51 protein-coding genes and 1 pseudogene (1 of these 52 only partly in view) are annotated in these 57,094 nt (G+C 68.6%); 22 read left to right on the top strand and 30 right to left on the bottom strand.

Features of this window, described 5'->3' with window-relative positions; translation table 11 throughout:
* The first annotated feature begins 342 nt into the window (after positions 1-342).
* Complete coding sequence (gene paaI / locus JOD27_RS20265; RefSeq protein WP_204763779.1) at positions 343-735, top strand: hydroxyphenylacetyl-CoA thioesterase PaaI; 393 nt, start codon at positions 343-345, stop codon at positions 733-735.
* Here paaI and JOD27_RS20270 read toward each other — a convergent pair.
* Positions 668-1,063: a hypothetical protein gene (locus tag JOD27_RS20270; RefSeq protein WP_204763780.1), complete on the bottom strand. Its 396-nt coding sequence runs from the start codon at positions 1,061-1,063 to the stop codon at positions 668-670. The genes paaI and JOD27_RS20270 overlap by 68 nt on opposite strands.
* Positions 1,064-1,101: 38 nt before the next feature.
* Complete coding sequence (locus JOD27_RS20275) at positions 1,102-2,244, bottom strand: hypothetical protein (protein WP_204763781.1); 1,143 nt, start codon at positions 2,242-2,244, stop codon at positions 1,102-1,104.
* A 36-nt stretch (positions 2,245-2,280) separates the two neighbouring features.
* Between JOD27_RS20275 and JOD27_RS20280 the strand changes: the two genes are divergently transcribed.
* Complete coding sequence (locus JOD27_RS20280) at positions 2,281-2,784, top strand: DUF6584 family protein (protein ID WP_204763782.1); 504 nt, start codon at positions 2,281-2,283, stop codon at positions 2,782-2,784.
* Complete coding sequence (locus JOD27_RS20285; protein WP_204763783.1) at positions 2,781-3,632, top strand: serine/threonine dehydratase; 852 nt, start codon at positions 2,781-2,783, stop codon at positions 3,630-3,632. Before JOD27_RS20280 ends, JOD27_RS20285 begins: the two co-directional genes overlap by 4 nt.
* Before the next feature lie 69 nt (positions 3,633-3,701).
* Here JOD27_RS20285 and mnmA read toward each other — a convergent pair whose 3' ends face one another.
* The 7 genes from mnmA to JOD27_RS20320 all read right to left on the bottom strand — a co-directional run bounded on the left by mnmA (position 3,702) and on the right by JOD27_RS20320 (position 10,897).
* Entirely contained in the window at positions 3,702-4,784 is a 1,083-nt protein-coding gene (gene mnmA, locus JOD27_RS20290; protein ID WP_204763784.1) for a tRNA 2-thiouridine(34) synthase MnmA, read from the bottom strand.
* A complete protein-coding gene (locus JOD27_RS20295) occupies positions 4,781-5,950 on the bottom strand; it encodes a cysteine desulfurase family protein (RefSeq protein WP_204763785.1) in 1,170 nt (389 codons plus the stop codon). Before JOD27_RS20295 ends, mnmA begins: the two co-directional genes overlap by 4 nt.
* Positions 5,950-7,293: an MFS transporter gene (locus JOD27_RS20300; RefSeq protein ID WP_307830228.1), complete on the bottom strand. Its 1,344-nt coding sequence runs from the start codon at positions 7,291-7,293 to the stop codon at positions 5,950-5,952. The genes JOD27_RS20295 and JOD27_RS20300 overlap by 1 nt, the downstream gene beginning before the upstream one ends.
* Positions 7,250-8,122 carry a lysophospholipid acyltransferase family protein gene (locus JOD27_RS20305; protein ID WP_204763786.1) on the bottom strand — a complete coding sequence of 291 codons (873 nt, stop codon included), beginning with the start codon at positions 8,120-8,122 and terminating at the stop codon, positions 7,250-7,252. The genes JOD27_RS20300 and JOD27_RS20305 overlap by 44 nt, the downstream gene beginning before the upstream one ends.
* Positions 8,119-8,892 carry a GNAT family N-acetyltransferase gene (locus JOD27_RS20310; RefSeq protein WP_204763787.1) on the bottom strand — a complete coding sequence of 258 codons (774 nt, stop codon included), beginning with the start codon at positions 8,890-8,892 and terminating at the stop codon, positions 8,119-8,121. Before JOD27_RS20310 ends, JOD27_RS20305 begins: the two co-directional genes overlap by 4 nt.
* Positions 8,893-9,138: 246 nt before the next feature.
* Positions 9,139-10,092, bottom strand: a complete 954-nt coding sequence (locus JOD27_RS20315; protein ID WP_204763788.1) for an electron transfer flavoprotein subunit alpha/FixB family protein — start codon at positions 10,090-10,092, stop codon at positions 9,139-9,141.
* Between the two features lie 22 nt (positions 10,093-10,114).
* Positions 10,115-10,897 (bottom strand): electron transfer flavoprotein subunit beta/FixA family protein, encoded by a 783-nt coding sequence (locus JOD27_RS20320; RefSeq protein WP_204763789.1) that lies wholly within the window; start codon positions 10,895-10,897, stop codon positions 10,115-10,117.
* 216 nt (positions 10,898-11,113) lie between these two features.
* Here JOD27_RS20320 and JOD27_RS20325 point away from each other — a divergent pair, with 216 nt between their 5' ends.
* Entirely contained in the window at positions 11,114-11,956 is an 843-nt protein-coding gene (locus tag JOD27_RS20325) for a DegV family protein (protein ID WP_204763790.1), read from the top strand.
* A gap of 66 nt (positions 11,957-12,022) precedes the next feature.
* Positions 12,023-12,172: a hypothetical protein gene (locus tag JOD27_RS20330; RefSeq protein WP_189258415.1), complete on the top strand. Its 150-nt coding sequence runs from the start codon at positions 12,023-12,025 to the stop codon at positions 12,170-12,172.
* Positions 12,173-12,427: 255 nt separating this feature from the next.
* Here JOD27_RS20330 and JOD27_RS20335 read toward each other — a convergent pair whose 3' ends face one another.
* The 4 genes from JOD27_RS20335 to JOD27_RS20350 all read right to left on the bottom strand — a co-directional run bounded on the left by JOD27_RS20335 (position 12,428) and on the right by JOD27_RS20350 (position 14,843).
* A complete protein-coding gene (locus tag JOD27_RS20335; protein ID WP_204763791.1) occupies positions 12,428-13,234 on the bottom strand; it encodes an isocitrate lyase/PEP mutase family protein in 807 nt (268 codons plus the stop codon).
* A 75-nt stretch (positions 13,235-13,309) separates the two neighbouring features.
* Complete coding sequence (locus JOD27_RS20340) at positions 13,310-13,852, bottom strand: hypothetical protein (protein ID WP_204763792.1); 543 nt, start codon at positions 13,850-13,852, stop codon at positions 13,310-13,312.
* Positions 13,853-13,866: 14 nt separating this feature from the next.
* Positions 13,867-14,172, bottom strand: coding sequence for a hypothetical protein (locus tag JOD27_RS20345; protein WP_204763793.1), 306 nt, complete (start codon positions 14,170-14,172; stop codon positions 13,867-13,869).
* The gene (locus JOD27_RS20350) at positions 14,169-14,843 is read right to left on the bottom strand and encodes a hypothetical protein (RefSeq protein ID WP_204763794.1); all 675 of its coding nucleotides are present in this window, start codon (positions 14,841-14,843) and stop codon (positions 14,169-14,171) included. Before JOD27_RS20350 ends, JOD27_RS20345 begins: the two co-directional genes overlap by 4 nt.
* Before the next feature lie 3 nt (positions 14,844-14,846).
* Between JOD27_RS20350 and JOD27_RS20355 the strand changes: the two genes are divergently transcribed.
* The 6 genes from JOD27_RS20355 (at position 14,847) to JOD27_RS20380 (ending at position 20,569) form a co-directional block, all read left to right on the top strand.
* Positions 14,847-15,098 carry a hypothetical protein gene (locus JOD27_RS20355; RefSeq protein ID WP_204763795.1) on the top strand — a complete coding sequence of 84 codons (252 nt, stop codon included), beginning with the start codon at positions 14,847-14,849 and terminating at the stop codon, positions 15,096-15,098.
* Positions 15,099-15,433: 335 nt separating this feature from the next.
* Positions 15,434-16,276, top strand: coding sequence for a DegV family protein (locus JOD27_RS20360; RefSeq protein WP_204763796.1), 843 nt, complete (start codon positions 15,434-15,436; stop codon positions 16,274-16,276).
* A gap of 21 nt (positions 16,277-16,297) precedes the next feature.
* Complete coding sequence (locus JOD27_RS20365; protein WP_204764027.1) at positions 16,298-17,053, top strand: class I SAM-dependent methyltransferase; 756 nt, start codon at positions 16,298-16,300, stop codon at positions 17,051-17,053.
* Positions 17,050-18,513 (top strand): 1,4-alpha-glucan branching protein domain-containing protein, encoded by a 1,464-nt coding sequence (locus JOD27_RS20370; protein ID WP_204763797.1) that lies wholly within the window; start codon positions 17,050-17,052, stop codon positions 18,511-18,513. The genes JOD27_RS20365 and JOD27_RS20370 overlap by 4 nt, the downstream gene beginning before the upstream one ends.
* 4 nt (positions 18,514-18,517) lie before the next feature.
* Positions 18,518-19,765 (top strand): glycosyltransferase family 4 protein, encoded by a 1,248-nt coding sequence (locus tag JOD27_RS20375; protein WP_204763798.1) that lies wholly within the window; start codon positions 18,518-18,520, stop codon positions 19,763-19,765.
* A gap of 48 nt (positions 19,766-19,813) precedes the next feature.
* A complete protein-coding gene (locus JOD27_RS20380) occupies positions 19,814-20,569 on the top strand; it encodes an SGNH/GDSL hydrolase family protein (protein ID WP_204763799.1) in 756 nt (251 codons plus the stop codon).
* Here the strand turns inward: JOD27_RS20380 and JOD27_RS20385 are convergent.
* Positions 20,538-21,293, bottom strand: coding sequence for an acyltransferase (locus JOD27_RS20385; RefSeq protein ID WP_204763800.1), 756 nt, complete (start codon positions 21,291-21,293; stop codon positions 20,538-20,540). The two genes, JOD27_RS20380 and JOD27_RS20385, sit on opposite strands and share 32 nt — an antisense overlap.
* Before the next feature lie 527 nt (positions 21,294-21,820).
* Here JOD27_RS20385 and JOD27_RS46690 point away from each other — a divergent pair.
* Positions 21,821-22,685: pseudogene (locus JOD27_RS46690) on the top strand (IS982 family transposase).
* A gap of 555 nt (positions 22,686-23,240) precedes the next feature.
* Here JOD27_RS46690 and JOD27_RS20395 read toward each other — a convergent pair.
* From JOD27_RS20395 to JOD27_RS20405, 3 genes are all read right to left on the bottom strand, one after another.
* On the bottom strand, positions 23,241-23,771 hold the full coding sequence (locus JOD27_RS20395) for a hypothetical protein (protein ID WP_204763801.1): 531 nt from the start codon (positions 23,769-23,771) through the stop codon (positions 23,241-23,243).
* 62 nt (positions 23,772-23,833) lie between these two features.
* Positions 23,834-28,150 (bottom strand): ALF repeat-containing protein, encoded by a 4,317-nt coding sequence (locus JOD27_RS20400; protein WP_204763802.1) that lies wholly within the window; start codon positions 28,148-28,150, stop codon positions 23,834-23,836.
* Positions 28,147-29,361: a hypothetical protein gene (locus tag JOD27_RS20405; RefSeq protein WP_204763803.1), complete on the bottom strand. Its 1,215-nt coding sequence runs from the start codon at positions 29,359-29,361 to the stop codon at positions 28,147-28,149. The genes JOD27_RS20400 and JOD27_RS20405 overlap by 4 nt, the downstream gene beginning before the upstream one ends.
* A gap of 107 nt (positions 29,362-29,468) precedes the next feature.
* Here JOD27_RS20405 and JOD27_RS20410 point away from each other — a divergent pair, with 107 nt between their 5' ends.
* From JOD27_RS20410 to JOD27_RS20420, 3 genes are all read left to right on the top strand, one after another.
* Positions 29,469-31,496 (top strand): RICIN domain-containing protein, encoded by a 2,028-nt coding sequence (locus JOD27_RS20410; protein ID WP_204763804.1) that lies wholly within the window; start codon positions 29,469-29,471, stop codon positions 31,494-31,496.
* 99 nt (positions 31,497-31,595) lie between these two features.
* A complete protein-coding gene (locus JOD27_RS20415) occupies positions 31,596-32,432 on the top strand; it encodes a nucleoside hydrolase (RefSeq protein WP_204763805.1) in 837 nt (278 codons plus the stop codon).
* A gap of 58 nt (positions 32,433-32,490) precedes the next feature.
* Positions 32,491-35,748, top strand: a complete 3,258-nt coding sequence (locus tag JOD27_RS20420; RefSeq protein ID WP_204763806.1) for a GH92 family glycosyl hydrolase — start codon at positions 32,491-32,493, stop codon at positions 35,746-35,748.
* 81 nt (positions 35,749-35,829) lie between these two features.
* On the opposite strand, the gene JOD27_RS20425 is transcribed toward JOD27_RS20420, so the two are convergent.
* Positions 35,830-36,477 carry a TetR/AcrR family transcriptional regulator gene (locus JOD27_RS20425; RefSeq protein ID WP_204763807.1) on the bottom strand — a complete coding sequence of 216 codons (648 nt, stop codon included), beginning with the start codon at positions 36,475-36,477 and terminating at the stop codon, positions 35,830-35,832.
* A 13-nt stretch (positions 36,478-36,490) separates the two neighbouring features.
* Entirely contained in the window at positions 36,491-37,222 is a 732-nt protein-coding gene (locus JOD27_RS20430) for an esterase/lipase family protein (RefSeq protein WP_204763808.1), read from the bottom strand.
* A gap of 137 nt (positions 37,223-37,359) precedes the next feature.
* Between JOD27_RS20430 and JOD27_RS20435 the strand changes: the two genes are divergently transcribed.
* On the top strand, positions 37,360-38,085 hold the full coding sequence (locus tag JOD27_RS20435) for a nucleotidyltransferase domain-containing protein (protein ID WP_204763809.1): 726 nt from the start codon (positions 37,360-37,362) through the stop codon (positions 38,083-38,085).
* A 66-nt stretch (positions 38,086-38,151) separates the two neighbouring features.
* Here the strand turns inward: JOD27_RS20435 and JOD27_RS20440 are convergent, their stop codons facing one another.
* The gene (locus JOD27_RS20440) at positions 38,152-38,409 is read right to left on the bottom strand and encodes a DUF4267 domain-containing protein (protein WP_204763810.1); all 258 of its coding nucleotides are present in this window, start codon (positions 38,407-38,409) and stop codon (positions 38,152-38,154) included.
* Between the two features lie 92 nt (positions 38,410-38,501).
* On the opposite strand from JOD27_RS20440, the gene JOD27_RS20445 reads away from it, so the two are divergent.
* The gene (locus JOD27_RS20445) at positions 38,502-39,089 is read left to right on the top strand and encodes a TetR/AcrR family transcriptional regulator (protein ID WP_307830229.1); all 588 of its coding nucleotides are present in this window, start codon (positions 38,502-38,504) and stop codon (positions 39,087-39,089) included.
* Here the strand turns inward: JOD27_RS20445 and JOD27_RS20450 are convergent.
* From JOD27_RS20450 to JOD27_RS20465, 4 genes are read right to left on the bottom strand one after another with little or no spacing between them, the layout of a single operon-like run.
* Positions 39,048-40,208 carry a THUMP-like domain-containing protein gene (locus JOD27_RS20450; protein ID WP_204763812.1) on the bottom strand — a complete coding sequence of 387 codons (1,161 nt, stop codon included), beginning with the start codon at positions 40,206-40,208 and terminating at the stop codon, positions 39,048-39,050. The genes JOD27_RS20445 and JOD27_RS20450 overlap by 42 nt on opposite strands.
* 1 nt (position 40,209) lies before the next feature.
* On the bottom strand, positions 40,210-41,166 hold the full coding sequence (locus JOD27_RS20455; RefSeq protein WP_204763813.1) for a class I SAM-dependent methyltransferase: 957 nt from the start codon (positions 41,164-41,166) through the stop codon (positions 40,210-40,212).
* Positions 41,156-41,935: an enoyl-CoA hydratase/isomerase family protein gene (locus JOD27_RS20460; protein ID WP_204763814.1), complete on the bottom strand. Its 780-nt coding sequence runs from the start codon at positions 41,933-41,935 to the stop codon at positions 41,156-41,158. Before JOD27_RS20460 ends, JOD27_RS20455 begins: the two co-directional genes overlap by 11 nt.
* 55 nt (positions 41,936-41,990) lie before the next feature.
* Positions 41,991-42,833 (bottom strand): ABC transporter ATP-binding protein, encoded by an 843-nt coding sequence (locus tag JOD27_RS20465; RefSeq protein ID WP_204763815.1) that lies wholly within the window; start codon positions 42,831-42,833, stop codon positions 41,991-41,993.
* A 183-nt stretch (positions 42,834-43,016) separates the two neighbouring features.
* On the opposite strand from JOD27_RS20465, the gene glgX reads away from it, so the two are divergent.
* Positions 43,017-45,131, top strand: coding sequence for a glycogen debranching protein GlgX (gene glgX, locus JOD27_RS20470; RefSeq protein ID WP_204763816.1), 2,115 nt, complete (start codon positions 43,017-43,019; stop codon positions 45,129-45,131).
* On the opposite strand, the gene JOD27_RS20475 is transcribed toward glgX, so the two are convergent.
* Positions 45,132-45,950 (bottom strand): PIG-L deacetylase family protein, encoded by an 819-nt coding sequence (locus JOD27_RS20475; RefSeq protein ID WP_204763817.1) that lies wholly within the window; start codon positions 45,948-45,950, stop codon positions 45,132-45,134.
* A 271-nt stretch (positions 45,951-46,221) separates the two neighbouring features.
* Between JOD27_RS20475 and JOD27_RS20480 the strand changes: the two genes are divergently transcribed.
* The 3 genes from JOD27_RS20480 to JOD27_RS20490 are packed head-to-tail and all read left to right on the top strand — an operon-like array spanning position 46,222 to position 48,351.
* The gene (locus JOD27_RS20480; RefSeq protein ID WP_204763818.1) at positions 46,222-46,800 is read left to right on the top strand and encodes a cysteine dioxygenase; all 579 of its coding nucleotides are present in this window, start codon (positions 46,222-46,224) and stop codon (positions 46,798-46,800) included.
* Complete coding sequence (locus JOD27_RS20485) at positions 46,797-47,186, top strand: rhodanese-like domain-containing protein (RefSeq protein WP_204763819.1); 390 nt, start codon at positions 46,797-46,799, stop codon at positions 47,184-47,186. The genes JOD27_RS20480 and JOD27_RS20485 overlap by 4 nt, the downstream gene beginning before the upstream one ends.
* A 43-nt stretch (positions 47,187-47,229) precedes the next feature.
* Positions 47,230-48,351 carry a tetratricopeptide repeat protein gene (locus JOD27_RS20490; RefSeq protein ID WP_204763820.1) on the top strand — a complete coding sequence of 374 codons (1,122 nt, stop codon included), beginning with the start codon at positions 47,230-47,232 and terminating at the stop codon, positions 48,349-48,351.
* Positions 48,352-48,377: 26 nt separating this feature from the next.
* Here the strand turns inward: JOD27_RS20490 and JOD27_RS20495 are convergent, their stop codons facing one another.
* The 5 genes from JOD27_RS20495 to JOD27_RS20515 form a co-directional block, all read right to left on the bottom strand.
* A complete protein-coding gene (locus JOD27_RS20495; RefSeq protein ID WP_204763821.1) occupies positions 48,378-48,650 on the bottom strand; it encodes a hypothetical protein in 273 nt (90 codons plus the stop codon).
* 202 nt (positions 48,651-48,852) lie between these two features.
* Positions 48,853-49,398: a hypothetical protein gene (locus JOD27_RS20500; protein ID WP_204763822.1), complete on the bottom strand. Its 546-nt coding sequence runs from the start codon at positions 49,396-49,398 to the stop codon at positions 48,853-48,855.
* A 291-nt stretch (positions 49,399-49,689) separates the two neighbouring features.
* Positions 49,690-52,272: an alpha-glucan family phosphorylase gene (gene glgP, locus JOD27_RS20505; RefSeq protein WP_204763823.1), complete on the bottom strand. Its 2,583-nt coding sequence runs from the start codon at positions 52,270-52,272 to the stop codon at positions 49,690-49,692.
* A gap of 115 nt (positions 52,273-52,387) precedes the next feature.
* Positions 52,388-53,695, bottom strand: a complete 1,308-nt coding sequence (locus JOD27_RS20510; protein ID WP_307830230.1) for a serine/threonine-protein kinase — start codon at positions 53,693-53,695, stop codon at positions 52,388-52,390.
* A 14-nt stretch (positions 53,696-53,709) separates the two neighbouring features.
* Positions 53,710-55,260 (bottom strand): serine/threonine-protein kinase, encoded by a 1,551-nt coding sequence (locus JOD27_RS20515; protein ID WP_307830231.1) that lies wholly within the window; start codon positions 55,258-55,260, stop codon positions 53,710-53,712.
* Positions 55,261-55,499: 239 nt separating this feature from the next.
* Between JOD27_RS20515 and JOD27_RS20520 the strand changes: the two genes are divergently transcribed.
* Positions 55,500-57,094 carry the 5' portion of an alpha-1,4-glucan--maltose-1-phosphate maltosyltransferase gene (locus tag JOD27_RS20520; protein ID WP_204763825.1) on the top strand. The gene runs 382 nt beyond the window's last position, so only the first 1,595 of its 1,977 coding nucleotides appear in the window; its start codon is at positions 55,500-55,502; its stop codon lies off the right edge, out of view.

The raw sequence follows: 57,094 nt of genomic DNA on the forward strand, positions 1-57,094 counted from the left end.
CCTTCCACCCTGCCGGAACCACCCGATGGCCCGCTTCGCCCTCGTCGCCATCGCCCCGCCTCCGCCGCGGGACTCCACCTGAAACTCCGGCTGGAAGAAGCGGCTGACAGCACACCCAGGGCCCACCGGGCGAAGGCCGGCGCGGAGGATTCCGCACCGGCCTTCGCCGTCGTCCAGGCCTCTAGCAGCTGCTGCAGCACCCGCAGCCAGGCCCGGTGCAACCGCCGCAGCAAGAACATCCACCCACGATGACCACCTCCGGTTTTGAGCGATCAAGCGTTCGGACAGTAAGGCGCGGTCAACGCGGCGTGACACCACCTTCAGAGTGATTACAGTGCACGGATGAATGGTCCTGCCGAGATGCTCGCCGCCGACAAGGCGTCCACCGCGCTGGGCATCAAGCCGGTCGAGCTGCGCGACGGCTACGCGTTACTGCGCATGTCGGTCACCGAGAACATGATCAACGGTCACGGCATCGCGCACGGCGGGTACGTCTTCCTGCTGGCGGACACGGCGTTCGCCTGCGCCTGCAACAGGGCCGGGTCCGTCACCGTCGCCGCCACGGCCGAGATCGACTTCATCCGGCCCGTCCGGGAGGGCGACGAGCTCGTGGCGGAGGCGGTGGAACGGACCCGGTTCGGCCGCAGCGGGATCTACGACATCACGGTCAGGCGAGGGATCGAGATCGTGGCGGAGTTTCGCGGCCGGTCGCGGACGCTGCGCGAAGACCGATGAACTGCAGGACCGCGAACCCGATCACGGCGAGGCCCTGAGCGAGGACCAGAGCGGTGCCCACTCCGGTGAGCGGGAACCACTTCAGCTCGGCCGTGAGAATGCTGTCCGCACCCCACACCAGGTTTCCGATGATGATCAGCAGAACGATTCGGCGGTCCGGATTGGCGCGCGTGCCCAGGGTGAACACGCCCACGCCGTAGAACACGCAGAAAAGGCCGAGCCCGAGCTGCCAGCCCACCGGCATGCCGACTTCCGGGCGGATCAGCACGGTCAGCAGACCGAGAGCGAACGAAGCGACACCGTCGAGTTTCAAGGCGAATTTCAACATGGCCTGACGATCGCCCCGGCAACGCTGCCAGAGCCACGTCAAGCGCTGCCAACTCCTGCCATCAGGTCCGCCGCGACCAGGCGCGCGGCGGCGTTCTGCCAGTTGTGGAGGGTGCGCTCGGGCACCTGTGTCACAAACCACTGCAGCGCGCGGCGATCCTCGGCGTCGAGGTCCTCACGCTTGGTCCGCACCGAATACGGGCGGATTCCCTTGACGTAGTAGAAGTACAGGGCGTTGTAGTAACGCCATTCGTCGCTCGTGCCGAAATCGCCGTCGGCCGGTTTGAGCCGTTGAATGCTCGTGAGCAGGAGGCTTTTCAACTGCGCCGCCCGATCGAGCGGCGGCGCCTCCTCGGTGAGGGCGATCAACGGGCTCGCGACGAGCTTTCCGAGATCTCCGTAGTGGCTCAGCGCCTTGCGGGTGAGTCGCGCGAACTCGGCCGGGTCGTCGGTGACCAACGGCAGGCGCTTGGGCAACGACTCGGCGGCCTCGCGGAGCTCGGCGCGTTCGGCGGCCACAGCGGGCACGGCGAGCCGGTCGACCGCGGCCGCGAGCGGGTTCGCGAGCACCTGGACGGCGATCGCCGCCGCCACCGTCGTGTACACGAGCAGCTGCGGACCGCCGAACAGCACGACCTGCGACCCGAACAGCACTGCCGTGAACCCGGCGATCACCAGCGACCGGACCATGTCCGCGCGGATCGCCTCGCCCTCCTCGACCGCGTCGGTGACCGCGACCAGGATTCCGAACACCACCACGTCGAAGCCGAGCGACGGCAACGTGATCGCGTCGGGCAGCAGCCCCAGCAGGAACGCGCCGGCCGACAGGCCGAACATCACTCCGACGAGTGAAAAGTAAGTGCGTTTCCCTATGGCCAGGGCAGTCGCCACGGCAAGCGGCAGCAGCACGATCCACGGCAGCCAGAGCGACACGGCCAGGAACGGCACCACCGCGAAGATCCACCACCGGATCAGCGCCGGACGGCTCAACAGCAGGATTGCACCCGTCCAGGCCAGTGCCGGTAGGCCGACCAGCACGGGATGTGGCACGACGATCACCGCCGCATAGCTGATCAGCCCTGCACCCGCCCACCACAACAGCGGCTTGCGGGGATCGCGGGCGAGCAGGTACAGCCCCAGCCACCAGGCGAGACCGGAGACCAGCAGCGATAGGCCGAACACGGGTCAAAGCTAGCCCCACCTGCAAAACTAATCTTCATGCCGGTAGAGCTGACGCTCCACAAAGCGGCCGAGGAGTTGCACCGAGGCGACCTCGCCAGCGTGCTTCGCGCACGTCAGCGGGTCGCCGGACTCGTCGGCACCTACCCGCACCGGCTCGATCTGCGCGAACGCCTCGCCGAGGTCTACCGCATCCTCGGCGAGCCGGCCCAGGCCGGTCGCTGGACCTACCTCTCCGAGGTGCGCGATCCGGACGAAACCCTGGCGTTCGAACGCGCCTACCGTCGCGCCGCGGCCCGGCTGGTCGCGCTGTCGTGGCAGGGCCGCGTCGACGAGGCACCGACCGAGACCGCCCGCACCCGGCTGGCGTCGCTGTACCTGGAAGCACGGCTCGAGCTGCAGCACCAGCTGGACGCCACTCCGGACGAGGAAACCTCGTGGGGCGCCTGCCTGGTCGTGATGGTCGGCGGCACGTTCATCCTCTTGTGTTTCCTGCTCGGCATGGTGACTCTCGCGCAGTTCCTGTGGAAGCTGGTCACATGAGAACGCTGTCGCAGTACGTCCGCCGCACCCCGGTCATGCGCGTGTCCGTCGACGGGCGACCGCTCGTGTTCAAACTGGAGCACCTCCAGCTCACCGGCTCGTTCAAGATCCGTGGCGCGGTCAACAAGCTGCTGTCGCTGAAGGCCTCCGAGGTCGTGACCGCGTCCGGCGGCAACCACGGCATCGCCGTCGCCCAGGCCGCCCAGCTTCTCGGCGCACACGCCACGGTCTTCGTCCCGACGACTGCCCCCGAGACCAAGACCAGGCGCATCGAAGCGCTGGGCGCCAAGCTGATCCGGCACGGCAACACCTACGCCGAGGCCGCAGCGGCCGCCCGCGACTTCGGCCCGGCCTACATCGAGGCGTACAACGACCCCGAGGTGATCGAGGGCCAGTCGACCGTCACGCGGGAGATCGTCGAGGACGTGCCCGAAGTGGACACCATCGCCGTCGCGGTCGGTGGCGGCGGGCTGATCGCGGGTGCGGCGCTGGCTGCCGGTGGGCGGCGCATCATCGCGGTCGAACCGGAGAACTGCTGCGCGATGCACAACGCGCTGGCCGCCGGCGAGCCGGTCGATTCGGCCGTGAACTCCATCGCCGCGGACGCGCTCGGTGCCACCCGCGCGGGCTCGCTGTCGCTGGAAATCCTGGAACGGCACGGGGTTTCGTCGGTGCTGGTGTCCGATGAGGAGATTCTCGCGGCGCGCGACCGGCTGTGGGCCGAGTTCCGCCTCGCGGTGGAACCGGCGGGCGCTGCGGCGTTCGCGGCGTTCCTCAAGGGCGACGTGCCGGGCGCACTGCCGTGCGTGATCCTGTGCGGCGCGAACAGCGAATGGATTCCGCGCTGAAGATCCCCGCAGAACGGCACGCATCCATCCTCGGCGGGTCCGTCGAGTGTCCTTTGTGGAGGCCTGCGACTAGCGGGTGGCGTCGATCGTGGCGCTCGCCAGAACCAGGTCGCCGGCTGCGTCGGGACGGTAGATCGCCACGGCCTGTCCCGGCGCCACTCCCTTGAGCGGCTCCCGCAACTGAACCTGCAGCACACCGTCCACCAGCTCGGCGACCGCCGGAGCCGTGCCGCCGTGCGCACGCACCTGCGCCACGCACTCGACCGGTCCGTCCAGCTCCACGTGCACGACGGGGGTCGAGGCCGAGATCCCGGTGACCGCGAGCTTCTCGGCCGAGCCGACGCGGACGTTGCCGGACACCGGCTCCAGCGCCAGCACGTACCGAGGCCTTCCGTCGGGTGCCGGAGCGTCGATCCCGAGCCCCTTGCGCTGCCCCACGGTGAACTCGTGCACGCCCGCGTGGCGGCCGAGCACCGCGCCGGTCTCGTCGTCGATCAGCAGGCCGGGCTTGGTCTCCATCCGCCCGGCGAGGAACTTCTGCGTGTCGCCGTCCGGGATGAAGCAGATGTCGTGGCTGTCCGGCTTCTTGGCGACGGACAGGCCACGGGACGCGGCCTCGATCCGGACGTCGTCCTTCGTCGTGTCGCCCAGCGGGAACATGGCATGGGCGAGCTGGTCCGCCGTCAGCGACGCGAGCACGTAGGACTGGTCCTTGCCGAGGTCGGCCGACCGGCGCAGCTCCGGCCGGCCGTCGACCAGTTCGAGGCGCGCGTAGTGGCCCGTGCAGACGGCGTCGAAGCCGAGCGCGATCGCCTTGTCCAGCAACGCCTCGAACTTGATCCGCTCGTTGCAGCGCAGGCACGGGTTCGGCGTGCGGCCCGCCGCGTACTCCGCGACGAAGTCCTCCACGACCTCCTCGGTGAAGCGCTCGGCGAAGTCCCAGACGTAGAACGGGATGCCCATCAGGTCGGCCGCACGGCGGGCGTCGTGGGCGTCCTCGATCGTGCAGCAGCCGCGGGCGCCCGTGCGCAGCGTGCCGGGCTTGGCCGACAACGCGAGATGCACGCCCGTCACGTCGTGTCCCGCTTCGACGGCGCGTGCCGCCGCCACCGCGGAGTCGACACCACCGCTCATCGCCGCGAGGACCTTCACTGCTTGACCACCTTCCGGTTCCGCCTCATGCCTGCCAGACCTGCCGTGCGCGCGCGTTCGACCACCGGGCCGATCACCGCCGCGAGTTTGTCAACGTCGGCGCGGGTCGACGTATGCCCCAGCGAGAACCGGAGGGAGCCGCGCGCCAAAGCCGGTTCCACGCCCATCGCCAGCAGCACGTGTGAAGGCTGTGCGACGCCGGCCGTGCACGCGGAGCCCGTCGAGCACTCGACACCGCGGGCGTCGAGGAGCATCAGCAGGCTGTCGCCCTCGCAGCCGGGGAACGTCAGGTGCGCGTTGCCGGGCAGGCGGTCGACCGGGTCGCCGTTGACGATCACGTCCGGCACCACCGCGCGCACCGACGCGATCAGTTCCTCGCGCAGCGCCACGAGTTCACGTGCGCGCTGCTCCTGCTCGTCGACCGCGATCCGCACGGCCCGCGCGAGGCCGACGATCGACGGCACGTCCAGCGTGCCGGACCGCACGTCCCGCTCCTGGCCTCCGCCGTGCAGCAACGGCGCGCACTTCACGTCGCGCGCCAGCAGCAGCACGCCCACGCCGTACGGGCCGCCGACCTTGTGGCCGGTCATGGTCAACGCGGACGCCCCGGACGCGGCGAAGTCGACCGGCACCGAGCCCACGGCCTGCACCGCGTCCGTGTGGAACGGCACACCGCGTTCGGCGCACACACGAGCGATGTCGTGCACCGGGTTGATGGTGCCGACCTCGTTGTTCGCCCACATCGTCGTGACGAGAGCCACGTCGTCGTCGAGCGCCTCGGCGACCGCCTCCGCCGACACCCGCCCGAACCGGTCGGTCGGCAGCCAGGTGACCTCGGCTCCCTGCCGCTCCAGCCACTCGACGGCGTCGAGCACCGCGTGGTGCTCCACTGCGGAAGCCAGCACGCGGGGCCGCTCACGCGCCCAGTAGATGCCCTTGACCGCGAGGTTGTCGCTCTCCGTGCCGCCACCGGTGAAGAGCACCTCGGACGGCCGGGCGCCGAGGGCGTCGGCGATGGCCTCGCGGGCCTCCTCGATCGCACGCCGCGCCCGCCTGCCTGAGGTGTGCAGCGACGAGGCGTTGCCCGTGGTGGACAACGCCTCGGTCATCGCCGCGACCGCCTCGGGGTGCATCGGGGTCGTGGCAGCGTGGTCGAGATAAGCCATCAGGCCTCAAGGGTAGCCCGCATGCGGGGCCCGGTCAGAATCGCTCCCACCACCGCCAACACCGCCATCGACAGGTTCAGCACGACGACGCCCGCGGTCGGAGCGGTGGCCACCACCAGCACACCCCCGATGCCGATCATGGTCGCCGAGCCGAGCATGTCCGAGATCTGCAGTGCCGCCGAGTTGAACCCGCGGTCCTCCTCGGGTGACGCGGCCATCATCAGCACGCCGACGCTGGACGTCGCGAGGCCCATGCCCGCTCCCGCGAAGCCCCACAGCACCAGCGTCAGCCAGGCAGGACCCCACGAGGGTGCGATGAGCGTCACGGCCGCCATGCCGGTCGCGGTGAACAGGAAGCCGACCCGCACCAGCGTGTAGCGCTCGATCTCCGGGTGCCGCGAAGCCCACATCGACGCACTGGCCCAGCCGAGCGCGCTCAACGTGAGTGGAAGGCCCGCTTCCAGCGGTGAGTAGCCGTGCACGACGGTCAGCGTCAGCGGGATGAAGCTCTCGACCGCGAAGAACGTGCCGGCCAGCAGACCGCGCGCGAGGATCGTGACGGGCAGGCCGCGCCGGGCCAGCAACGTGCCCTTGGGCAGGAGGATGCGCAGCGCGGGCGCCAGCAGCACCACCGCCACCGCGAGCAGCCACCACGTGCGGTGTTGCAGCGCCCAGCTCAGGCTCGCCACCCCGACGCCCACCGCCACGGCGGCCAGCGGCAGGTACTTGCGCTGCGGCGGAACGGCGTCGTGCGGAGGCAGGCCCCTGAGCACGGGCACGAGCAGCACGATGCCGATCAGCACCAGCGGGATGATCCCGAGGAACACCAGCCGCCAGGTCAGGTGCTCGGTCGCCCAGCCCGCGACCGCCGGTCCCACCAGCGACGGCACCACCCACGCCGCGGACAGCGCACCGAACACCGCGGGCCGGTCGCTCTCGGGGTAGGCGATCGCGATCAGCACGTAGATCGCGACGATCAGGAAGCCCACGCCGAAGCCCTGCAGCACGCGGCCGACGAGCAGCACGCTCATGATCTCGGCCACGCCCGCAACGATCAGTCCGGCGAGGAAGAGGACGACACCGATCAGCACCGAGAGCTTCGGTCCCCGCCGGTCGGACAGCCGTCCGGAGAAGACGGTCGCGATGACGCTCGCCGCGAGGTTCGCGAGGAACGGCCACGCGTAGAGCGCCTCACCCTTCAGCTCGCGGACCATCGTGGGCATCGCGGTGCCGACACCCATCACCTCGAAGGCGACGAGGGTGACCAGCAGGAGGATGCCCGTCGTGGGCCAGCGGCGTTCAGGCGACCAGAGGCGAGATCGGGCGGACGCGGTGAGAGTCACCCGTTGATGGTGCTATCTCCAGTTCGGTCGAGGTCAAGCGGTTTGACTGCTCCTCGGCGAGTTTGGCCAGCTCCCTGCGGTTCTCCGCGCGGCCGGGAGCGATCTCGTCGAGCACGTGCACCTCGACGACCAGGCCTTTCACCCTCAGCACACGCCGGATGGAGTCGATGAGCGTGTCACTGCCCACGAACGCGGGCTGCGTGGTCAGGTGGCCGCCGATCCGGTAGCGCAACACGATCGGCCGCACCGGCACACCGGCGTCGAGCGCGGCCTGGAACAACGCGGGCTTGTACCGCCCGGACGCGAGCCCGCACCACGTCGTGCCCTCGGCGTGGATGCCGACAGCGCTGCCGCCGCGCAGGCTGGCCGTCAGCTCACCGACCGTCCTCGGCAACTCGCGGAGCTTCTCGCGGTCCAGGTAGACGGTGCCCGCCGCCGTGATGATCCGGCCCAGGACCGGCCAGCCCTTGATGTCCTTCTTGGCCACGATCCTGATCGGCTGCACCGCGTCGATCGCGAGCTCGTCCAGCCACGACACGTGGTTGCTCGCGACGAGCACGCCGCGTTGGGGAACGGCCTGGAACTTCCTGGGGCCGTGGACCTCGAGCCGCACGCCGAACGCCCTCAGCACGGCGTGGAACCACAGCCGGATCGCGTTCTCCCGCTGCTTGCCGGGCAGGACGAGTGCGACCGCGATCCACACGCCACACAGGATCGCCATGACCGCGGTGAACGCGCGCCAGGCCTGTCTGACCGGGCCGACGTTGTCCGGTGTGCCGCTGACGCACCCGTCACCACACGGCGACGTGGGCATCCAGGCGTGACTCATGCCGTCTCCCCCAGGAAGAACTTGAGATAGCGCTGATCCACGTGGTCCATGCCGAGCAGGATGAAGAGGTCCGCGACCCCGAAGTCCGCGTCGAGCGCGGGCCGCCCGCACACCCACGCCCCGAGGCGCAGGTAGCCCTTCAGCAGCGGCGGCAGCACCGTCTTGCCTGGCCGCGTGACCGAGTCGACGTCCCACGGGTTGTGCGGCGTGACGCGGTACTGCTCGGGCGCGAAGTTCTTGGCGTGCACGGTGTCCCACACGCCGGCAGCGGAACTCCCGCCGTCCTGCAAGGGGATGGACGCACAGCCGACGAGCCACTTGTGCCCGCTCAGCAACATGTACCGCGCGATGCCCGCCCACACGAGGCTGACGACGGCACCGTTGCGGTGGTCGGGGTGCACGCAGGAGCGCCCGGTCTCGACGGTGGTGTGCCGGATGTCCTTCAGGTTGCTCAGGTCGAACTCGCCGTCGCTGTAGAGCCGCCCGGCGTCCTTCGCGCGCTCCGGCGGCAGCATGCGGTAACCGCCGACGATCTCGCCGGTGCGGTCGTCGCGGACCACGAGGTGATCGCAGTGCTCGTCGAACTCGTCGACGTCGTGGCCGGGCACGCTGGTGTGCAGCGTCGCCCCCATCTCACCGGCGAACACCTCGTAGCGCAGTCTCTGCGCGGCCACGACCTCGGCGCTGTCGCGGGCGACGAGGAGGGAGTAGCGGGGAGCGTCCTTGTCCTGCTGGACGGGGGTGCTGACAAGCAGTTCCGGCTGCGTCATGCGAACCAGGGTGAAGCCGGGTTGGCTAATCGCAGCAGGTCAGAACGATGACGCCTCAGTGGCAGTCGGGTTAACCGACGGTGGTCTGCGCGCCGGTCGTCACGTACACCAGCCCTTGCCGGTGACACCGGGCAGCACCCACCGCCGGTACTCGTCGACCACGCCGAGGTTGATCAGCGACCCCCTCGGCAAATGGCGAACGGCCGCCCCACCGAGGCGGGACGGCCGTTCATTGAGCGGGAGTGCTCAGCCCTTGCGCTTCCTGACCTCTTCCGTCAGCTGCGGCGCGACGTTGAACAGGTCGCCCACCACACCGAAGTCGGCGATCTCGAAGATCGGTGCCTCGGGGTCCTTGTTGACCGCGACGATCGTCTTCGAGGTCTGCATGCCCGCGCGGTGCTGGATCGCACCGGAGATGCCCAGCGCCACGTACAGCTGCGGCGAGACCGTCTTACCGGTCTGGCCGACCTGGAACTGGTGCGGGTAGTAGCCGGAGTCGACCGCGGCGCGCGAGGCACCGACGGCGGCGCCGAGCGAGTCGGCGAGCTCCTCGACGACGGAGAACTTCTCGGCCGAGCCGACGCCGCGGCCACCGGAGACGACGACCGAGGCCTCGGTGAGCTCCGGGCGGTCGCCGCCGACGACGGCCTCGCGGGAGGTCACGCGGGCGGCCTTGGCGGCGTCCACGGAGATGGAGACGGACTCGTCGAGCACGGCGTCCGCCGCGGACTCCTCGGCCTCGACGCCGCCGGGGCGGACGGTGATGACCGGGGTGCCCTTGCTGACCTTCGCCTTGACGACGAACGCGCCACCGAAGATGGACTGCACGCCGGTGCCGTCGGCCTCGACGTCCACGACGTCGACGAGCCAGCCGGAGTCGATGCGCACGGCGAGACGGCCAGCGACCTCCTTGCCCTCGACGGTCGCGGAGACGAGCACCGCGGACGCGTTCGGGGCGAGCGCGGCCAGCGCCTCGACCTTCGGGGTCGTGAGGAAGTTGACGGCGTCGTCGGACTCGACGGCGTAGACCTTCGCGGCGCCGTAGCGGCCGAGCGACTCGCGGATCTTCGCAGCGGTGCCGGGCGCGCCCACGACCACGGCGGCCGGGGTGCCGAGGCGGCGCGCGGCCGTCAGCAGCTCGTAGCTGACCTTCTTGACCTCGCCGTCGACGTGGTCGACCAGGACCAGGACTTCAGACATTTCTCTTCCCTCCCAATCCTTCTCAGATGAGCTTCTGGCCGACGAGGAACTCGGCGATCTTCGCGCCGCCGTCGCCACCGTCCTCGACGCGCTGACCAGCGCTGCGCGGCGGCTTCGGGGCCGCCTCCAGCACCTGGGTGTACGCGCCGGACAGGCCGACCTCGGACGCGTCGATGCCCAGGTCCGCCACGGTGACCGTGGAGACCGGCTTCTTCTTCGCGGCCATGATGCCCTTGAAGGACGGGTAACGCGGCTCGTTGATCTTCTCGGTCACGGAGACCACGGCCGGGAGCGACGCCTCGAGGAACGCGACGCCCTCGTCGGTCTCGCGCTCGCCCTTGATCGTCGTGCCCTCGACGGTGACCTTGCGCAGCTGGGTGACCTGCGGCAGGCCGAGCAGCTCGGCGAGGATGGCCGGGACAGCGCCCGCGCGGCCGTCGGTCGCCTCGTTGCCCGCGATGACCAGGTCGACGTTCTCGACCGTGCCGATCGCCTTCGCGAGGACCTTCGCCGTGGCCAGCACGTCCGAGCCGTGCAGCGCCTCGTCGCTCACGTGGATCGCCTTGTCCGCACCCATGGACAGCGCCTTGCGGATGGCGTCGGTGGCGCGGTCGGGACCCATCGCGATCACGGTGACCTCACCGCCGTGGGCCTCCTGCAGCTGCAGGGCCTCTTCGACGGCGCGCTCGTTGATCTCGTCGAGCACGGCATCCGCGGATTCGCGGTCAAGGGTGTGGTCGGCGTCGGTGAGCTTGCGCTCGGACCAGGTGTCAGGCACCTGCTTGACCAGGACAACAATGTTCATAGGTCCTCTTCGACCTCCTGCGGACGGGCGGCGACGCTTACGCAGAGGACTTTAGGACTGCGCCGCCGGGTGTTCACGACCCTGCCATCACCCGGATGTTACCCGCCAGTAGCACCCGTGCAAACGGAAGCAAGCACCCCGCTAGCGTGACGGTTCTCACCCGCATGCGCCACCAGGGTGAGACGTAACCCATTCGGAGGAGCTACGCTGCCCTCCGTGTACAGGCGAGTGGCAATAGTGACCGACTCGACGGCCTGTCTCCCGAAGCAGCTGACTGACCAACTCGGCATCGAGGTGGTCCAGATCCAGGTGCGGATCGGCGACCACACCGACGACGAGTCCCGCATTCCGGTCCCGGACCTGGTTTCGGCCATGCGTTCCAACGTGCCCGTGGCGACGATTCCGCCCGACCCCGGCGCGTTCTTCTGGACGTACAACGAGCTGGCCGCACAGGGTGTCCGATCGATCGTGTCGGTGCACGTGTCGAGCCGTCAGTCCGCGACCGTCGAGGCGGCGCGCACCGCGGCCGCCCAGGTGCCCGTGCCCGTGCACGTGGTCGACACGCACACCTGCGGGATGAGCATCGGCTACGCCGTCCAGGCCGCGGCGAAGATCGCCGAAGCGGGCGGCAGCGTCGAGAGAGTGCTCGAGACCGCGCAGCGCCGGTTCGACAGATCCACCGAGCTGATCTACGTGGACACGCTCGAGTATCTGCGCCGCGGCGGCCGCATCGGTGCCGCTGCCGCCCTGGTCGGCGGTGTGCTGTCGATGAAGCCGCTGCTGACCATGGCCGACGGCCAGATCACCCCGCTCGACCGGGTGATGGGCGCCGACCGCGCGCTCAACCGGATGCTGGACATCGCGATCAAGCGAGCGGGCACCGAGACCGTGGACGTGGCCGTCGAGCACTTCGACGCCGAGGAGAAGGCGAGCAGGCTCCTGCGCAAGCTCCGGCGCGGCGTGCCCAACGTCCGCCAGTTCATGTTGACGCAGGTCAGCTCGGCGATCGGCGCCCACGTAGGCCCCGGCGCGCTGGGCATCACCGTTTCGCCGGTCTGACGACCGGGAACTCCGGGTGCTGTTCCGTCCGTTGAAATGGACGTAACGGACACCCGGAGGGACCGAATGGCCTCGTTCATGGACAAGATCACCAGGTTCCTGCGCAGCCCGCAGGGTCAACGGCTCCAGGCCAAGGCACGGCAGGTCGCCAACGACCCCCGCAAGCGCGCGCAGGCAGAACAACTGCTGCGCAAGTTCCGCGGCAAGAAGCACTAATAGCGTGTCGCAGCTATCCCTTGGGATGTGGCCGGCAGGCAGCCGCGCTTCGATCATGAAGATCGCGCTCTCATGGCTGCCAACTGCACGGTTGGCAGCAGTTGAGGTGATCAGCGAACGTTTGCGTCAGCATTTCTCTACCGTCATCTCGGCAGCGACGTGCGTGAGAGCGCGACCATCCGGGCTTTCGGTGACGAGCACCAGACCGCCCACCCGCCGGACCGACTCAACGGAGCACAACCAAGCCGCGACGCTCTAGCCCCTGAAGAGCGCGTTGAGCTCGCCGTACTCGATGCCACCTTCGACACTGCTGTAGGTGCCCTGGGTCAGCAACTCCACCGCTGCCCGCTTCGTCAGTGCGTAGGCCGCCTCGGCGACGGCCGAGCCGAGGCTCATCCGCGCGACGCCCGCCTTCGCCAGCTCGTCGACGGCGGGCGCGCCGGGGCCCACCAGGATGTTGAGCGGAGCCGCGATCCCCTTCGCCAGCTCCGTGACGATCTCCAGGTCGGTCACGCCCGGCACGAAGATGCCGCTCGCACCCGCGTCGAGGAACTTCGCGGCCCGCTCCAGCGTGTGCTCGAGCCTGGTTTCCGGCTCGCCGATACCGCGCAGGTACGTGTCGATGCGCGCGTTGATGTACAGCTCCGGCGCCGCCTCACGCGCCGCGGCGAGGCGCTCGACCTGCTCCGCGATCTCCCGCAGAGCCCCGTTGATGCTGTCCTCGATGTTCACGCCGGACGCCCCGGCCTCGCTGACCGCGCGCACCGTCTCCGCCACCTCGCCCGCGGTGCGCCCGAACCCGGACTCGATGTCCGCGGTCACCGGGATCTCGACGACCTTCACGATCCGCGCGACGAGGTCGATCACACGGTCGCGCTCGACCTTGTTGCCGTCGGGTGCGCCGAGCGTCCACGCCACACCGGCGCTCGTGGTGGCGACGGCCTTCGCGCCCGCCGCCTCGACGACGAGGGCGGAGGCGACGTCCCAGGCGTTGGGGAGGGCGAGCGGGCCTGGCTGGTGGAGGGCGTGGAAGAGCTGGGTGCGGTCGGTGCTGGAAGTCATGATCCGAGTGATATCAGCAGGCACCGACAGAAATCGCGCGAGTTTCGGACGTGAACCGACCAGTTCCGGACAGGGCTAGTTGCTGCCCGCCTTGCGGCGCACCTCTTCGAACGTTCTCAGGTAGCGCTGGCGGAAGTCGTCGCGCTCCATCCACGTCGTGTTTTCCACCGGCTGGGGTGGGGCGGGTGGCGGCAACGTGGGTTCCACGACCGCTTCCGGAACGGTCTCGGGCTCCGGTTCTGGCTCCGGCTCGTCGGCGGCCTCGGAATCGACGGCCTCAGCGACGGGCTCTGGCTCGTCCTCCGACGCGGGTTCCGACTCGGCTTCGGCGACGGGCTCGGGATCCGCCACCGGCTTGGCCAGCACGGCCAGCGCCGGTTCCAGCCGCGGCAACCCCACCACCGGGTTGCGGTGGATCGGCCGCGAGTCGTAGTCGTCCTCGATCGGCTCGACGACCGCGGGCTTCTCGACCCACACGCGTTCGGCGGGCGCGTCCGACGGAGACGTCGAGGGCGCGTGGGCGTCCTCACGGCGGCGCACCAGCACGTACATCATGGCTGCCCCCAACGTGAAGGACAGCACGCACAACCCGAAGATGATCCCGACGGCCCCTGCCATGCGAAGGCTCCTACCTATACGACGAGAACGTCGACCTGGGGTCCACCGTCCGACGGCGGGCCCCAGACGGGGTCCACGATCACCCGAGTGGTGATGACGTGCTGCTGCGCGACGGCCGCGGACACCACCACCGGTGCGGGCGGCGCCATCCGCACCGGCTCGATGAAGTCGTTGACCGGCACCGGGCCGGGGAGGAAGGCGGGGGCGGCCGACGACGACAGCGCCGTCTCCAGTTCCTCGCCGTAGACGGAGAAACCGAACGCCGTCACCGACGCGGGGACCATCAGGGCTCCCACGACCAGCGGCATCCAGGGTTTCACGATGCGGCGACCTGTTCGGGGATGTGCACCGGCGCGATGCGATCCGCGGCCACGGACAGGGCCGCGCGGGCCGCGGCGAGTTGGGCGTGGACGGTGCGCTTCAGCTCGTGCAGTTCGTCGGTCCGTTCGGCGACCTCGGCGAGACGGCGGTTCGCCTCGCGGCAGGCCACCTTCACCACGAACTCCGCCCGCGCCCTGGCGAGCGCCTCCTGCTCCTGCAGGTGCTGCGCGGCCTCGTTGCGGCGGCGGGTCATGGTCAGCTCGAAGAACTGCTGGGCCTTCTCGCGCTTGCGTTCGGCGTCGGCCTCCAGGGAGTTGCACTGCAGAGCGGTCTCGCGCAGCAGCCGGTCGGCGTCGGACTGGGCCAGCTCCATCGCGGCGGCGCACTCACGCTCCACCTCGTCGACGCGCTGGCGGTGCTGGGTCTCGAGGTCGGAGCAGCGGCGCTCCATCTCCAGCTCGCGCCGTTCCATCGCGGCGGCACGGGCCGCGCAGTCCTGGCGAGCCGCGTAGAGCTCGGCCTCGGCCTCCGAACGCATGGCGGCCGAGTCGCGTTCGGCGTCGGCGCGCAACGCGGCGACCTCGACCCTGGTCTGCGCGCGGAGGTCGGCGCACTCGCGTTCGGCCTGCAGGTGCATCTCCGCGGCCTCGTCCTCGGCGAGGCGGAGCATGCGGTGCATCCGTTCGGTGGCGCCCGCGTGCGTGCCGGAGTTGGATTCCAGGCGTTCGATGCGAGCGCGCGCCTCCTCGAGATCCTGGCGCGTCATTTCCAGCAGCTTGCGCAAATCAGTGGCCTGCGCCAGAGCCTCTGCGCGGTCGAGGCTCGTGAAGCGCAGCTGCTCCTCGAGATTCTCGATGTGTTCGATGACCTGACGGCGATGAAAACCTCGGTAGACAACGTCGAAAGCGGCGTGCAGCGGAACTAGTTCCTGCTCTTTTGCACCCATGGTCACCTACTCACTCAACCAGGCCGAAGATTGTGCGAGCTTACCCACCTGCGGTACCGCCAACCAGCGTCGACAGTGGACACGAGGCGTGCGCGTAACGCGTGGATAACGGGAGCTTCCTGCGCAAACAAGACACCCGTAGATCAACTCCAAACAACGAGTAGTCACCCGATTGTGTCAAGTGGGACGCCTTTCCGAGAGGATCACTCCGCGCGTTCGCCGTGTACGGAATGCAACCAGTCAGGCGTAGATCACACGAATTGCCTTCGATCGTCAGTGGCTACTGCGATCACGCTTCGTTAACCTTCTCGTTCGTGTCCTCACGAGTAGCCGTCGTCACCGACTCGACCGCGTCACTTCCGGCCCGTCTGGCCGATCGGTTCAACATCATCACCGTGCCGATGCAACTGAAGATCGGGTCCGAGCTGATCGACGAGGCCTACGTGCCGACAGACAGGCTGCTGCAGGCGATGGACGCCCAGATCCCGATCACCACCCAGCCGCCGGCCCCGGACGCGTTCTTCTGGGCCTACCAGGACGCGTGGGCCAAGGGCGCGGAGACGATCGTGTCGGTGCACGTGACCCCGAAGCTCTCGCCCGCGACGGACGCGGCGAAGGCGGCCGCCGCCAAGTCGCGCGTGCCGGTGTTCATCGTGGACTCGCACTCGTCGGGCATGACGCTCGGCTTCGCGGCGCTCGCGGCCGCGCGGATCGTGCAGACCGGCGGCAACGTCCAGCACGCGCGCACCGTCGCGGAGGAGCGCGGCCGCAACGCCAGCGTGCTGATCTACGTCAACACGCTGCACTACCTGCGCCAGGCGGGCCGGGTGAGCGCCGCGGCGAAGCTCTTCGGCGACGCGCTCTCGGTCAAGCCGCTGCTCACCGTCGTGAACGGCGAGGTGGAGCCGTTCGACAAGGTCGTGGGCAGGGAACGCGCGCTCGGCAAGCTCGTCGACAAGGCCGTGGCGCTCGCCTATGGACGGAAGGTGGACATCGCGGTCGAGCACTTCGCGGCCGAAAAGGAGGGACACGAGCTGCTGCAGATGCTGCAGCAGCGGATTCCGCACGCGCGAGACGTCGTTCTGACGCAGGTCAGTGCGGCGATCGGCGCAAATGTGGGTCCGGGAGCCCTCGCCGTTACCGTCTCGCCGTTCTGATCATCACTACTGGCAAGTAACCTGACGAGCGTGACCCTCCCCCTGACCGGCGAACGCACGGTGCCCGGCATCGCCGAGGAGAATTACTGGTTCCGCCGCCACGAGGCCGCGTACCTGCACCTCATCGGACACTGCGCGGACGCGGTCGTGCTGGAGGCCGGCTGCGGCGAGGGCTACGGCGCCCAGCTGATCCGCACGGTCGCGCGGCGGGTGATCGCGCTCGACTACGACGAGCTGACGTCCCAGCACGTCGCCCGCTCGTACCCGCAGCTGAACGTGCTGCGCGGGAACCTCGCGACGCTGCCGTTGCGCGACGGGAGCGTCGACGTCGTGGCGAACCTGCAGGTGATCGAGCACCTGTGGGACCAGGAGGGTTTCCTCGCGGAATGCCGGCGGGTGCTGCGCCCAGGCGGGACGCTGATCGTGACGACGCCGAACCGGCTGACCTTCTCGCCCGGCCAGGACACCCCGCTGAACCCGTTCCACACCAGGGAGCTCGCACCGTCCGAACTGGACGAGATGTTGCGGGAGGCTGGTTTCCGCGTTGACGAACTGACAGGGCTGCGTCACGGAAAGAGGCTTGACTCTCTCCTGGATGGACAGATCATCAATGCACAGGTCGAGGTCGCCCTGTCCGGTGCGCCGTGGCCGGCCGAGCTCAAGGAGGCTGTCGAGTCGGTGACCGTGGAGGACTTCGACATCACCGCTGAGGACATGGACACGTGCCTCGATCTCGTGGCCGTTGCCAAGAATGACCCAGCGACGGTGCGCGCGTGAGCCCGAGGCCAACCGAAGGAACGTTCTGCCTGGTCCTGCACAGCCATCTGCCGTGGCTCGCGCATCACGGCACGTGGCCGGTCGGCGAGGAGTGGCTCTACCAGGCGTGGGCGCACTCGTACCTGCCCGTCGTGGACATGTTGCGGCGGTTCGCCGACGAGGGCCGCACCGACGTGCTGACGCTCGGTGTCACGCCGATCCTGGCCGCGCAGCTCGACGACCCGTACTGCTTACGTGCCGCGCACGACTGGCTCGGCAACTGGCACCTGCGCTCGCACTACGCGGGGGAACGGCTGCGGGAGCTGTCCGCGTACGAGCACCGGGCGTCGTCGTGGGCGCTGGACCAGTTCGAATCGCATTGGCGGCACGGTTTCTCACCGATCCTTCGGTCCCTTGTGGACTCTTCCACGATCGAGCTGCTCGGCGGGCCGGCGACACATCCCTTTCAGCCGTTGCTGGATCCTCGCGTGCGGGCGTTCGCGTTGCGGACCGGTTTGGACGACACCGCGCTGCGGATCGGGCGTGCCCCGGAAGGGATCTGGGCACCGGAGTGCGGTTACTCGCCCGGTATGGAGGCTGGGTACGCGGCGGCGGGCGTGCGGCGGTTCATGGTGGACGGCCCCGCGCTGCACGGCGACACGTCGTCGGCGCATCCCGTCGGATCGTCGGACGTGCTGGCGTTCGGGCGTGATCTCGAGGTCTCGTACCGCGTCTGGTCGCCGAAGGTCGGCTATCCGGGTGATCCCGCGTACCGGGATTTTCACACCTACGACCACCCGACGGGCCTGAAGCCGTCACGGGTGACCGGCAAGCACGTGGCACCGGAGGACAAGCGGCCGTACGACCCTTTGCTTGCGCGGGAAGCGATTGGCCGGCACGTCGAGGACTTCGTGGACACCGTCGTGCGGCGGCTGCGGGCGATCGACGGCGGTCTGGTCGTGGCGGCGTACGACACCGAGCTCTACGGACACTGGTGGCACGAGGGTCCGTTGTGGCTGGAGGCCGTGCTGCGCGCGCTGCCGGAAGCGGGCGTGCGCGTGACGACCTTGCGCGGAGCCGTTGAGGCCGGGCATGTTGGTGCACCTGTCGAGCTGCCCGCCTCGTCGTGGGGCAGCGGCAAGGACTGGCGGGTGTGGGACGGCGCGCAGGTGTCGGACATCGTGTCGTTGAACTCGTCGGTGCAACAGGAACTGCTGGGGCTGGATTTCTCGTCCGACGTCAGGGATCCGGTGCTGGACCAGGCGGTGCGCGAGGCGTTGCTGGCGTTGTCGAGCGACTGGGCCTTCATGGTCACCAAGGACTCGGCTGCCGACTACGCCCGCTACCGCGCGAAGATTCACAGCGATCGTTTCAGCGAGCTCGCGGCGTTGACGCGAAGCGGTCGTGGACGTGCGAGGGCGGCGGAACTCCGTGCGGCGGACGGCCCGTTCGGGCATCTGGACGCGCGAGGAATGAGGTAACGGGATGCGCGTGCTGATGTTGTCGTGGGAGTACCCGCCGGTGGTCGTCGGCGGACTGGGCAGGCACGTCCACGCGCTCGCGACACAGCTGGCCGCGCAGGGGCACGACGTCGTCGTGCTGTGTCGCCAACCGTCCGGCACAGACGCCGTCACGCACCCGACCGTCGACGTGGTGAGCGAGGGCGTGCGGCTGATCCGCGTGGCCGAGGACCCCGCGCACCTCGTGTTCGAGAAGGACCTCGTGGCGTGGACCCTCGCGATGGGTCACGCGATGACCCGCGCCGGTCTCGCGCTGGGTACGTGGCGTCCGGACGTGGTGCACGCGCACGATTGGCTCGTCACGCATCCGGCCATCGCGCTGGCCGAGGCCTTCGGTGTGCCGTTGGTGGCCACGATCCACGCGACCGAGGCCGGTCGGCACTCCGGGTGGCTCTCGCACCCGTTGAACCAGCAGGTGCACTCGGTGGAGTGGTGGCTGGCGAACCGGGCCGACTCCCTGATCACCTGCTCCTCTGCCATGCGGCGCGAGGTGGCGCATCTGTTCGATGTGGACACTGAGCTGGTTTCGGTGCTGCACAACGGCATCGAGCCCGGCGGCTGGAAGGTGCGGGCCAAGGACGTCGGCGAGGCACGGCGGACCTACTCGCCGCACGGCGACCCGTTGCTGCTGTTCTTCGGGCGCATCGAGTGGGAGAAGGGCATCCAGGACCTGATCGCGGCGCTCCCCCGGATCCGGCGGCACCACCGCGGCACTCGGGTCGTGGTGGCCGGTGGCGGTTCGCAGACCGAGTGGCTGCAGGAGCAGGCGCGCAAGCACCGCGTGCTGCGCGCGGTGGAGTTCGTCGGACATCTCTCCGACAGGTCTTTGGCGGCGTTGCTCACAGCGGCCAACGCCGTGGTGCTGCCGTCGCGCTACGAGCCGTTCGGCATCGTGGCCCTGGAGGCCGCGGCGGCCGGAGCGCCTCTGGTGGCGTCGACCGCGGGTGGGCTCGGCGAGGTCGTCCTGGACGGCGTGACGGGTCTGTCGTTCGCCCCTGGTGACGTGGACGGACTCGCGCGTGCCGTGCGTTCCGTGCTGTCTGATCCGACGGCCGCCGCTGCTCGTGCGCGCGCTGCGAAAGAACGTCTGGCCACGGACTTCAACTGGGCCACCATCGCCGCGGACACGGCTTCCGTGTATTCGGCCGCAGTGGTGCGCGAGCCGCGCGTGCTGGGCCGCCCCAAGATCGCTACGGGCAACCTGTTCACTTGATCTTGGTACAGTCGCCGGTCCCGTTAACAAAAGGTGACCGAGGACTGAATGAAATACCAACGCTTCGTGGCGCTCGGGGACAGCTGCACCGAGGGCCTGGACGACCTGCTGCCCGACGGCCGGTACCGCGGCTGGGCTGACCGCGTCGCGTCCGTGCTGGACGCGCCGGGCTTCCGCTACGCCAACCTGGGCGTGCGGGGCCGCCGGCTCGACCAGATGCTGGTGGAGCAGGTCCCGTCCGCATCGGCGTCGGAGCCTGACCTGGTCGCTCTGTTCGGCGGCGGCAACGACGTGATGTCAGGTGCGTCGGCTGACCAGATCGCGCGGCGGGTGGACGCCATCGTGCGCGCCGTGACGTCGTTCGCGCCTGTGGTCGCTGTCTTCACGTTGAGCGATGTCTCGCACCGCATGCCGTTCGGCTGGCGCATGCGTCCGCGGATCGAGGCGTTGAACGACGCGGTGCGTGGCGCGGCTTCGCGGTATGGCGCGGTTTTGGTCGACGTGGCCGCGGACGAGTGCGTGCACGACTCGCGGTACTTCGGGCCGGACCGGCTGCACCTGTCGTCGTTGGGGCACAGGCGGTTGGCGGGCCACCTGCTGTCCGCGCTGGAGATCCCGTTCGACGCCTCCTGGATGGCACCGCTGGAAGGCACGGCCGCACCGGCGTCGTTGTTCGACCACTGGCGGTGGCTGCGTGATCAGGTGCTGCCGGTGGCCTACACGCGCTCGCGCAACAAGCTGATCGGCCGCCAACCGGGCGACGGCTTTCGCGCTAAGCGTCCGCAGCTTCTTCCGCTCGCTTAGCCAGCGCCTCCTTGGCCTTGCGGGCCATGTCCGCGATGTCCGCCCGCCGCTGGGCATCCGCCTCGTAGTCGGCGCGCCGATCCCGCACCACGCGTGCCGGCGCCCCGACGGCGATCTTGAAGTCCGGCACGTCGCCCCGCACCACGGCATGGGCTCCGAGAACGCACCCACGGCCGACTCGGGTTCCGCGCAGCACCGTCACCTTGGCCCCGAGCCAACAGTCCGGACCGATGCGCACCGGCGACTTCACGATGCCCTGATCCTTGATCGGCAGGGTGATGTCCTCGGTCTTGTGGTCGAAGTCGCAGATGTACACCCAGTCCGCGACCAGGCTGGAGGCCCCGATCTCGATGTCCAGGTAGCAGTTGACCGTGTTGTCCTTGCCGAACACGACCTTGTCGCCGATGCGCAACGATCCCTCGTGGCAACGGATAGCGTTGCCGTCGCCGATGTGCACCCAGCGGCCGATCTCCAGCCGCCCATAACCAGGCCGCGCCATGACGTCGACACGCTTGCCGAAGAAGACCATGCCGCGCAGCACCACGTGCGGGTTGAGCAGGCGGAACTTGAGCAGCCGCCAGTAGCGGACGAGGTACCAGGGGGTGTAGGCCCGGTGGCGCAGGACCCAGCGCAGGGACGCCAGCGTGAGGAAGCGCGCCTGCTGCGGGTCCCGGCGTGACCTGGCCCACCGCGTCCACACCGGAGCGCCCCACATCGATGTCATGACGGCACTTTAACTATTCGCGGGCGCCGGCCTGCTCAGGCATCATCCGTCCGGTGAACGACGTGGTGGCTGGGTCCTGGCCGGCTACCGCTGGGACCGTCTCGACGAAGAGGCGATGATGGCGGCAGTGCCCGGCACGGACCCGGACCTGTGGTTCGAGTACCCGGTCGGGCCGTGGATCCTGCGTATTGCCCAGGAGGAAGGCCCGCGCGTCGTCCAGGTGCGGTTCTCGCCGCACGTCTCGACATGCTGCTGGACCTGCACTAATGACCGGCCGCGTCCAGCACCTCGACCCACGCTCCTCACGCTCACGGGACATCCGGTGGCCGTTCCGCACGCCGCTGTTCGCGGCGCTGAATGATCCGCTCGACCGCGTCCGAGTCGATCGGGACCAGCTCGCCGTCCTTACGTCCCCGCTCTAGACGAGTAAGTCCTGAGTCCGGGTGGTGTCTGGAGACGGACGAAGGGTGTTCAAGATCAGTTTGTGAGGACCGACCTGAACACCCTTCTAATGACACCGGAACGACCTGACCGCACTCTACGTCAAGATCGATGACCACTTGGGCAGGCCCGCCAGGACCGGACGGCCACCACGGCTGACCGACGCCGAGCTGCTCACGCTCGCCGTCGCCCAAGCCTTGCTCGGCATCCGCTCCGAGGCCCGGTGGCTGCGGTTCCTGCCGCGGCACCTGCCCGGTGCTTTCTCTTACCTGCCACAGCAATCCGGCTACAACAAGCGGCTGCGCGCGGCGGTCCCGCTGCTCAAGAAGGTCATCCGGCTGCTGGCCGTCGATACCGACCTGTGGACCGACGCGATCTGGGTCGTGGACTCCGGTCGAGTGCGGCCGCTCCCGCGAGACCACCAAGCGCTCCGAGCTGGCCGGCTGGGCAGGCTACGGCTACTGCTCGTCGCATTCGCGGTTCTTCTGGGGCCTGCGCCTGCACCTGATATGTACCCCGGCCGGGCTGCCGATCACCTGGGCCCTGGCCAACCCGAAGCTCGACGAGCGCCACGTGCTGATGGCGATCCTGGATCACGACCCGTCCGTGCTGGCCGACCGGCCCGGTCTGCTGATCATCGCCGACAAGGGCTACATCTCCCGTGAGCTGGACACGTTCCTGACCGAACGTGGGGTGCGGCTACTGCGTCCCAACTACCGCAACCGCGCCCCGCACCCGGCCGAACACCTGCTCAAACCCGTCCGCCAGCTGATCGAATCGGTCAACGACACGCTCAAAGGCCAGCTCGACCTCGAGCTGCACGGCGGCCGCACCATCGACGGCGTCACCGCCCGCATCGCCCAACGCCTGCTCGCGCTGACTGCCGCGATCTGGCACAACCGCGCCACCGGCCAGCCCGTCACCCGATCACTGATCGCCTTCGATCACTGATCAGTTAGGACTTACTCGTCTAGGGCCTCGAGGAGGCCGGTCTTCATCCAGCCGGAACCCGCGATGTACCACTCCGCCAGATCGGTTCCCCGCGGGCTCTTCCACGTCCTGAGCACCGCATCGGATCGTCAACACCGGGCCTGGAATCCACCCAGGCGAGATACGAGTACTGACCGTCCGCTGGAGCGCGATAAACCGCCCGTTCGCGCCTTATCTGCTCGAACCGCGTCGCCGCAGCGGCGTCGACCCGATGCACGGCGACGGTGCCGGGCTCCACCTCACTCAGCGCGGTGCTGGACTCCCAGACAAGGTTGCCCGTGAACGCCTCGACATGCACCTTCCCACACTCATCCACCCACCGCCTGCACACCAGCCGAGGATCCTCCAACCGCGGACGCTTCTCAGTGACGATGGCGAAGTACTCGTACTGTCGCTCCAGCTCAACTCTCGTCTCGTTCGGGGAGGACGCGCCCCTCGCGGGGCAAGAGGCGCGTCCATCAATCAGCGATTGAGCTTGAAGTCCGCACTATCGTTGACCGGCGCATCCCCTCACGCTCACGGGACTTCCGGCGACCGTTCCGCCCGGCGCTGTTCGCGGCGCTGAACGATCCGCTCGACCGCGGCCTGGTCGATCGGGACCAGCTCGCCGTCCTTGCGTCCTCGCTCCAGGTCCTCGAGGAGGTGGCTGCGCTCCCAGCCCGAGCCGGTGAGGTACCGCTCCTCCAACTCGAAGCCCTGCGGACCCTTCCACGTCCTGATAACGCCGTCGGGATCGTCCACATCGGTCCTGTAGTCCAACCAGGCGAAGTAGGAGTACCGGCCGTCCAGAGGAGCCAGGTAGCTCATCCGTTCCCGCTGCAGATGCTCGAACCGCGTTGCCGCGGCGGCGTCGATCCGATGCACCCCGCCGGTGCCGGACTCCGCCTGGCTCAGCGCGGTGGTGGGTTCCCAGACGAGGTTGGTCGTGAACGCCTCGTCGTGCGTCTTCCCCTCGTCGTCCACCCACCGCCTGCACACGTGCCGCGGATCCTCCACCCGCGGCCAGGTCTCGGTGACGATGGCGAAGTACTCGTACTGTCGTTCCAACTCGGCTCTCGTCTCGTTCGGGGAGGACGCGCCCCTCGCGGTGTGAGGGGCGCGTCCGTCGATCAGGGGTTCCGCTTGTAGTTCTTGATCTCCTTCGCCGCGGGCGGGGTCGGCACCTTGATGAAGATGCTCTCCGACTCGGCTTCCTCGGCCAGGTTGTTCACTTCGATCCTTCCGAGCTCGAGCTTCTCGTCGTCGTTGAGGCCCCGGTTCTCCGCCTTGGCCTTGGCCTTGATCGCGTTGATCTGCGCCTCGTTCGACCTGCGAATTTCGTAGTGCGGTTCCTCGACCTTCTTCGCGTCGAAGCTGTCCTTCGTGTGGAACTGGAGTTCGAAGAGCTGGCCGCCCTTCGACTCGAACGTCACGTTGATGCCTGGGTAGACCTTCGCGCTCGCCCAGAAGTTCTTGATCGTGACGAGCGTGTAGCCCTTCAGCTCGAAGAAGCGGATCACCTCGTGGAACTTGTTCGCGTACGTCGCCTCCTGGAACAGGTAGGTGTACCTGACGGCGTCGTTCATCTTGGTCGCCACCTGGTCCAGCGGCACCTTGCTGCCGTTGGCGTCTGTCCGCTCGTCGAAGAACTTGCGCAGATAGGACTGCTGGCTCTTGAGGGTGTTCCCGGGTTCCCCCCTGCCGACCCTGACCGCACGGGTGGCGTCCGCGATCGCGTCGACGTCCGGCGTGATGAGCTTCTCCTGCTCCGCGGCCTTCTTCAGCTCGGCCAGGGCCCACTGGTAGTCGGACTCGCCGATGCGGATCTTGAGCGCGCCGATGTCGTGCCGGTACTCACCGTTCACGACCTTCGGCTCTGGGTAGGTCTCCTCGCCGGGTTTCGGATTCGGGCTCTCACACCCCGCGGCCGCTGCCGTCAGGCCCCGGACACAGGCTGTGGGCTGCTCGACCTTGAGCTTCGCGTCCTCGAGCTTGGCGAGGCCGTTCTCGATCCGCAGCGTGCCGCCCTCGATGCGCAGGGTCGCCCCGTCCAGCTTGCTGAGGTCACCCTCCAGGCGAGCGGAGTACGAATCCAGGCGGTACAGCCTGCCGTCGATGGACACGATCGCGTTTTCGATCTTGCCGAGGCCGCTCTCGATGTGGACGCTGGCGGTGATGACTTCACCTATCGAACCGGGGAGCCGGTTCGGCACGGTGTCGTGCAGCTTCACCCTGAAGCTTCTGAGCTCGGCGAGGTTGTCGAGGATCTTGCCGGTGCCCTTGAGGAGCACGTTCTTCATCAGGCCGAGGGACTTGGTGAGAGCGCCCGCGCCACCGGTGAACTCCGACGTCGTCAGGCCGAACGCCAAGTCCCAGATCGTCAGACCGAGCGCCTTGGCCGGGTTGTCGTGCCAATCTTCCAGGTGGATGAGCGTGTACGGGTTCTCGACCGTGTACTTCAGACCGTCGACGATCTGCTTGCACGAGTCCCACGAGTAGACGTTGAACAGGCAGTCCCCGACGGTCTCCAGGCCTTCGAGCATGCCCTTCGCACCCTCGTAGACACCGCTGCCGATGTTCTTGTACAGCAGGGTCAGCTTGTCCTGGCCCGTTTGCATCAGCTGGCAGGCGGCCTGGTCGCCTGCCGCGCACCGTGCCCCGGCCTTCAGCGACTCCAGTGTCGCCTCGCCGTAGGCCTTGAGACCGCTCTTGGTGAACTCCTCGATCTTGCCCACGATGAGTTTGCAGGCGTCGAGCGTCTTGAAGCCGCCGCGCGAGTTCATGCACTGGTTGACCGTGATGACGCCATTGAGCAGTTCGGCGTTGAGCGTCCTCTGCTTCTGTTCTGCCTCCTGCCGCGCGATCTGCTCGGCCTGGTCGATCCGGAGACGGTACTCGTGGACGTCCTTGATCTTCTCCGCTACGGCTTCGACGAACTGCTGCACCGCGTCGCTGTTCGCCCGAGCCATCGCGTAGATCTGTTCGGTTGCCGCGGCCGCCCGGTCCGCGCTCGCGGCCGAAGCGCTCGCGGCCGCCGCAGCGTTGCCGGCGGCGACGGCGTCCCGACCGGCGGTGTTGGCCCACTGGCCGGCGGTTCCAGCCGCGCTGTCCGCCGCGACGGCGTGTTGCACGGCCTCGTTCGCCGCGTCGTGTGCGGTCTGCGCGTACTGCGCGGCTTGCTTCGCGGAGTCGAAGGCACGCGCGGCCGCCTCGAACGCGGGCCGCACGGTCAGTTCGGCCCGGTCGGCCGCCGCGGACGCCCTGACCGCCGCCTGCACGGCCTCAGCCGCTTTCTCACGGGCTAGCCGGGACTGCTCCTCACTGATGAGCAGTGCCTCGGAGACGAGCTGCAAGGCCTTGCGCGCGTCGGCGTTGATCGAGGCGTAGGGCTTGAGGATCACCTCCACCGCTTTGACGGAATCGACGACCAGTGAGGCCGACGCCGCCGCGGCGGACGCCGCCCGCTCCGCGATGACCGACTGGAAGACGGCCTGGTTCGCCTCACGCACCGAGGCTTCCGTCTCCTGCAAGGTCATCTCGGCGGACGCCTTGGCAGCCAGTGCCTCGTTCGTCGCTTCGAGCGCGAGCCGGTGCGCCTCGTCCGCGGCCCGGCGTGCGGTCACGGCCTGCTGAGTCGCCTCGTTCGCCGCCGCACGCGCCGCCCGCGCCGCGTTGGCGGCACGCTGGGCCGCCTCCTGCGCCTGCAGCGCCGACGTCCTGGCCGCCGAAGCCCATCCCGCCGACTCGTTCGACGCGGCACGCGCGGCGTCGCGTTGGGCCCGGATCTCCCTGGTGACCTCCTCGACATTCTCGCCGCGTTCCCTGGCGAGCGCCTCGCGTTCCTCGAGCCGCTGCTGGTACTGCTGCGTGCTGATCATCCGTGCGTTGTGCAGGAAGTCGATGGTTTGGACCTGCGTCTGGATGGTGCGGACCTTGGCGACCGCGGCGTCGTGCTCGCCCGCCAGCCGGGTGGCTTCGGCATTCGCCGCGTAGGCGGCGCTCGCCGTGGAGGCCGCGTTCCTGGCCGCGCCTTGAGCGTTGACCCGGTGGTTGCGGGCCTTCACGGCTTCCCGCTGCGCGTCCGCAGCCTTCGCGGCGGCGATGTCCTTCTGCTGCTTCGCCCTGTCTCGTGCCGCGATCGCGATGTCCTGCTGCTTGCGCGCCGCCTCGGCGAGCTCGGCTGCCTTGGCCTCCTGGCGCTTCGTCTCCGCGAGGTACTTCTCCGCGTTGTTGGCGTGTTCCTGAGCGTTGCGGTCGGCGTCGAGCGCGCGGCTGTCGGCCAGCGTGGCTGTTGCCGCGTGCGCCGACGTCTCCGCGGCGAGCGCGGCGGCGTCCACGGCGTTGCCGATGCCGATGGTGACCTTGGCCCACTCCAGACCGTTCGTCATGCCGGTCTCAACCAGTCGTTCTGCGGCGTTGCGCGCCCGCTGGGTCGATTCGACGGACGCCAGCGCAATGCGGTTGGCGGCTTCGGACTCGCGGACCGCGGTGGCGCGCTCGACGTCAAGCAGTTCGTTGCGCCCCAACTGGCCGTGCGCTCGGCCGGGCTTGTCGTCGCGGAAGATCTGGTCAGCCTTGTGGGCCGCTTCGACGGACCGTTTCATGGCGTAGGTGACGTCTTCCAGATGCTTCACCGCGTCGATGTTGGCGCGCATGATCTCGGCGCGCGCCTTGGCGGCGGCTTCGCTGCGGCGGGCGAGCTGGTCGAGCTCGGTGATCGCGTTGTTGCGGTCCTCGAGGGCTTTCTGGATCGCGCGCTGCATGTCATGGTCGCGCTTGTTCGCCTCGTGGTAGTCGACGAGGTAGAACTGGCGGACCCGCGCGTAGTCCTTGCTGGAGAGAGCTGCCTCGCCCTCCACCTTCACCTGCGGTCCACCCATGGCGACCATGTCCCGCACGCGGGCGATGATGCGGTCCTGCTCGGCCTTGTCGTCCTCGGCCTGTTGCTTGTCCTTCTTCAGCGCGAGCTCATAGCCGTAGGCCACGAAATCCTTGATCGCCTGGTCACCGGAGCGCAACGCCGCCTCTGCGCCCGCCTTGACATTCGGGCCACCGGTGCGCGCCCAGTCCTCGACCTTCTTGCGGTTCGCGGCCTTCTCGGCGGCTTTGCGCTGGTCCGCGCGGGCCTGCGCCTCGCCCTGTCCGTGGTCGATGAACCAGATCAGCTTTTCTTTGGTGCCAACGGCCAGCGCCGCTTTGGCCGCGTCGCGAACCTCGGCGTCCTCCGCCTGCTCGGAGATGTCGGTGACGAGCATCTTGTAGAACTCGTACTCGTCGTCGACCTCCTGCGGCGGAGGATCGTTGTTCGCGGCCTGCTGGAGCACCGGAACCGGTTGTGATGCGGCGTTCGCGCTGACGGAGCCGCACAAGAGGGCGAGCACGATCGCCGCGGAAACGGACACGACTGGCCGGCGCCGGAACAGGGCGCCTGATGATCTTCTGTTCATGATGTCAGCGATCCCCCCAGATCGCGCTCCACGGCATCCGCAGCCGCTTTGCGAGCTTGCTCGGCGATGACCTGCCATTTGGCGGCCTCACCCTGTGCCCACCTGGCCTCGTCCGCCCAGGAGGTGTTGGACTCGTTGGCCCGGCGGAGAATCTCTGCCCAGTCCTGTTCGGACTGAGCGTTCCGCGCGTGTTCCGCGATGCGGGCCCATGCGGAGGCCTGCGCGTCCGCCTTTCCCTGCTCCGCCAGCCAGTCCACGGAGGACTGCCCGGCCTCGCGGTCGATCCGCTCCCACGTGTTCTTCGCGTCCTGGCGGTGTTTGCGCGCCAGCTCGCCACTGGACTCGCGCTCGGCCTTCTCCGCAGCGAGTGCCGACTCGGTCAGCAGCCTGATCCGGTCCTGCCAGATCACGTTCTGCTGCAGGGTCGATCGAATGAACCTCTCCTTGTCGAGGTCGGCCCCGATCTTCCAGTAGTACTTGAAGAACAACGCGACGGACCGGTCATCACCGTTGATCGCGCTCTGCGCCAACGCCCGCACCTGCAGACCGGGATCATCGACTGCCAGACGGGCAACGTAATCGCGGTCCTCCTTGGCGAGTCGCGTCAGCCGCTCCTGCCGTTTGTTGTCGTTGAGACGATCAAGTTCCTGCGCCCGTTCGTATCCACTTTGGACATACACTTCCTGCGCTGCCTTCGAGGCGACCGCGGCTTCACCGGACGAACCGTGCACTTCACTGCCCGGGATGGAGGTCCGGTGGATCTCCCCGATGAACCACGTGTTCGAGTCCTCCCGTGCTTTGGCACGGCCCATCGCCTCGGAGTACCCGGTCCGGACGAACGCCCTGATCTTCGCGTCGTCGTTGCTCACGAACGCCACGTACGCCGCAGCTTGCAGTTCGGGCGGCATTGCCGGGTTGTACGACAACTTCCACACCGTGTCACGCATGTCCGCGGTCAGATCCACCGCGGCCATGATCATGAATGACGAGTCCGCGAACGCGGGAGCGGGTTGTGCTGCCCCGACGAAGGCTGCCGCGAGCACCGCGGCCACTAGCGCGGGCATGAGCGTATGACGCCCCATGTCCATCCCCCCAGAATCCATGTGGCGGGCTAAGTCGCCCATGAAGTTCCTAGCACCTGGCGCACCCAAGGAGATACGAACAGTGAAGTGACACAGGTCACACCACGTTGCGCACTCCTTGGAGGGCATGCAAAGTTCCCACCCGGCATCCGACGGTTCGTTGGTCGAGCGGCGTGGCTGGGGAGCCACACCGCGCCTTGGGGGGCGGTGCCGATATGAGTCTTGGGGGATTCGTCTTGTCCAGACGCAGTCTGGCTGGCCGCAGCATGCGCGGAATCAGCGCGCTCGCGGGCGCCATCACATTCGCCGGCAGTCTGCTGGTCACTCCTGCGCACGCCGCCGCACCGTTCGGCGTCGATCCGCAGGCGATGGCCGCCGCAGAGGCGAGGGCGACGCAGGTGTCAGAGCTCCAGCAGCGGCTGGCCGCGGCCAGCACGCTCAATGAGCAGGTCACACCCACTCAGGTGCGCATGACCGACCTGAACTTCACCATCTGGATCTGGGAAGCTGCGGGGAAGAAGAACTTCACCGCCATCAAGCGCGAAGCACAGAAGGCGTTCCTCGACGAGGTGAACGAGGTGGAAGTCAACGCCAGCTACAGGTTCATCACCGAGGGCATCTTCCCCGCCTACCGCGAGGATGTCCGGAACCTCGCCAACCAGTCCGACCGCGTCCGGGAGCGGATCGCGGCGGCGGAGCTCATCGGCTGGATGCCGCTGGAGGAGCAGTACAAGACCAACTCTCTCGAGAGCTTCGTCATCCGGCTGTACACCCTCGCCCCGGCAGGCAGCGAGATCAAAGCGAAGGCAGCTGAGGTGCTGACCGCCACGTCGACTGACGCCGACCGCCAGAAGTACATCACCCAGGGCATCATCGCAGCGTTCAACCTCGACAACCAGCGCAGGCGCGAAGCGGAGGAGCAGGCGCAGCGCGCACGGGATGAGAAGCAGGCGAACGACAACGCCCGCATCCTGGCATGGCAGGTCGTTGCCAGGCCTGCGATCCCGGACGAGCTCAAGAACATCACCGACTTCGAGTTCACCCACGAGATCTCCCGCAAAGCACTCGGCAAGCACGTCATCAACGCCGCCCAGGTGGCACTGGACAGCCGTGATGCGGCGAAGATCAAGGCGTTCATCTTCACCGGTATCCACACCGCTCACCAAGCGGACGTCGCCGAGGAGAACGCGAGGGACGCGGCCGAGACAGAGAAGAGGATCAAGGAGATCCTCGACGACGGCCGCCGGGACGGCTACCTGCCGGAGATCGTCGCCGCCGCCACCACCGCGCTGGCAGGCGACCTGACAGCGCGGCACTCGTTCATCAACCTCGGCTTCTCGGAGGCCGTCAAGAGGGACCTGGCCAAGCCCAAGAACGAGCTCGTGATCGAGCTGCAGGGCAAGGCGTCCGGGCGTTGCGTCCAGATCGCGGGTATGTACGAGCAAGCCATCGAGAACGGCCAGTACAACGAACTGTGGGACTGCGTGCGCGGCCCCAAGCAGGTGTGGACGATGAAGCAGGTCGGCACCAACGAGTACATGCTGCGCAACCTGAACTCGTTGCAGTGCCTGGATGGCTACAGCGAATTCCTGCGCCAGAACCCGTGTGACACCAACAACAACTACCACAAGTGGACCTTCGTCGAGAACACCGACGGTTCGTTCCAGATCAAGAACGTCGGCACCGGCAAGTTCGTCACGGCAAAGGACGGCGGCACGCCGAACGCCACCAACGTCATCAGCTACAGCAACACGAACGACGGCCACCAGCGCTGGCGCGTCATCGACCTGGCGCACCGTTCCGACGCCACCCAGATCGCTGTCCGCCGCTACCAGCTCAAGGGCGTCCAGTCGGGCCGCTGCCTGCAGACGGCGGGCCTGTGGGATACGCCGAACCAGGGTGCGCTCGCCAACCTGGCGAACCAGGAGATCTGGGACTGCGTCGGCGGTGACAAGATGGCGTGGGATCTCGTCGACCTCGGAGGCAAGAGGTACGCGCTCAAGAACGTCATGTCCGGCAAGTGCCTCGACGTCAAGTACGGCGGCTGGGCCAACGGCACGCAGCTCATCCAGTACGAGTGCCACTACGGCGACTCGGAGCAGTTCGTGTTCAGCGCCGAGCCCGACGGCAGCTTCGTGCTTGAGAGCGCGCTGACCGGCAAGGCTGCGGACGTGTGGGGGAACGCCGTGCAGAACGGCGCGTGGGTCGCCATCCAGGACACGCACCGTCAGGGCAACCAGAGGTGGACGCTGGTTTCCGCGTGATGCGCTGACTGAGCACGAGGCTCTCTCCGGTTCGCCGGAGAGAGCACCTTCACGATGATCTGTATGCGGGACGGAAGTGCTGTCCTGCAAGCTGGACGCATGGCGATCCCTCTGATCATCGACACCGACCCAGGCGTGGACGACGCGTTCGCGATCGCGCTCGCCGCCCGCAGCCCCGAGGTCGAGCTCGTCGGCCTCACGACGGTGTTCGGCAACGTCGCGCTCGACCTCACCACCCGCAACGCCCTGCGGCTGCTCGCCCACCTCGGGCGGACGGACGTGCCGGTGGTCAGGGGTGCGGAAGGGCCGAGCGGGGCGCCGGAAGTGCACGGCGAGGACGGGCTTGGCGGGCAGGCGCTCACGTTGCCCGACAACGACCGGGGGATCTTCGGTGACGACGTCGTCGGGTTCTTCCGCGAGCGCCTCACGCCGGAGACCGTGGTGGTGGCCATCGGGCCGCAGACCAACATCGCCAGGGCGCTCGAGGCAGGGGTCGAGTTCCCGCGGCTGATCGTCATGGGTGGCGGGCTCGGGCTCGGCAACACGACCGAGCGGGCGGAGTTCAACTTCTGGGCCGACCCCGAGGCGGCGCGGACGGTGATCCGCCGGGGCAACCCGCTCGTCGTGCCGCTCAACCTCACGCACCGGTGCATCGCCGACGCCGAGTTCCTCGGCGAGGTCGACCCGGTGCTGAGCAATCTTACCGGCACCTATCGGGCGTACATGGAGAACCGGTCGGAGAACCAGGGGATCTACGTCCACGACGCCGTCGCGGTGGCCGAGGCGATCGTTCCCGGGACGCTCAAGACCACGACGCACCTCCTCGACATCGACGACGAAGGCGCACTCGTCGACGGGAATCACCAGGTGGAGGTCGCGGAGGACACCGATTGGCCCGCGTTGCGGGCCTTCATGGAGCAGCGTTTGTCCGTTTGACGACAACTTCGTGTCGCTCTCTGGGGTTGCGCGGGCACGGTAAGTAGGGTCCGCGACCATGCAGCGAAGAGTCCTCACGACGGCTGCGGTGGCGGTGGCCATGACGTTCGGAGTGGTCCCTGCCTCCGCTCAACCCCAGATTCAGGTGGTGCCGGATCCCGCGGCACACGTGAACCCGTTCATCGGCACGACCAACCTCGGGAACACGTTTCCCGGCGCGGTCGTGCCGTTCGGCATGTTCTCGTTCAGCCCCGAGGCCAGTCGCGGCAACACCCTGCGCGCCGCGGCACCCGGTGGTTACCGCTACGACGCGACGAAGATCCGCGGCTTCAGCCTCACGCACATGTCCGGCACGGGGTGCGCGGGCGGCAGCGGTGACATCCCGATCTTCCCGCACGTCGGCACGGTCACCACGTCACCGACCACCGACGCGAAGGACGAGGTCTACGCGAGCGAGTTCGCGCACGCGGACGAGGTCGCCAAGCCCGGCCGGTACGACGTGACGCTCAAGTCCGGTGCCAAGGCGGAGCTCAGCGCCACCGAACGCACCGGTGCCGCCCGCTTCAGCTTCCCCGCGGGCAAGCCGGCGACGGTGCTGATCAACACGTCCAAGTCGCAGGTCGGGTCGTCCGACGCGCAGACCGTGATCGACAAGGCCAAGCGGACGATCACCGGCAGCGTCACCGCGGGCAACTTCTGCGGCTACATCAACCAGGTCGGCCGCCGCAGCTACTACACGCTGCACTTCGTGGCGGAGTTCGACCAGGACTTCACCGAGGTCGGCACGTACCAAGACAACGTTGTCATCCCGGGAAGCACCTCTTCGCAGGGCGGCACGACGTACGGGACGAACGGCTGGCCGGTGCTCGGCAAGGGCTCCGGCGCCTATCTCGGGTTCGCGCCCGGCTCGCAGGTCAACGTCAAGGTCGGCATCTCCTACGTCAGCTTCGGCAACGCGCGGGCGAACCTCGCGGCGGAGAACAAGGGTCAGTCCATTGAGGACATGAGGGACAACGCGTACATCGCGTGGCAGAAGCAGCTCAGGCGCATCGAGGTCGGCGGCGGCTCCGATGACGAGCGGACCAAGTTCTACACGGCGTTGTACCACTCCTTGTTGCACCCCAACCTGTTCAGCGACGTCAACGGCGAGTACGCCGGGTTCGACGGCAAGGTGCACAAGATCGACAAGGCCCGGCAGAGAGCCCAGTACGGCACGTTCTCCGGGTGGGACGTCTACCGCTCGCAGCTGCAGCTCGTGACGCTGCTGGAACCGCAGATCGGGTCGGACATCGCGCAGTCGCTGCTCAACCAGTCCGAGCAGAACAACGGAGTCTGGGACCGCTGGACGCACACCGGCGGCGGAACGCACGTGATGAACGGCGACCCGGCACCCATCGCACTGGCCGCGATCTCGGCGTTCGGCGGCGACCGGTACGACATCAGGGCTTCGTTGAAGTCACTGGTGAAGGCCGCGACCACGCCGACCGCGCTCGACCTGAGCAAGGACGGCTGGGCCGTCATGTCGGTCGGGCAACGGCCGTCGCTCGACAAGTACCTGCAGCACAAGTACATGCCGTCCGTGTCGAACGCGTGGGGCGGCGCGGCGGAGACCCTGGAGATCTCCGCGGCGGACTTCGCGATCAGCCAGCTCGCCGGACGCGTCGGCGACCGGTCCGTCCAGCGCACGTTCGCCGAGCGCGCGCAGTGGTGGCAGAACAACTTCGACCCGGTCGCGCACAGCACCGGCGGCTACATCCGCAACCGCAACGCCGACGGCACGTGGGTCAAGGACTTCACGCCCGACACCGGCAACGGTTTCGTCGAGGGCAGCAGCGCCCAGTACACGTGGATGGTCACGCACAACGTCGCCGGGCTCGTGGAGTCGTTGGGCGGTAAGGACCGCGCGAACAAGCGGCTCGACGACTTCTTCCACAACGCCGACGGCACCTGGGCTCTGACGGGCAAGGGCGGCGCGAAGTCCGAACTGGACAACGAGCCGTCGGTGAACGTCCCGTGGCTCTACAACTACACGGGCCAGCCCGCCAAGACCCAGGAAACGCTGCGGGAGACCATCACCACCTTGTGGAAGAACGCCCCCGGCGGCATTCCCGGCAACGACGACCTCGGCGCGATGTCGTCGTGGTTCGTGTTCACCTCCATGGGCATCTACCCGCAGGTGCCGTCGCGCGCCGAACTCGTGCTGAGCAGCCCGGTGTTCACGTCGGTGAAGATCAACCGCGGCGGCGGCAGGGACATCACGATCAACGCACCTCAAGCCAGCACCGCCACGAAGTACGTGCAGTCGTTGAAGGTCAACGGTCGCGCCACCACGAAGACCTGGCTGCCGGAGTCGTTCGTGGAGCACGGCGGCAAGCTCGACTTCGTGCTGGGCAAGACGGCTTCCACGTGGGGCAGCGGTGCCGGCGACGCGCCGCCGTCGTTCCGTGAGGGCGAGCAGCCGATCAGGCACGACCAGCCGTACCACCTGACCGTCGAACCGCGTCAGCTGGTCGTCGAGCCGGGCAGGTCGGTCACGGCGAAGGTCAACGCGGTAAAGCTGTACGACGGCGACCCGAAGGCGACCTACACGGTCACCGGCCCGGCGGGACTCACCTTCACGCCGACGACCGGTGCGGTGCCGTCCGAGTTCACGGTGACGGCCGCGCCCGGAATCGCACAGGGCTTCTACGACATCACCGTCACGGTGACCGTCGAGGGCGCCGCGAAACCGGTCGTGCTGCCGCAGATCGTGAAGGTCGCGCCGGCGGGCAGCATGCTCGCGGCCGTGAACAACGTCGGCGCGTCCGACGACGCGGACGGCGACGGCGACTTCGACGGCGGCGGCTACAGCTACTCACGCCAGGCGCTGGCGACCGCGGGCCTGTCACCCGGCGGCACCGGCACGGTCGACGGCCTGACGTTCACCTGGCCGTCGTCGCCTCCCGGCCGTCCGGACAACGCGACCGCGGCGAAACAAACGCTTGCCCTGTCCGGTACGCGGCTCGCCTTCCTGGGTGCGGCCGCCAACGGGGCCCGCACCCGTGCCGCGGTGGTCACGTTCACCGACGGCACCACGGCAAGCGTCGACATCGGCTTCAGCGACTGGACGCTGGGCGGCGGAGGCCAGGCGCCGAGCTACGGCAACGTGATCATCGCGAACACGCCGTACCGCAACGAGCTCGGTGGCGGCAGCGAGAAGGTGGCCACGCACATCTTCGCCACGAAGACGTACACGGCACCGGAGGGCAAGACGCTGGCGAGCATCGTGCTGCCGGAGGATGCCGACCTGCACATCTTCGCCGTCGCAGTGGGTTAGCGACGCAAGTCAGAGCTACGTGTCGTGAGTGGTTGCGGTCGCCTGGTCGACCACAGCCACTCACGACGTGGCGTATTAATGCTATTCATTAACCGTCTGGGAGGCCAGGGTCTCCGCCGACGGGCTCATGCTCAGTCCGGCGACCAGCATGTCGATGAGGTTGTTCACGAACAGCTCGTTCGTCGTGTGCCCGGCCGGCTCGTCGTCGAGCAGCCGTGCGCGCGCGGCGAACAAACTGACGAGCTGCACACGCAGTGCGGCGAAACGTTCCGCCCGGACGGTGTCCGGTAGCCCGGCCAGCGCCTCGCGAAGCCACCGTGCGACCGCCTGTCCCGCCGGTGCCTCACCGCGGAACGAGATCTGATAGGCCAGTGCCGGATGGCTGTGCTGCGCGACGATGCGCAGATGTGCTCTGCCGAGCGGGCTTTCCAGGTCGTCGGCCATGGGGACGGCGAGCGCGTGCACCAGGGTTCTCAGGTCCGCCGTGCGATCGCCCGCGACGATCGCGGCGACGAGCTGCGCCCGTCTGGCCTCGACGGCGGCGAAGTGGATGCGGAGGATCTCCTGCACCAACTCCGCCTTGCCACCGAAGTGGTAGTGCAGCGCGGACTCGTTGCGGGCACCGATCGCGTCGTGCAACTGACGCGCGGTGACGCGGTCGACGCCCTCCCTGGCGAACAGCAGCGCACCCTGCTCGAGCAGGGCATCACGGGTCGATGGACTGGCCACCGGCAAACCGTACCTACGGGCACGTCGCGGTGAACTGCCGGTGGAGTGCGGCGTCGACGATCAGATCGCGCATGGCGGGACTGTCGTACTCGACGCGATGTTCGAGCTCCAGACCTGGGCACAGATCCTGCGCGGCGACGTTGGTCGCGCCGTCGGCCAGCGGGATGTCCTCGCCATTGATGCCGCCGTTGACCTCGTAGCTGTACAGGTGCGCGTAGTCGACGCTACCCGGAGTGTCGTCGCCGCTGTTCAGCTCGTCGAGGAACGCCGACCCCGGCCGCATCTGCACGCACGAGGCGGATGCGCAGATGTTGGCCTTGTTCGTGCCGTAGTTCACGCCGCCCAGCGAGATCATCGTGCCCACCGTGCCGAGTCCGCCGTCGAACTTGACGCAGTAGCGGACCGCCAGCGCACCCTGCGAGTGACCGACCACGTCGACCTTCGCCGCGCCGGTCTCCCGGCGGATCTCGTCGATCCGGTCGCAGACCGCACGTGCCGAGACCTTGATGTCCACCGAGCCGGGCGGTCTGCCGGACAACGGCATGGAGTACGCGGTGAAGCCCTGGGAGCGGAAGTACGCCAGGGCGTCGTCCATGTAGCCGGCCGGCCCGAACGTCCCGCCCACCAGCAGCAGCGGACGAGCAGGCGTGGCGCCGTGGGCCGCGGACATGCCCGACGCCGCCAGCGTCAGCGTGACGAACGAGCCCAGGATCCACCGCCACGAGGAACTGAATCCATATCGCATGAAACCCTCTTCACTGTTGCCATTGTGGGATCGCGCACAGCCTGGCGCGCACGCCGATTAATGTCAAGCATTACTCACTCCCACGCGGTATTCCCGGATCCGTGGATGAAGGCGGCCGGAGCCAATAGTGTGGAGCTGTGTTCACCGTTGCGGAACGCGACCAGCTGCGTCGCGACCTGATCAACGCCGCCGACACCGACCCCCGTGTGGTCGGGGCGGCGTTGACGGGGTCGGCGGCCGTCGGCAAGGAAGACCGGTGGTCCGACATCGACCTCGCGCTGTCGGTCGAGACCGAGGTCGACGCGGTGGTGGCCGACTGGACCGCGCTGATGTACGAGCGCGGCGCGGTCAGCCACCTCGACGTGCGGCACGGATCGGCGCTCTTCCGGGTTTTCCTGATGCGGTCGACGTTGCAGGTCGACCTCGCGTTCTGGCCCTCGGCCGAGTTCGGGGCGACGGGGCCCACGTTCCGGCTGCTCTTCGGTGAGGCCAACGAACTTCCGCGGGCGAGGCAGCCGGACCGCGCCGAGCTCGTCGGGCTCGCCTGGCTCTACGGGCTGCACGTGCGGTCGTCCATCGAGCGCGGGCGCGGCTGGCAGGCGCTCTACCTGATCAACCACATGCGCGACCACGTGATGTCGTTGCGGTGCCTCAACGAGGGCGTCAACGCGGTGCAAGGGCGCGGCCTCGACGACTTGCGCGATCCCGGCGAGTTCGCCGGGACGCTCGTGCTCTCCACCCATCCCGACGAGCTGCGCCGGGCGTTCCACGTGCTGACGGGATTGCTGCTGACCGAGATCAACGACTCGGCGCTGGCTCAGGCTGTGCGGGCGCTTTCTCCCGGAGCAGCAGGGCAGCGGTGATCAGCACCAGCACGGCCGCGGAGGCGTGCACCGTGAGAGCGGTGAACACCGAGCCGCCGCTCGTGATCACCGCCAGGCAGTCGCCGATCGGGATGATCGAGTCGGCCAGGACGACCCAGCCAGCGCTCGCCGCTGCCCCCTGAGCAGCAGGATCAGCGCTGTCAGCGCGTACGCGAGGTCGCGCACGCCCTTCACGACGTAGTAGCCGCTCGGGTCGACGACGCCGAAGCCGGCTGCCGCGCCGTGCCCGTTGAGCAGGAACGTCAGGCCGAAGGTGAAGCCCGCCGCCACGACGAGCCAGGCCATGATCGTGGTGAACCGCATGATGTCCTCCGTGACTTTCTAGCGTTGCTAGCGACAGGAGCGACGCTAGCAGTCGTCGCGCTCGGATGTCTAGCGGTGCTAGATTTTTTGTCGTGACCATTCAGAACCGGCGCGAACGCGAACGCGCGGAGCGACATCAGCTGATCATCGACGCGGCCCGCGACCTGGCGGAGGCGGAGGGCTGGGACGCGGTCACCACGCGCAGGCTCGCCGAGAAGGTCGAGTACAGCCAGCCGGTGCTGTACAGCCACTTCAAGGGCAAGGACGCGATCGTGCGCGCGGTCGCGATCCAGGGGTGCGGTGAGCTCGCCCGGATCTTGCACAAAGCCCGTCCCTCGCGAGGCGAGTCACGGCTGCGGGCCGCGGCGGAGGCGTACCTGGAGTTCGCGAGGGAGCGACCCGCGCTCTACGACGCGATGTTCGTGCAGCAGTCCGACATCCCGTGGGGCACGGAGGAGGTGCCGCAGGAGCTGCTCGACGCGTTCGGGGAGCTCGTCGCCGCGGTCGAGCCCGTGCGGGGTGAGCGGGACCTGGAGGCGTTGACGGAGCTCTTCTGGAGTTCGCTGCACGGCATCGCGACGCTCATGCAGGGCGGCAGGCTGCGGCCGGTGCACGACGAAGCCCGCCTCGACCTGCTGCTAGGTGCGCTGAGCCTCACACAGGGCGAAGACCGGCCTTGAGCCGATCCGAGTCAGGACCACCGTCGCCTCACCGGAACCGGCCGGTTTCAGCCGTTTCCGCAACGTGTTCGGGTCGACGTCCAGGCCCCGCACCAGGATCTCCAGCCGGCCGATCCCGCGCGTCTTCAGCAGCGACTTGAGCGACTTCTCGGTGTAGTGGCCGTGTTCGAGCACGCGGAACGCACGAATGCCCGCGGGAGGTGTGTCTCCGCTCAGGTACGCGATGCGCTCGTCGAGCTGCCACAGGCCATGCCTGGCCGCGTAGTGCCGCACCAGGCCCGCGCGCACGACGGCGCCGTCCGGGTCGATGATCCACTGACCTGGCGGTGCGACCGGGCAGTCGTCGGGTTCGGCGTCGGTGATCGTCCACGAACCGTCGCCGCGAATGACCGTCGCGCGGCGCGAAACCCCTTCTGTGGCAAGGCCTCTGGTCCACAGGCAGGCTTCCCGGACGGCGCCGTCGAGCGACACCAGCTCGATCTCGTCCGCCCACGGCGCGACCGCGAAGTCGATGCCGGGCGCGCACTTCACCGCGAGGTCGACGCCCGCGTACACCTCGGACAGCTCGTCCAGCGGCGGCACGAAGTCCTGCGGGTGCCACTTGCGGCGGCCGGACGAGTCACGGCGGGCCGGGTCCGCGGTGACGGCGGTGGCCCTGGAAACCGGCTTCAACGCGTCCGCCTGGACGACCAGCTGACCCGGAACGTTGTTGCGCGCCATGGCAAGGCGGACCGGGTCGAGGTCCGAGCCGATGCACCGGGAAGCGACGGCGTTGAGAGCGAAGAGATCCGCGCCGATCGAGCACGTGACGTCGTGGACGTCGCGACCGGCGAAGCGCACCGCCCGATGGCGGGCGACGGGTGACGCGGTGGCCTGCTGCAGCGCGTCGTCGGTGAAGAGCCAGCTCTGCGGCGAGTCCAGTTTGGACGCTGCACGACGGCGCAGCAGCACGGTTTCCACGACCGGCGCGAACTGGGAGCCGAGGAGTTTGCGGGCGACGCCGACGTCGTGCAGGCGGGAGGAGTCCGTGAAGGGCAACGCGTTCACCTCGGCGAGAGCGGCGATTCCTGCGGCAGAGCGCAGGAACGCCACGTCGTCCGAGGTGAACGCGTACCCCAACTCAGGAGGACTTCTTGCCGGTGACCGACACGTTGTAGAACACCTCGCGCGGCAGGACCTTCGCGAAGACGTTCTGGTCGACCCACGAGAGGTTCTGCCAGGTGCGGTAGGCGAACATCGCCCAGCCGAAGCCCAGCTTCTCGCGCGGCACGGCGGCCTCGAACGTGCGCACCGGCCAGCCGAACAGGGCAGCCGACAGCTCGTCCGTCACCGCGCGAACGCCGACCGCACCAGCACGACGAGCCGTGGCCTCGAGCTGATCCGGGTCGAACGTGTGCAGGTCGACGACGGCTTCCAGCGCCGCGGCACGAGAAGACTCGTCGAGCTCCTCCTGCGGACGACGCCACCCGCCGAGCGCCGGCACGGCCTTGGTGATGTTGGTGGTCAGCCACCACGTCGCCTGGCCGAGCTTGCGGGCGTAGAAGTTGCCGATGTTCGTCGGGTCGCCCGCGAACACGAACTTGCCACCGGGCTTCAGCACGCGCAGCACCTCGCGCATCGCCTGCTCCACATCCGGGATGTGGTGCAGCACCGCGTGCCCCACGACGAGGTCGAACGTGTTGTCGTCGTACGGGATCCGCTCGGCGTCGGCCACCCGGCCGTCGACATCCAGACCGAGGTGCTCGGCGTTGCGCAGCGCCACCTCGACCATGCCGGGGGACAGGTCGGTGACCGAACCCTTCTTGATCACGTCGCCCTGCATGAGGTTCAGCAGGAAGAAACCCGTGCCGCAGCCCAGTTCCAGGGCGTGCTCGTACGGGCCGACGTCACCGGCGGCAGCACGGAAGCGATCCGTCGCGTAGGTGATGCAGCGGTCGTCGTAGGAGATCGACCACTTCTCGTCGTACGTGCCCGCTTCCCAGTCGTGGTAGAGGACCTGCGCGAGCTTGGTGTCCTTGTACGCCGCCTCGACCTCTTCCGCGGTCGCGTGCGGGTTGGGTGCAGGGTCAGTTGCCACTGAACTTCGCCTTTCCGGGCCCGTTCTCGATGAACGACTCCACGCCCGCCTTCTTGTCCTCCGTCGCGAACAGGGCCGCGAAGAGGTGACTCTCCAGCTTGAGACCCGACTCGAGGTCGGTGTCGAGACCACCGTCGACGGCGGCCTTGGTCGCGGCCAGCGCGAGCACCGGCCCGTTGACGAACTGCTTGGCCCACCTGACCGCGGCCGCGTACACGTCGTCCGGTGCGACGACCTCGTCGACCATGCCGATCTCGAGCGCCTCCTGGGCGCCGACGAACCGGCCGGTGTAGAGCAGGTCCTTGGTCTTCGACGGACCGATCAGCCTGGCGAGGCGCTGCGTGCCGCCACCGCCGGGGATCAGGCCGAGGAGGATCTCGGGCTGGCCGACCTTCGCGTTGTCGCCAGCGATGCGGCGGTCGCAGCCGAGCGCGACCTCGAAGCCGCCGCCGAGCGCGTAGCCGGTGATGGCGGCGACGGTCGGCTTCGGGATCGTGGACAGCGCACCGAGTGCGTCGCTCAGGCCCTTGGCCCGCAGCGTCATCTCGGCGTGGGAGATCTGCGCGAACTCCTTGACGTCGGCGCCGGCCGCGAAGACCTTCTCGCCGCCGTAGACGATGACCGCGTACACGTCCGACCGGTCGCTCGCCTCCCTGGCGGCGGCCTGGAGCTCGGTCTGCACCTGCCGGTTCAGGGCGTTCATCGGCGGTCGATCCAGCCGGATCGTGCCGATCCCGTCCTCGACTTCCAGCCTCACGAACTCAGCCACGCAGCGCCCTCCTAGTTGTCGCGACCGCGGTGTCACGTTACTTGGCGGTAGCTTCTCAGACCTTTCGGCGGGCGAAGAACCGCTCCCCCGACTTTTGCAGTTCGAGGTCCTGGCCGAACGTCTTCGAGAGGTTTTCCTCGGTGAGGACGTCGTCGAGCAGGCCCTGCGCGACGATCGAGCCCTCGCGGAGCAGCAACGCGTGCGTGAAGCCGGGGGGGATCTCCTCGACGTGGTGCGTGACCAGGATCGTCGCGGGCGCGTCCGGGTCCATGGCGAGCTCCGAGAGCTTCGCCACGAGGTCCTCGCGGCCGCCCAGGTCGAGGCCCGCGGCGGGCTCGTCGAGCAGGAGCATCTCAGGGTCGGTCATGAGCGCGCGGGCGATCAGCGTGCGCTTGCGCTCGCCCTCGCTCAGGGTGCCGTAGAGGCGGTCGGCGAGGTGTTCGATGCCGAGGGTGCCCAGCAGTTCCTTCGCCCGGTCGGTGTCGAGCTTGCCGTACTCCTCGCGCCACCTGCCGAGGACCGCGTAGCCGGCGGACACGACGAGGTCGACGACCGTCTCGTCGGCGGGGACGCGGCCGTTGAGGGCCGCGCTGCACAGGCCGATGCGGGGCTTGAGCTCCTGGATGTCGGTCTTGCCCAGGCGTTCGCCCAGGAGGTGCACCTTGCCCCTGGTGGGGTGCAGCTCGGCGCTGGCCAGGCGCAGCAGGGTGGTCTTGCCTGCTCCGTTCGGGCCCAGCACGACCCAGCGCTCGTCCAGTTCCACGCTCCAGTCGATGTTGCCGACCAGCGTGTTCTTCCCTCGGCGGACCGATACGCCCGCCATGTGCACGACCAGATCTGTCACGTCGACGTCCGCCACGGCCCCATTGTTTCGGACGGCCCTCCCCCGCCCTCCCATCGGGGTATCTCCGACGGCACGCGGGGACCCTGCGTAACCCAGGAGAGTACGAAAGCTCCCCGCGTAACTTCCGGCAAGCGGAAAAGTGCTGGCGGTGTGAGATGCACACGATAGGCCGAGGCGCTGCGCCGCCTGGCTGAACTCGCAGGTTTTTTGTCGGTGATGGATGCCAAGATCGGAGGTATGGCTACGCGACCCGAGTCCGAGGTGCTGGCAGGCCGTCCGTTCCCGCTGGGGGCTCATGCGGAGGCGGGCGGTGTGCGGTTCGCGGTCGCCTCGCACGTGGCCGATGCCGTCGAGGTCTGCCTGATCGACGACGACGGGGCCGAGAAGCGGGTCGAGCTGACCGAGCGGACGTTCGGCGTGTGGCACGGTCTGGTGCCGGGGGTCACACCGGGGCAGCGGTACGGGTTCCGGGTGCACGGGCCGTACGACGCGGGGCGCGGGTTGCGGTGCAACCCGGCCAAGATCCTGGTCGACCCGTACGCGCGACAGATCAGCGGGAAGATCACGGACCTCAAGGCAGCGCTGGGGTACGTCGGGGACCCGATGCACGGGCCGCCGTCGGGGGTCGACTCGCTCGGCAGCGTGCCGCTCGGCGTCGTGAGCTCGCCGGGCGGGGCGGACACCGGGGTGAAGCCCGAGGTGCCGTTCGAGGAGACGGTCATCTACGAGCTGCACGTCAGGGGGTTCACCAAGAACCACCCGGACATCCCGGAGAAGCTGCGCGGCACGTATCTCGGGCTGGCGCACCCGGCGGCGGTCGAGCACCTGGCGAGGCTCGGGGTCACGACGGTCGAGCTGTTGCCGGTGCAGGCGTTCCAGGACGAGCCCTCGCTGATCCAGCGGAACTCTCACAACTACTGGGGCTATTCACCGCTCGCGTACTTCGCGCCGCACGCGGCGTACGCGAGTGAGCCCGGCGGGGAGATCCAGGAGTTCCGGACGATGGTGGCGGCACTGCACGCCGCGAACATCGAGGTGTTGATCGACGTCGTCTACAACCACACGTGCGAGGGCGGGCCAGACGGCCCGACCATCTGCTACCGGGGGTTCGACGCGCCCGGCTACTACCTGCACGCGGGCGGGGGCAGCACGGTCGACATCACCGGGTGCGGCAACACGCTGGACGCCGGATCGCCGCAGGTCGTGCGGCTCGTCACGGACTCGCTGCGGTACTGGGCCGGCGAGATGGGTGTCGACGGGTTCCGGTTCGACCTGGCGTCGACGATGGGGCGGCCCCGCGGCGGGTTCTTCGACCGCGACAGCGCTCTGCTGACGGCCATCACCACGGATCCCGTGCTGTGCCGGGCGAAGCTGATCGCCGAGCCGTGGGACGCGACCGGAGACGGCTACCGCGTCGGCGACTTCGGGATGCAGTGGGCCGAGTGGAACGGGCGGTATCGGGACACGGTCCGGGACTTCTGGCGCGGGCACACGTCGGTGCGGGACCTGGCGTACCGGTTGTCCGGGTCCAGCGACCTGTACGCGGACGACCTGCGCAGGCCCTGGCAGTCGATCAACTTCGTCACGGCGCACGACGGGTTCACGTTGCGGGATCTGGTGTCCTACAACGACAAGCACAACGAGGAGAACGGCGAGGACAACCGCGACGGCACCAACGACAACCGCTCGTGGAACTGCGGGGCCGAGGGGCCGACGACGGATCCCGAGGTGCTCACGTTGCGGGCCAAGCAGGCGCGGAACCTGCTCGCGACGCTGCTGCTGTCCACCGGCACGCCGATGATCGTGGCGGGCGACGAGATGTGGCGGACCCAGCGCGGCAACAACAACGCCTACTGCCTCGACAACGCGGTGTCGTGGGTGGACTGGGAGCGGACCGAGGCCGGGGAGGCGCTGCTCGGGTTCACGCAGCGGCTCATCGATCTGCGCGCGAGCTCACCCGCGCTGCGGCAGCCCGAGTTCTTCGAGGGGCGCACCACGCCCAGCGGCAACCCCGACCTGGTGTGGTTCCGGCCGGACGGGCAGGAGATGGCCGAGACCGACTGGTTCGACGAGGGCCGCCGCACGCTCGGCATGTTCATCGACGGCTCGAACTGCCTCTCGCGCACGCGGGACGGCGAGCTGGTGTCGGACGACTCGTGGCTGTTGCTGATGCACGCCGGGGCGGACCCCATCACCGTGACGTTGCCGCACGAGCGCTACGGGCCGTCGTACGAGCCGTTCCTGGACACCACGACGCCGGACGGCTCCCCCGCCGATCCCGCCGGCGTGCTGCCCAAGTCGAAGATCACGATGGAACCGCGCTCGCTGCTGCTGCTCCGCGTGCCACGCTGATCAGCGGGGCAGATCGATGTACTCGTGCGGGTCCGCCGCCGCCGGGTCGATCATGAGTTTGCCGACGCTGTGGTACCCGAGCGCGTACCTGCCGCGCTTCGGGTCCCAGCGGCCGTACTCGGCCAGCGCCTGCCTCTTGCGCGCGAACTGCCGGTCGGACAACGCGAGCACGTAGTCGGCCGTCCGCTGCTCCAGCGGGTACGTGTAGCCGTAGACCCAGTAGTACCGGAAGTTCGCGATCTGGCTTTCGAGGCTTGCCGCCGCCTCACGGCACGCCTTGTGCGTGAGGTTCGGCTCGTCGGGATTCCAGCCGTAGATCACGTCGCGGTAGCCGTTGACCAGCTTGTGGGACGCGCCGGGATACCGCGCCTCGAACTCCAGGATCGTGTCGCGGACCTCCCGCACGAACCCGGCGTAGTCCGTCCACGCGGAGTCCGGCCGGTCCCGCACGACGACCCGGTCCACGCCGAGGCGCCTCGCCGCGGCCTCGAACTCCGCGGTGCGTCCGCGGACGATGTCGTCCTGCACCAGGCCGAAGCTGTGCGTACCACCGCCGGGGCAATCCGTCCCCAACGGACAGTCGGCGGCGCCGTTCATGATGTCCAGCAACCCGCCGTTCTCCCCCCTGGTGAGCAACACGAGGATCACCTGGCGGCCGGCCTCCTTGTGCTCCCGGATAGACCCGGCCATCGCCAGCGACTCGTCGTCCTGGTGCGGTGAGTAGAAGATCGCGGGTGCCGCGGCCGCGTGTGCGGTGCCCGTGGGCAGCAGGGCTGCGGCGGCACCGAGTGCGAGCGCCTTTCGGCGACTGAGCTCCATGACCATGTGACTACGGTGCGGAGTCGGCCGGTTGCAAGGTCTGGTGAAGACCACAGACCACGTGGTGGACGCTCTAGCCAGCTTCCAAGAGCGTCTGGCACGATCACCGACGTGCTGGTCTATTGCTGGACTGACCGCACGATCGACCTCGTGCTCGTGGCGTCGTGCGGGTGTAGCTCGACGCGACGCGCGCGCTGAGCCGCTGGGCCGCGCCTTCCGCGTCGCGTCTTGATCGCCACCCGTACCGACGGTTGCCTTCAGGAGCGAGCCGGTGACTTCGACCATCGCAGAATTCGACCTGCACCCGCGGCTGGACACTCAGCTGCTGCGTGACGTGATCCACCCGTCCCGATCTCTGTGGACGCCGCGCGAGCTGCGCGACCTGACCTCGTTCGTGGCGAGCGAGCTGACCACGGGCCTGCTGGAGATCCTCGAGTACTCGGCCGAACGCCGCTGGTGGGCACGTCTCGGCCTGACCGAGGGTGTGGAGCTGTGGCTGCTGTCGTGGCTGCCGGGCCAGGGCACGGAACCCCACGACCACGGCGGCTCCGCCGGGTCGTTCACCGTGCTGACCGGCGCGTTGCAGGAGGACTACCGCTACCCGGCCGGGCCGATCCGCACCGCGGTCCGCAACACCGGCGACGCGCTGGGCTTCGGCTCCGGGCGCGCACACCAGGTGACGAACCCGTTCGCCGCGCCCGCCGCGACCGTGCACGCCTACTCGCCGCCGCTCGTGCCGACGCGCGAGTACGCGTCGCTGCTCGACATCCCCGAGGAGATCCCGCCGCTGCCCGCCCAGCGCCTTCCCCTGTCCGAACTGCGTCAGCTGGCCGACCAGGAGGGTCCGTGAGCACCGTCGACACCATCCTCGAAGAGGCTCGATCCCACCTGAAGCGCCTGGAACCGCACGAGCTGCACCAGCTCGAAGACGCGTTGATCGTCGACATCCGGCCGATCCACAACCGGCTGGCCGAGGGCGAGATCGAGAACTCGGTCGTGGTCGAGCGGATCGTGCTGGAGTGGCGGCTCGACCCGTCAGGCGACTGGCGGCTGCCCGGATTCGACGCGAACACGACGGTGGTCGTGGTGTGCAACGAGGGATGGGCCTCGTCGCTCGCCGCGCGGGATCTGCAACGGATCGGGCTTCCCAACGCCACCGACCTCGTCGGCGGGTACCGCGGCTGGCGCGCGGCAGGCCTGCCGATCCGCCAGGGCGGCTCCCAGGCCGTCGTCTGAATCGCCGGTGGAACCGCTGCCGCGCCGGTAGCGTCTGGTGATCGTGACAGTTGTGCGCTGGGTCGTGACGGCACTGGTGGTGGCCGGCACGATCGCCTGGACCCTCTCGGACTTCCCCGCCGGTCTCGCCGGTGCGTTGGTCGGCCTGCTGCTGGAACTCACGGCGGTGCAGGCGGGTCTGGCGCTCGGCGCCGTCCTCTTCGGACTGCGGATCACGCACGTGATCATCGGCGTCGGCGGCGAGCTCAAGTCGTGGACCAGGACGCACCGGCGGATCGTGCTGCGCAACTTCCCCGTGCTCGCCACGGTCGGCATCACCGGGCTGAAGCCGGGTGTGCGCAGGCGGACCGTCCTCACCGGAGCGTTCTCCGCCGTCTTCTGCGCGGCGATCGCGGCTGCCACCTGGCTCGCGATCGGGTCGGCGTTCGGCAAGGGCCTGGCACTGGCCGCGACGGCGTGCTTCTTCCTGCAGCTCGTGCCCATCGAGAAGCCGGGGCACACCAGCCTGGGCTGGTTCCTCTTCAGCCTGCCGAGGCTCTCCGGCAGGCCGCTCGGCGAGCTGGAGGCGCGGCCGCGAGTGCTGGCGGGCATGGACGCCTACCACCGCGGCGACCTCGACGAGGCCGAGCGGATCTACGAGGAGCTGGCGAAGGACCACCCGGACCTGATCACCGTCGTCGGGCTGAAGGTCGTGACCAGGTGCGCCCGCGAGCAGTACCTCGACGCGCTCCAGACGGTGATCGGGCTGAACGGGCGCGACGACGTCAGCTCGCGCGACCTGGCGTTCATCATGGCCACCGTCGCCGGTGTCGCGGTGCTGGCGGTGGAGTCCGGGCAGTTCCCGGCCGAGGTCGGGCTGGCGACGGCCCGCAGCATGCTGGACAGCGCCTACGAGGCCGGCTATCCGAAGCACCGGGCACACGGGACGCTCGCGATCATGGCGTTGCTCGAGGGTGACTACGCGAAGGCCAGGCAGCTGGCCGGGTGGGCCGCCGAGAGCAGCGAGAACGCGCTGGGACGTGCCGACGACCTGATCACCATCGCGCGGGCGTGGATGGCGGACGGCAACAACGCGAAGGCCCGCGAGCTCGCGACCGAAGCGCACGAGCTCGCGGGCTGGAGTCCGCGGGTGGCGGCGACCCGCGCCCGTCTCGCGATCAGCTAGCCGGAAGATCGGCTGGCCGGAGAGGATCAGCCGGCGAAACCGGCGGAATTGTTCCCGTTCCCGCCCGAGTTGCCCACGCCGACGTTGTTGCCGCCGCCACCGTTGCTGTTGCCGTTACCTCCGTTGTTGTCGTTTCCGACGTTGTTGCCATTGCCTCCGATGTCGCCCGATCCGGTGACGTTCGCGTTGCCCGGCGTGACCGTGGTGGGGCCAACCAGCTGCGTGTCCAGCACATCCCGGCTCCTGGTGGGAGCGGCATGTGCGGCCGGCACCAACAGGGCCATGCCGGGATCGAGCAATCACAGGTTAGCCACACGATCCGAACAAAAACGAATAAGTCGCACCATTGTGTGCAATGCAGAAAAGCGCTTGAGCTGCAACGACCGGGTGATCGCGCAGGTGACGACAACTATTCCGAACTGCACGGAATACTACGGAATGCACACGGGAAGGGGCCCGTCACCGAGATCGGTGACGGGCCCTTTCCCACCCCGCGGGAGATCAGCTGTTCTCGACCGGAAGCGGCGGACCTGGCAGCGTCGGCAGACCGCCAGGCGGTGCCGGCAGGCCGCACTTCTGCAGCAGGTCGGTCACGGTCTTGAGCAACGTCGTCAGGATCCCGGTGAGTTTGCCGACGTCAGGCGTGCCGCCACTGGCAGCGCCGAGGATCGTGCCGCCGAGGCCGGCGATGGACGAGATCAGGTTCAGCACGACCGGCAGACACTGGTCGACCGGACCGTTGTACGCGACGGCCTTCGCGGGCAGCGGTACGCCCGGCACGCTCACAGGTGGTGTCGGCAGACAACCAGAACTCTGCAGTGCCGTGACCAGGTTCAGCAAGTCGCCGATCAACGGTGTCGCCGCACCCACGTTCGGAATGGGCAACAGACTTCCGACGACTTTCGCGAGCTTCCCGGCGAGGTCCGTCACGAGACCGGCGCAGGCGGCTGGGAGTTCCGGCGCGGCAGGCGTCGCGCTGGCGGCCGGTACGGAGGATGCGGTGAACAGAGCCGCGACGAGCGAGAGTGCGGTAATCGTTTTCTTCACGGCTACCTTCTTCCTCAATGCGCAATTCGCTGGAGCCGCGCCGGAAATGCCGTCGTGGGAATTCTGGTGCGGTTCATTCCATGCGACAGAGCGTAAGCCTGTGCACGCACCCCTACCAGCGGAGATTGTGAATTCACCCGCTCGAAAAAGTACTCATTCGATGGAGGGAAGGCGCTGAATCGAACACGCGCCTGAGCCAGGTCACGAGCAGTGAACAGGAAACAAGGAAGACGAACGCATCAGGGCATCCAGCCCGCCGTTTGAAGGCGAACTGGATGCCCTGTGCTGATCTCAGCTGGCGAGGACGACCCTGCCGAGTTCGGCAGGAGACGCCAACAGAGGATGCCGAGGCAGCACGCGCACGGTGTAGCCGAGCGAGCCGGCGTGCGGCAGCGGCACCTCCGCCTCGTAGTTGCCGTTGCCCGCGTAGTTCATCGGCGCCGTGACGACGTCGTTGAGCTCGTCGGAGTCGTGCGACACCTTGCCGAGCACGACCTGAACGTCCACTTCGGACGGCTCCAGCCCCGCCAGCTCGACCCTTGCCCGCACGATGACCGGCGCACCCAGCACCGGCACCGACGAGCCGCCGAGCGCGAGGTCGCTGTCGAGCACCCGCACCCGCGTCCACGACGCACGCAGGCGGTGCCGGTACCCCGACAGCTCCTTCGCGCCGCGGAAGCCGTCGCCGACCACACCGTTCGCCGACGCGGCCGCCGGCGCGTAGTAGCTCTCCACGTAGTCGCGGACCATGCGCGAGGCCTGCACGACCGGCCCGAGCGAGGCCAGCGTGTGCCGGACCATCGACATCCAGCGGGTCGGCACGCCGTCCTCGCCTCGGTCGTAGAACAGCGGCGCGACCTGCGAACCGAGCAGCTCGTAGAGGGCGTTGGCCTCGAGGTCGTCCCGGCGGATCGGGTCGGTGACGCCGTCCGCGGTCGGGATCGCCCAGCCGTTGGACCCGTCGTAGAGCTCGTCCCACCAACCGTCGCGGATGGACAGGTTCAGGCCGCCGTTCAGGGCGGCCTTCATGCCGGACGTGCCGCACGCCTCGAGCGGGCGCATGGGGTTGTTCAGCCACACGTCGCAGCCCCAGTACAGGTACCGGGCCATGGACATGTCGTAGTCGGGCAGGAACACGATCCGGTGCCGCACGCCCGCGTCGTCGGCGTAGCGCACGATCTGCTGGATCAGCGCCTTGCCGCCGTCGTCGGCCGGGTGCGACTTGCCCGCGACCACCAGCTGCACCGGGCGTTCGGGGTGCAGCAGCAACGAACGCAGCCGCTCCGGGTCGCGCAGCATCAGCGTGAGGCGCTTGTACGTCGGCACGCGGCGGGCGAACCCGACGGTCAGCACGCCGGGGTCGAACACCGAGTCGGTCCAGCCCAGCTCCAGCGCCGACGCACCGCGCTGCAGCCACGACTCGCGCAGCCGGCGCCGCACCTCCATGACCAGACGGCCGCGCAACGTCGAGCGCAGCTCCCACAGGCCCGCGTCGGTGACCGGCTCGAAGGACCCGAGGCCGGAGCTCTGGTTGTCTGCTTCGGACCCACCCAGCAGCTTGCTCATCTCGGTCGCGGCCCACGTCGGCCCGTGCACGCCGTTGGTGACCGACCCGATCGGCACCTCGGTGGAGTCGAAGCCCGGCCAGAGGCCGCGGAACATGTCCCTGCTGACCTCACCGTGCAGTTTGGACACACCGTTCGCGCGCTGGGCCAGCCGCAGACCCATGTGGGCCATGTTGAACATGCCGGGGTTGTCCTCGGCGCCGAGCGCGAGGATGCGCTGGGTGTTCACGCCGGGCACGAGCTGCTCAGACCCGAAGTAGTGCTGGACCAGGTCGACCGGGAACCTGTCGATGCCGGCGGGCACGGGCGTGTGCGTGGTGAACACGGCACCGGCGCGCGCGGCCGTGAGCGCCTGGTCGAAGTCGAGGCCGTCGTTGGTGATGTACTCGCGGATCCGCTCGAGGCCGAGGAAGCCCGCGTGGCCCTCGTTGGTGTGGAACACCTCGGGCTGCGCGTGGCCGGTGAGCTCGCAGAACGTGCGAACCGCCCGAACACCGCCGATTCCGGCGAGGATCTCCTGGCGGATGCGGTGGTTCTGGTCGCCGCCGTAGAGCCGGTCGGTGACGCCGCGCAGGTCCTCGTCGTTCTGCTCCACGTCCGAGTCGAGCAGGAGCAACGGCACCCGGCCGACCTGCGCCCGCCAGATCTTGGCGCGCAGCATCCGGTCGCCCGGCATCGCCACGTGGACGAGCAGCGGCAGCCCGGACGGCTCGGTCAGCAGCTCCAGCGGAAGGCCGCGCGGGTCGAGCGACGGGTAGTGCTCCTGCTGCCAGCCGTCGAGCGACAGCGACTGCCGGAAGTACCCCGACCGGTAGAGCAGGCCGACCGCGATCAGCGGAACGCCCAGGTCGCTGGCCGCCTTGAGGTGGTCACCGGCGAGGATCCCGAGGCCGCCCGAGTAGTTCGGCAGCGCCTCGTGCACGCCGAACTCCATCGAGAAGTACGCGACGCTCGTCGGCAACGGTGTGTCGGTGGTCGCCCCGTGCTCGCGCCGCTGGGCGATCTCGTCCTGGCGCCGCTGGTACCACCGCGGCCCCTCGACGTAGCGCTCCAGGTCGGAGGCGAGCGCGTGGAGCTTGAGCAGGAACTGCTCGTCTCGCGCGAGGGCCTCCAGTTTTCCGGCGTCCACGACGGAGAGCAGGCGCAACGGGTCGCCACCGACCTCTGACCAGACGTGAGGGTCGATCGAGGTGAAGAGTTCCTGCGTGGGCGGGTGCCACGTCCAGCGCAGGTTGGTGGCGAGCGTGCTCAGCGCGGACAGGGGCTCCGGCAGACTGGCTCGGACGGTGAACCGGCGAAGTGCTCGCATGACGAGCGAACTTACCTGCCACCCCTCGGTGCCTGACAACGTTCCCGGTCACACCTGCAACGACTTGCAGAACCGGTCAAGACGCGGACCGCCCGTGAGCTGCCGATACGGCGATTCAGCCGCTCGCTTCGCGCGCGTGGGCGATGAGCAGCTTGCCGTCTTTGACCACGAGATCCAGCCGGAAACCCTCGATCGACACGTCGTGCTCACGGGCGCCCTGCTTGCGCAGCGTCAGGTCGAGCCCGACGGAGTACCGCTGGTCGTCCTGCGCGGTGCTGCTGATCCGGGGCTCACCGTAGATCGCCACCACCTCGTACCGCTTCCAGTACTGGTCGTCGGTCTGCACGGCCGGCCGGGCCTCGGGAACCCAGTCCTGGCGGGCGCCCGCGGTGTCCTTCGGCAGTTTGGCGAAGTGCTGCCGGATGAAGGTGTCCACGTCCTTGGTGGTGAGCGCGGCAGGGGTTTCCGGCGTCTTGCTCGCGCTCTGTCCCGTCGAACCGCTGCCGGAGCCCGCGGCCTGGTCGCGGCCGAACAGCAACGGCGCGGTCACGGCCGCGGCGACGACAAGAAACACCAGCACGACCGCGGCGACCAGGATCCCGGTTCGGCGCCCCGAGCGGCTCGCGGTGTGGGCAGCCAGCTCCTCGACGACCTGTGCGGCCGTCGGCCTGTCCGCGGGTTCGATCGCGAGCAGCCGGGTCAGCAATGGCGTCAGCGGCCCGGACCGGGCAGGCGGCGTGACCTGTCCGGTCGAGATCTTGTAGAGCAGACCGAACTCGTTCTCGGTGCGCCCGAACGGCGGCTGCCCCTCCGTCATCGCGTAGAGAGTCGCCCCGAACGAGAACATGTCCGCCGCCGGGTCCGGTTCCGCGCCGCGGGCCAGCTCCGGCGCGAGGTAGGCGAGCGTGCCGGAGAGCCTTCCGGTCTTGGTGAGCGCCACATCGTCGGCCGCACGCGAGATGCCGAAATCCGTGATCTTGACGCGGCCGTCGTGTCCGATCAGGACGTTGCCGGGCTTGATGTCCCGGTGGACGATCCCCACCTCGTGCGCCGCGGCGAGCGCGGCCACGACCTGTGCGCCGATCCGCGCGGTCTCCTCGAACGGCAGTGTGCCCCGCTCCTTGAGCACCTCCGACAGGCTGCGGGACGGCAGGTACTCCATCACCAGGCACGGTTTGCCGTCCTCGATCACGACGTCGAAGACGCCGACCGCGTTCGGGTGCTGCAGCCGGGCGGCGATCCTGCCCTCCCGCATCGCCCGCTCACAGGCCTCCTCGACCTGCCTCGGGTCGAGGTCGGGCAGCAACAGCTGCTTGATCGCGACCTCGCGGTGAAGCATCTCGTCGCGGGCTCGCCACACGACTCCCATCGCGCCGCTGCCGAGGCGCTCGAGCAGGACGTACCTGTCGGCAAGGGTCTGCACGGGCGCCCAGGGTACTAGCGATCCTCCTTGACGATCTGCAGCTTCTCGCCTTTGCCGTCGATCTTGAGGGTGTGCTCCTCCGTGACGGTCTTGTTGGTCTCCGACTCGGTCAGCTGCAGGGCCGTCGTCACCGTGAAGGTGCCGTCGTCGGACGCCGTGACCAGCGGGGTTCCCTTGATCACGACCTTGGTGTAACCGCCCCAATACTCCTTCTCGGAGCTCACGCCCGGTGCCTTGTCCGGGTCCCAGTCCTCGACGGCCTCTGCCGCGTTCTGCGGCAGCTTCGCGTAGTGCTGCTGCACGAACTGGGTGACCTGGGCCTTCGTGAACTTGCTCGCCGGCGGCGCCGAGGTCGGCTTGCTCGGCTCGGTCGTCTGGGCAGGCTTGGTGGTCGTCGGCTTGGCGTTGGTCGTGGTCGGCGGAACGATCTGCGACTGCGAGGTCGGCTTCGTGGTGGTGGCGCCGGAGCCCGTCGTCCGGTCCTTGTCGCCCTGGTTCTGGATGATCGCGTAGGCCGCGCCCGCGATCAGCAGGACGCCGAGGATCGCGGCGGCGATGGCGAGCCCCCGGTTGCTCTTGCGCGGTGGCTCCGGCTCCTCCGGCGGAGCGGGCGGCCTGGTGCGCGGGCCCTGCGGCGGCATCGTGCGCGGCCCCTGGGTGCGCGGACCCTGGGTGCCCGGACCCGACGACGGCATCACGGCCGTGCCGGACGGCGGCGTCATCGGACGCGGAGGGAGCACGGTGGTGGCCGGAACGGGAACGCCGTCCGCGATCGCCTTCAGCTCCGCCGCCGCCTGGGCCGCGGTGGGCCGCTGCGACGGCTCGTTGGCCAGCAGCCGCACGAGCAACGGCGTGAGCGGGCCCGACCGCATCGGCGGGCGGGTCTCGCCGCGCGCGACCTTGTAGAGCAGGCCGAGGTCGTTGGTGCTCCTGCCGAACGGCGGTTCACCCTCGGTCATCGCGTAGATCGTCGCGCCGAGCGAGAACACGTCGGACGGCGGCGCGGGCTCGGCACCGCGGGCGAGCTCCGGCGCGAGGTACGCGGGCGTGCCGGCGAGCATGCCGGTCTTGGTCACGGCGACGTCGCCGAGGGCGCGCGAGATGCCGAAGTCGGTGATCTTGACATTGCCGTCGCGTCCAATGAGGACGTTGCCGGGCTTGATGTCGCGGTGCACGATGCCGGCGGCGTGCGCGGCGGCCAGCGCGGAGGCGGCGAGCGACCCGATGCGGGCGACCTCGACGGGCGGCATCGGCCCGCGCTCGTCCAGGATCGTGGACACGTTCTTGGACGGCAGGTACTCCATCACCAGACACGGCTTGCCGTTGTCGAGCACGACGTCGTACACCGCGATAGCGTTGGGGTGCTGCAGGCGTGCTGCGATCCGCCCTTCGCGCATCGCGCGCTGGACGGCCTCATGGGCTTCGTGCGGCTGCACGTCGTTCAGCAACATCTGCTTGACCGCTACGTCCCGGTGCAGGAGTTCGTCGCGTGCACGCCACACGACGCCCATCGCACCGGCGCCGAGCTGGTCGAGCAGGACGTAGCGGTCGCCAAGCTTGTTCACGCGCGGGACGGTACCCGTAGCACCCTCGTAACGTTGTGAGTTGCCTGGGAAAGGTCCACTGGAGAGAACGTGAGGTGGACACATGATGCCCCGTAGCCCTGGACACGACAGTGGCTCAAGGTGTGCGATCGACAGCGACGGGGTACGGATCTACAAGGGGTAACCCGCTGACGGGCTGCTTGATCGAGCAAGGCAGGATTACGGGCGACGCGGAGCGACACGGCGGAAAGGCGCTGCCGATGAGTGGACGGCTCGGTATCGACGACGTATCCCCGGTGGTGTCGGCTGGCAGGTATCCAGCCAAAGCCGTTGTGGGAGAACACATTCCGGTCCAAGCAACAGTCTGGCGCGAGGGGCACGACAAGCTCGCCGCGACAGTCACGTGGCGCGGCCCGAACGACCGAGTCGCCCGCCAGACGAGAATGCACGAGGTCGGTATCGGCCTCGACCGGTGGGGCGCGACGATCGTTCCCGACCACCAGGGCGCGTGGACGTTCCGGATCGATGCGTGGAGTGACCCCTGGGGCACCTGGAACCACACCGTTGAGGTGAAGATCGCGGCGGGACAAGGCCCCGGTGATCTCGCAAACGATCTCGAGATCGGCGCCCAGCTACTCGATCGGGTGGCACGCCGACCCGATCGTAGGCAAGAGCGAGCACTTCTCACGTCTGCTGCGGAAGCACTTCGCGACACGGACCGGCCCCTCAACGAACGCGTCGCGCCCGCGATGGCCGACGAGGTCCAGAAGGTCATGTTCGAGCACCCGGTGCGCGAGCTGATCACCAAGGGCAAGACGCACAAGATCTGGTGCGACCGCAAGAAGGCCGCGTACGGCTCGTGGTACGAGTTCTTCCCTCGCAGCACCGGCGGGATCGACGAGACCGGCCAGGCGGTGCACGGCACGTTCGCCACGGCGACCAAGGAGCTCGACCGGGTCGCGGCGATGGGCTTCGACGTCGTCTACTTCCCGCCCATCCACCCGATCGGGCGAGTGAATCGGAAGGGCCCCAACAACACTCTCGTCGCCGGTCCCGAGGACACGGGTTCTCCGTGGGCGATCGGCGCGGACGAGGGCGGCCACGACGCGATCCACCCGCAGCTCGGCACGATCGAGGACTTCGACGCCCTCGTCGAACGCGCGCACGAGCTCGGCCTCGAAGTCGCGCTCGACTTCGCGCTGCAGTGCGCGCCGGACCACCCGTGGGTGCTCAAGCATCCGGAGTGGTTCACCACCCGGCCGGACGGGACGATCGCCTACGCCGAGAACCCGCCCAAGAAGTACCAGGACATCTACCCGATCAACTTCGACCTCGACCCGCAGGGCCTGTACCACGAGGTGCTGCGCGTGGTCCTCTACTGGGCCGAGCACGGGGTGCGGATCTTCCGGGTCGACAACCCGCACACGAAGCCGCCGGACTTCTGGCAGTGGCTCATCTGGAAGGTCAAGGAGGTCTACCCGGACACGCTGTTCCTATCCGAGGCCTTCACCCGTCCCGCCAGGCTCTACGGCCTGGCCAAGCTCGGCTTCACCCAGTCGTACACGTACTTCACGTGGCGGACGGGCAAGCAGGAGCTGATCGAGTTCGGCGAGGATCTCCGCGACCACTGGGACGAGGCGCGGCCGAACCTCTTCGTGAACACTCCGGACATCCTGCACGAGTCGCTGCAGCACGGCGGCCCCGGGATGTTCGCGCTGAGGGCGGCGCTGGCGGCCACGCTCGCCCCGTCGTGGGGCGTGTACAGCGGCTACGAGCTGTTCGAGCACGAGGCCGTCAAGCCCGGCAGCGAGGAGTACCTCAACTCCGAGAAGTACCAGTTGCGGCCACGGGACTA

The organism is Lentzea nigeriaca, from assembly GCF_016907955.1.
Lineage (GTDB): Bacteria > Actinomycetota > Actinomycetes > Mycobacteriales > Pseudonocardiaceae > Lentzea > Lentzea nigeriaca.

Bases quoted from the DNA above. Each gene is read 5' to 3' on its own strand.
- paaI (WP_204763779.1), top strand. From the start codon at position 343: ATGAATGGTCCTGCCGAGATGCTCGCCGCCGACAAGGCGTCCACCGCG.
- JOD27_RS20270 (WP_204763780.1), bottom strand. From the start codon at position 1,063: ATGTTGAAATTCGCCTTGAAACTCGACGGTGTCGCTTCGTTCGCTCTC.
- JOD27_RS20280 (WP_204763782.1), top strand. From the start codon at position 2,281: ATGCCGGTAGAGCTGACGCTCCACAAAGCGGCCGAGGAGTTGCACCGA.
- JOD27_RS20285 (WP_204763783.1), top strand. From the start codon at position 2,781: ATGAGAACGCTGTCGCAGTACGTCCGCCGCACCCCGGTCATGCGCGTG.
- JOD27_RS20295 (WP_204763785.1), bottom strand. From the start codon at position 5,950: ATGGCTTATCTCGACCACGCTGCCACGACCCCGATGCACCCCGAGGCG.
- JOD27_RS20305 (WP_204763786.1), bottom strand. From the start codon at position 8,122: ATGAGTCACGCCTGGATGCCCACGTCGCCGTGTGGTGACGGGTGCGTC.
- JOD27_RS20310 (WP_204763787.1), bottom strand. From the start codon at position 8,892: ATGACGCAGCCGGAACTGCTTGTCAGCACCCCCGTCCAGCAGGACAAG.
- JOD27_RS20315 (WP_204763788.1), bottom strand. From the start codon at position 10,092: ATGTCTGAAGTCCTGGTCCTGGTCGACCACGTCGACGGCGAGGTCAAG.
- JOD27_RS20320 (WP_204763789.1), bottom strand. From the start codon at position 10,897: ATGAACATTGTTGTCCTGGTCAAGCAGGTGCCTGACACCTGGTCCGAG.
- JOD27_RS20330 (WP_189258415.1), top strand. From the start codon at position 12,023: ATGGCCTCGTTCATGGACAAGATCACCAGGTTCCTGCGCAGCCCGCAG.
- JOD27_RS20335 (WP_204763791.1), bottom strand. From the start codon at position 13,234: ATGACTTCCAGCACCGACCGCACCCAGCTCTTCCACGCCCTCCACCAG.
- JOD27_RS20340 (WP_204763792.1), bottom strand. From the start codon at position 13,852: ATGGCAGGGGCCGTCGGGATCATCTTCGGGTTGTGCGTGCTGTCCTTC.
- JOD27_RS20350 (WP_204763794.1), bottom strand. From the start codon at position 14,843: ATGCTCCGCCTCGCCGAGGACGAGGCCGCGGAGATGCACCTGCAGGCC.
- JOD27_RS20375 (WP_204763798.1), top strand. From the start codon at position 18,518: ATGCGCGTGCTGATGTTGTCGTGGGAGTACCCGCCGGTGGTCGTCGGC.
- JOD27_RS20380 (WP_204763799.1), top strand. From the start codon at position 19,814: ATGAAATACCAACGCTTCGTGGCGCTCGGGGACAGCTGCACCGAGGGC.
- JOD27_RS20385 (WP_204763800.1), bottom strand. From the start codon at position 21,293: ATGACATCGATGTGGGGCGCTCCGGTGTGGACGCGGTGGGCCAGGTCA.
- JOD27_RS20400 (WP_204763802.1), bottom strand. From the start codon at position 28,150: ATGAACAGAAGATCATCAGGCGCCCTGTTCCGGCGCCGGCCAGTCGTG.
- JOD27_RS20405 (WP_204763803.1), bottom strand. From the start codon at position 29,361: ATGCCCTCCAAGGAGTGCGCAACGTGGTGTGACCTGTGTCACTTCACT.
- JOD27_RS20415 (WP_204763805.1), top strand. From the start codon at position 31,596: ATGGCGATCCCTCTGATCATCGACACCGACCCAGGCGTGGACGACGCG.
- JOD27_RS20420 (WP_204763806.1), top strand. From the start codon at position 32,491: ATGCAGCGAAGAGTCCTCACGACGGCTGCGGTGGCGGTGGCCATGACG.
- JOD27_RS20430 (WP_204763808.1), bottom strand. From the start codon at position 37,222: ATGCGATATGGATTCAGTTCCTCGTGGCGGTGGATCCTGGGCTCGTTC.
- JOD27_RS20440 (WP_204763810.1), bottom strand. From the start codon at position 38,409: ATGCGGTTCACCACGATCATGGCCTGGCTCGTCGTGGCGGCGGGCTTC.
- JOD27_RS20465 (WP_204763815.1), bottom strand. From the start codon at position 42,833: ATGGGAGGGCGGGGGAGGGCCGTCCGAAACAATGGGGCCGTGGCGGAC.
- glgX (WP_204763816.1), top strand. From the start codon at position 43,017: ATGGCTACGCGACCCGAGTCCGAGGTGCTGGCAGGCCGTCCGTTCCCG.
- JOD27_RS20475 (WP_204763817.1), bottom strand. From the start codon at position 45,950: ATGGAGCTCAGTCGCCGAAAGGCGCTCGCACTCGGTGCCGCCGCAGCC.
- glgP (WP_204763823.1), bottom strand. From the start codon at position 52,272: ATGCGAGCACTTCGCCGGTTCACCGTCCGAGCCAGTCTGCCGGAGCCC.